Annotated in this window: 51 protein-coding genes and 4 pseudogenes (1 of these 55 cut by a window edge); 15 read left to right on the top strand and 40 right to left on the bottom strand. The window is 72.3% G+C overall.

All coding sequences use genetic code 11. The annotated features are described in order from the left end of the window. From ACTWLT_RS24130 to ACTWLT_RS24120, 3 genes and pseudogenes are all read right to left on the bottom strand, one after another. A pseudogene (locus tag ACTWLT_RS24130) lies at positions 1 to 514 on the bottom strand (hypothetical protein); the annotation flags it as partial. Beyond that, entirely contained in the window at positions 511 to 2046 is a 1536-nt protein-coding gene (locus ACTWLT_RS24125) for a replication-associated recombination protein A (protein ID WP_445320335.1), read from the bottom strand. The pseudogene ACTWLT_RS24130 and the gene ACTWLT_RS24125, both read right to left, overlap by 4 nt. Positions 2047 to 2121: 75 nt before the next feature. Continuing rightward, the gene (locus ACTWLT_RS24120; RefSeq protein ID WP_252419165.1) at positions 2122 to 2343 is read right to left on the bottom strand and encodes a hypothetical protein; all 222 of its coding nucleotides are present in this window, start codon (positions 2341 to 2343) and stop codon (positions 2122 to 2124) included. A 140-nt stretch (positions 2344 to 2483) separates the two neighbouring features. On the opposite strand from ACTWLT_RS24120, the gene ACTWLT_RS24115 reads away from it, so the two are divergent. Next, entirely contained in the window at positions 2484 to 3224 is a 741-nt protein-coding gene (locus ACTWLT_RS24115) for a GNAT family N-acetyltransferase (protein WP_445320334.1), read from the top strand. 20 nt (positions 3225 to 3244) lie between these two features. On the opposite strand, the gene ACTWLT_RS24110 is transcribed toward ACTWLT_RS24115, so the two are convergent. The 4 genes from ACTWLT_RS24110 to aspS all read right to left on the bottom strand — a co-directional run bounded on the left by ACTWLT_RS24110 (position 3245) and on the right by aspS (position 7942). Then, positions 3245 to 4537, bottom strand: a complete 1293-nt coding sequence (locus tag ACTWLT_RS24110) for an MFS transporter (RefSeq protein WP_445320333.1) — start codon at positions 4535 to 4537, stop codon at positions 3245 to 3247. Further along, positions 4534 to 5142, bottom strand: a complete 609-nt coding sequence (locus tag ACTWLT_RS24105) for an ArsR/SmtB family transcription factor (protein WP_445320332.1) — start codon at positions 5140 to 5142, stop codon at positions 4534 to 4536. Before ACTWLT_RS24105 ends, ACTWLT_RS24110 begins: the two co-directional genes overlap by 4 nt. Positions 5143 to 5209: 67 nt before the next feature. Beyond that, on the bottom strand, positions 5210 to 6022 hold the full coding sequence (locus ACTWLT_RS24100) for an SDR family oxidoreductase (protein WP_445320331.1): 813 nt from the start codon (positions 6020 to 6022) through the stop codon (positions 5210 to 5212). 114 nt (positions 6023 to 6136) lie between these two features. Beyond that, the gene (gene aspS / locus ACTWLT_RS24095; protein WP_445320330.1) at positions 6137 to 7942 is read right to left on the bottom strand and encodes an aspartate--tRNA ligase; all 1806 of its coding nucleotides are present in this window, start codon (positions 7940 to 7942) and stop codon (positions 6137 to 6139) included. Between the two features lie 153 nt (positions 7943 to 8095). Here aspS and ACTWLT_RS24090 point away from each other — a divergent pair, with 153 nt between their 5' ends. Next, entirely contained in the window at positions 8096 to 8830 is a 735-nt protein-coding gene (locus ACTWLT_RS24090; protein WP_445320329.1) for a DUF998 domain-containing protein, read from the top strand. On the opposite strand, the gene ACTWLT_RS24085 is transcribed toward ACTWLT_RS24090, so the two are convergent. The 4 genes and pseudogenes from ACTWLT_RS24085 to ACTWLT_RS24070 all read right to left on the bottom strand — a co-directional run bounded on the left by ACTWLT_RS24085 (position 8736) and on the right by ACTWLT_RS24070 (position 11046). Beyond that, positions 8736 to 8993: an MFS transporter gene (locus ACTWLT_RS24085; RefSeq protein WP_445320328.1), complete on the bottom strand. Its 258-nt coding sequence runs from the start codon at positions 8991 to 8993 to the stop codon at positions 8736 to 8738. The two genes, ACTWLT_RS24090 and ACTWLT_RS24085, sit on opposite strands and share 95 nt — an antisense overlap. 45 nt (positions 8994 to 9038) lie before the next feature. After that, a pseudogene (locus tag ACTWLT_RS24080) lies at positions 9039 to 9106 on the bottom strand (hypothetical protein); the annotation flags it as partial. Between the two features lie 141 nt (positions 9107 to 9247). Then, positions 9248 to 10294, bottom strand: coding sequence for a S1 family peptidase (locus tag ACTWLT_RS24075; RefSeq protein WP_445320327.1), 1047 nt, complete (start codon positions 10292 to 10294; stop codon positions 9248 to 9250). 275 nt (positions 10295 to 10569) lie between these two features. Continuing rightward, a complete protein-coding gene (locus tag ACTWLT_RS24070) occupies positions 10570 to 11046 on the bottom strand; it encodes a winged helix-turn-helix transcriptional regulator (RefSeq protein WP_445320326.1) in 477 nt (158 codons plus the stop codon). A gap of 55 nt (positions 11047 to 11101) precedes the next feature. Here ACTWLT_RS24070 and ACTWLT_RS24065 point away from each other — a divergent pair, with 55 nt between their 5' ends. Then, positions 11102 to 11611, top strand: coding sequence for a PaaI family thioesterase (locus ACTWLT_RS24065; RefSeq protein ID WP_445320325.1), 510 nt, complete (start codon positions 11102 to 11104; stop codon positions 11609 to 11611). Positions 11612 to 11743: 132 nt separating this feature from the next. Here ACTWLT_RS24065 and ACTWLT_RS24060 read toward each other — a convergent pair whose 3' ends face one another. From ACTWLT_RS24060 to ACTWLT_RS24050, 3 genes are all read right to left on the bottom strand, one after another. Continuing rightward, positions 11744 to 12685, bottom strand: coding sequence for an acyl-ACP desaturase (locus ACTWLT_RS24060; RefSeq protein ID WP_252419155.1), 942 nt, complete (start codon positions 12683 to 12685; stop codon positions 11744 to 11746). A 70-nt stretch (positions 12686 to 12755) separates the two neighbouring features. Beyond that, a complete protein-coding gene (gene hisS, locus ACTWLT_RS24055; protein WP_445320324.1) occupies positions 12756 to 14084 on the bottom strand; it encodes a histidine--tRNA ligase in 1329 nt (442 codons plus the stop codon). Positions 14085 to 14156: 72 nt separating this feature from the next. Then, entirely contained in the window at positions 14157 to 14867 is a 711-nt protein-coding gene (locus ACTWLT_RS24050; protein ID WP_252419153.1) for an MBL fold metallo-hydrolase, read from the bottom strand. A 265-nt stretch (positions 14868 to 15132) separates the two neighbouring features. Here ACTWLT_RS24050 and ACTWLT_RS24045 point away from each other — a divergent pair, with 265 nt between their 5' ends. Both ACTWLT_RS24045 and ACTWLT_RS24040 read left to right on the top strand, forming a co-directional pair. Then, entirely contained in the window at positions 15133 to 16017 is an 885-nt protein-coding gene (locus tag ACTWLT_RS24045) for a peptidylprolyl isomerase (RefSeq protein WP_445320323.1), read from the top strand. A 58-nt stretch (positions 16018 to 16075) separates the two neighbouring features. Further along, positions 16076 to 16915, top strand: coding sequence for a peptidylprolyl isomerase (locus ACTWLT_RS24040; protein WP_252419151.1), 840 nt, complete (start codon positions 16076 to 16078; stop codon positions 16913 to 16915). 61 nt (positions 16916 to 16976) lie between these two features. On the opposite strand, the gene ACTWLT_RS24035 is transcribed toward ACTWLT_RS24040, so the two are convergent. The 8 genes from ACTWLT_RS24035 to ruvC form a co-directional block, all read right to left on the bottom strand. Further along, the gene (locus ACTWLT_RS24035; RefSeq protein WP_445320322.1) at positions 16977 to 19490 is read right to left on the bottom strand and encodes a RelA/SpoT family protein; all 2514 of its coding nucleotides are present in this window, start codon (positions 19488 to 19490) and stop codon (positions 16977 to 16979) included. 170 nt (positions 19491 to 19660) lie between these two features. Continuing rightward, positions 19661 to 20227: an adenine phosphoribosyltransferase gene (locus ACTWLT_RS24030; RefSeq protein ID WP_252419150.1), complete on the bottom strand. Its 567-nt coding sequence runs from the start codon at positions 20225 to 20227 to the stop codon at positions 19661 to 19663. A gap of 107 nt (positions 20228 to 20334) precedes the next feature. Then, entirely contained in the window at positions 20335 to 21528 is a 1194-nt protein-coding gene (gene secF, locus ACTWLT_RS24025; RefSeq protein ID WP_252419149.1) for a protein translocase subunit SecF, read from the bottom strand. Between the two features lies 1 nt (position 21529). Further along, entirely contained in the window at positions 21530 to 23440 is a 1911-nt protein-coding gene (gene secD / locus ACTWLT_RS24020) for a protein translocase subunit SecD (RefSeq protein ID WP_252419148.1), read from the bottom strand. A gap of 281 nt (positions 23441 to 23721) precedes the next feature. Next, a complete protein-coding gene (yajC, locus tag ACTWLT_RS24015) occupies positions 23722 to 24078 on the bottom strand; it encodes a preprotein translocase subunit YajC (RefSeq protein WP_252419147.1) in 357 nt (118 codons plus the stop codon). A gap of 122 nt (positions 24079 to 24200) precedes the next feature. After that, positions 24201 to 25268 (bottom strand): Holliday junction branch migration DNA helicase RuvB, encoded by a 1068-nt coding sequence (ruvB, locus tag ACTWLT_RS24010; RefSeq protein ID WP_445320321.1) that lies wholly within the window; start codon positions 25266 to 25268, stop codon positions 24201 to 24203. Continuing rightward, complete coding sequence (gene ruvA / locus ACTWLT_RS24005) at positions 25265 to 25867, bottom strand: Holliday junction branch migration protein RuvA (protein ID WP_445320320.1); 603 nt, start codon at positions 25865 to 25867, stop codon at positions 25265 to 25267. The genes ruvB and ruvA overlap by 4 nt, the downstream gene beginning before the upstream one ends. Continuing rightward, the gene (ruvC, locus tag ACTWLT_RS24000; protein WP_445320319.1) at positions 25864 to 26391 is read right to left on the bottom strand and encodes a crossover junction endodeoxyribonuclease RuvC; all 528 of its coding nucleotides are present in this window, start codon (positions 26389 to 26391) and stop codon (positions 25864 to 25866) included. Before ruvC ends, ruvA begins: the two co-directional genes overlap by 4 nt. A gap of 214 nt (positions 26392 to 26605) precedes the next feature. Here ruvC and ACTWLT_RS23995 point away from each other — a divergent pair, with 214 nt between their 5' ends. Further along, positions 26606 to 27388 (top strand): 3-hydroxybutyrate dehydrogenase, encoded by a 783-nt coding sequence (locus tag ACTWLT_RS23995; RefSeq protein WP_445320318.1) that lies wholly within the window; start codon positions 26606 to 26608, stop codon positions 27386 to 27388. After that, positions 27388 to 29322, top strand: coding sequence for a helix-turn-helix domain-containing protein (locus ACTWLT_RS23990; RefSeq protein WP_252419142.1), 1935 nt, complete (start codon positions 27388 to 27390; stop codon positions 29320 to 29322). The genes ACTWLT_RS23995 and ACTWLT_RS23990 overlap by 1 nt, the downstream gene beginning before the upstream one ends. A 60-nt stretch (positions 29323 to 29382) precedes the next feature. Here the strand turns inward: ACTWLT_RS23990 and ACTWLT_RS23985 are convergent, their stop codons facing one another. The 13 genes and pseudogenes from ACTWLT_RS23985 to ACTWLT_RS23925 all read right to left on the bottom strand — a co-directional run bounded on the left by ACTWLT_RS23985 (position 29383) and on the right by ACTWLT_RS23925 (position 41374). After that, the gene (locus tag ACTWLT_RS23985; protein WP_445320317.1) at positions 29383 to 29991 is read right to left on the bottom strand and encodes a TetR/AcrR family transcriptional regulator; all 609 of its coding nucleotides are present in this window, start codon (positions 29989 to 29991) and stop codon (positions 29383 to 29385) included. A gap of 11 nt (positions 29992 to 30002) precedes the next feature. Beyond that, positions 30003 to 31571 carry an MFS transporter gene (locus ACTWLT_RS23980; protein WP_445320316.1) on the bottom strand — a complete coding sequence of 523 codons (1569 nt, stop codon included), beginning with the start codon at positions 31569 to 31571 and terminating at the stop codon, positions 30003 to 30005. A 329-nt stretch (positions 31572 to 31900) separates the two neighbouring features. After that, positions 31901 to 32116 (bottom strand): hypothetical protein, encoded by a 216-nt coding sequence (locus tag ACTWLT_RS23975; RefSeq protein ID WP_445320315.1) that lies wholly within the window; start codon positions 32114 to 32116, stop codon positions 31901 to 31903. Between the two features lie 192 nt (positions 32117 to 32308). Then, positions 32309 to 33322, bottom strand: a complete 1014-nt coding sequence (locus tag ACTWLT_RS23970) for a branched-chain amino acid ABC transporter permease (protein WP_445320314.1) — start codon at positions 33320 to 33322, stop codon at positions 32309 to 32311. Beyond that, a complete protein-coding gene (locus ACTWLT_RS23965) occupies positions 33319 to 34200 on the bottom strand; it encodes a branched-chain amino acid ABC transporter permease (RefSeq protein WP_252419137.1) in 882 nt (293 codons plus the stop codon). The genes ACTWLT_RS23970 and ACTWLT_RS23965 overlap by 4 nt, the downstream gene beginning before the upstream one ends. Before the next feature lie 12 nt (positions 34201 to 34212). Next, positions 34213 to 35463 (bottom strand): ABC transporter substrate-binding protein, encoded by a 1251-nt coding sequence (locus ACTWLT_RS23960; protein ID WP_445320313.1) that lies wholly within the window; start codon positions 35461 to 35463, stop codon positions 34213 to 34215. Positions 35464 to 35514: 51 nt separating this feature from the next. After that, positions 35515 to 36207 carry an ABC transporter ATP-binding protein gene (locus ACTWLT_RS23955; protein WP_252419135.1) on the bottom strand — a complete coding sequence of 231 codons (693 nt, stop codon included), beginning with the start codon at positions 36205 to 36207 and terminating at the stop codon, positions 35515 to 35517. Then, the gene (locus tag ACTWLT_RS23950) at positions 36194 to 36955 is read right to left on the bottom strand and encodes an ABC transporter ATP-binding protein (RefSeq protein ID WP_445320312.1); all 762 of its coding nucleotides are present in this window, start codon (positions 36953 to 36955) and stop codon (positions 36194 to 36196) included. Before ACTWLT_RS23950 ends, ACTWLT_RS23955 begins: the two co-directional genes overlap by 14 nt. Positions 36956 to 37247: 292 nt before the next feature. Beyond that, positions 37248 to 37799, bottom strand: a complete 552-nt coding sequence (locus ACTWLT_RS23945; protein ID WP_445320311.1) for a LysR substrate-binding domain-containing protein — start codon at positions 37797 to 37799, stop codon at positions 37248 to 37250. A 106-nt stretch (positions 37800 to 37905) separates the two neighbouring features. Beyond that, positions 37906 to 38043: pseudogene (locus ACTWLT_RS23940) on the bottom strand (helix-turn-helix domain-containing protein); the annotation flags it as partial. 21 nt (positions 38044 to 38064) lie between these two features. Then, positions 38065 to 39207 (bottom strand): alcohol dehydrogenase catalytic domain-containing protein, encoded by a 1143-nt coding sequence (locus tag ACTWLT_RS23935; protein WP_445320310.1) that lies wholly within the window; start codon positions 39205 to 39207, stop codon positions 38065 to 38067. Next, positions 39204 to 40661 carry an aldehyde dehydrogenase family protein gene (locus tag ACTWLT_RS23930; RefSeq protein ID WP_445320309.1) on the bottom strand — a complete coding sequence of 486 codons (1458 nt, stop codon included), beginning with the start codon at positions 40659 to 40661 and terminating at the stop codon, positions 39204 to 39206. The genes ACTWLT_RS23935 and ACTWLT_RS23930 overlap by 4 nt, the downstream gene beginning before the upstream one ends. A gap of 56 nt (positions 40662 to 40717) precedes the next feature. Then, entirely contained in the window at positions 40718 to 41374 is a 657-nt protein-coding gene (locus tag ACTWLT_RS23925) for a TetR/AcrR family transcriptional regulator C-terminal domain-containing protein (protein ID WP_252419129.1), read from the bottom strand. A 97-nt stretch (positions 41375 to 41471) separates the two neighbouring features. On the opposite strand from ACTWLT_RS23925, the gene ACTWLT_RS23920 reads away from it, so the two are divergent. Continuing rightward, on the top strand, positions 41472 to 42644 hold the full coding sequence (locus ACTWLT_RS23920; protein ID WP_252419128.1) for an acyl-CoA dehydrogenase family protein: 1173 nt from the start codon (positions 41472 to 41474) through the stop codon (positions 42642 to 42644). Between the two features lie 21 nt (positions 42645 to 42665). Here ACTWLT_RS23920 and ACTWLT_RS23915 read toward each other — a convergent pair whose 3' ends face one another. Together ACTWLT_RS23915 and ACTWLT_RS23910 are read right to left on the bottom strand one after the other, a co-directional pair. Further along, positions 42666 to 43703 (bottom strand): aminotransferase class V-fold PLP-dependent enzyme, encoded by a 1038-nt coding sequence (locus tag ACTWLT_RS23915; RefSeq protein WP_445320308.1) that lies wholly within the window; start codon positions 43701 to 43703, stop codon positions 42666 to 42668. A gap of 187 nt (positions 43704 to 43890) precedes the next feature. Then, a complete protein-coding gene (locus tag ACTWLT_RS23910; protein ID WP_445320307.1) occupies positions 43891 to 46080 on the bottom strand; it encodes an FUSC family protein in 2190 nt (729 codons plus the stop codon). 166 nt (positions 46081 to 46246) lie between these two features. On the opposite strand from ACTWLT_RS23910, the gene ACTWLT_RS23905 reads away from it, so the two are divergent. The 3 genes and pseudogenes from ACTWLT_RS23905 (at position 46247) to ACTWLT_RS23895 (ending at position 48288) form a co-directional block, all read left to right on the top strand. Further along, the gene (locus tag ACTWLT_RS23905; protein ID WP_445320306.1) at positions 46247 to 47413 is read left to right on the top strand and encodes a hypothetical protein; all 1167 of its coding nucleotides are present in this window, start codon (positions 46247 to 46249) and stop codon (positions 47411 to 47413) included. Between the two features lie 255 nt (positions 47414 to 47668). After that, positions 47669 to 47812 (top strand): annotated as a pseudogene (locus ACTWLT_RS23900) (GntR family transcriptional regulator); the annotation flags it as partial. 143 nt (positions 47813 to 47955) lie between these two features. Then, positions 47956 to 48288, top strand: coding sequence for a pentapeptide repeat-containing protein (locus ACTWLT_RS23895; protein ID WP_445320305.1), 333 nt, complete (start codon positions 47956 to 47958; stop codon positions 48286 to 48288). Between the two features lie 42 nt (positions 48289 to 48330). Here ACTWLT_RS23895 and ACTWLT_RS23890 read toward each other — a convergent pair whose 3' ends face one another. Then, positions 48331 to 48864 carry a GNAT family N-acetyltransferase gene (locus tag ACTWLT_RS23890; protein WP_445320304.1) on the bottom strand — a complete coding sequence of 178 codons (534 nt, stop codon included), beginning with the start codon at positions 48862 to 48864 and terminating at the stop codon, positions 48331 to 48333. Between the two features lie 77 nt (positions 48865 to 48941). On the opposite strand from ACTWLT_RS23890, the gene ACTWLT_RS23885 reads away from it, so the two are divergent. Then, positions 48942 to 49526, top strand: coding sequence for a TetR/AcrR family transcriptional regulator (locus ACTWLT_RS23885; RefSeq protein WP_445320303.1), 585 nt, complete (start codon positions 48942 to 48944; stop codon positions 49524 to 49526). A gap of 125 nt (positions 49527 to 49651) precedes the next feature. On the opposite strand, the gene ACTWLT_RS23880 is transcribed toward ACTWLT_RS23885, so the two are convergent. Together ACTWLT_RS23880 and ACTWLT_RS23875 are read right to left on the bottom strand one after the other, a co-directional pair. Then, on the bottom strand, positions 49652 to 49942 hold the full coding sequence (locus tag ACTWLT_RS23880) for a hypothetical protein (protein ID WP_445320302.1): 291 nt from the start codon (positions 49940 to 49942) through the stop codon (positions 49652 to 49654). Between the two features lie 227 nt (positions 49943 to 50169). Beyond that, positions 50170 to 51549: a cation:dicarboxylate symporter family transporter gene (locus ACTWLT_RS23875; protein ID WP_445320301.1), complete on the bottom strand. Its 1380-nt coding sequence runs from the start codon at positions 51547 to 51549 to the stop codon at positions 50170 to 50172. A gap of 114 nt (positions 51550 to 51663) precedes the next feature. Here ACTWLT_RS23875 and ACTWLT_RS23870 point away from each other — a divergent pair, with 114 nt between their 5' ends. From ACTWLT_RS23870 to abc-f, 3 genes are all read left to right on the top strand, one after another. Beyond that, complete coding sequence (locus tag ACTWLT_RS23870) at positions 51664 to 53250, top strand: ATP-binding protein (protein WP_445320300.1); 1587 nt, start codon at positions 51664 to 51666, stop codon at positions 53248 to 53250. Then, positions 53247 to 53942 carry a response regulator transcription factor gene (locus ACTWLT_RS23865; protein WP_445320299.1) on the top strand — a complete coding sequence of 232 codons (696 nt, stop codon included), beginning with the start codon at positions 53247 to 53249 and terminating at the stop codon, positions 53940 to 53942. Before ACTWLT_RS23870 ends, ACTWLT_RS23865 begins: the two co-directional genes overlap by 4 nt. Before the next feature lie 365 nt (positions 53943 to 54307). Next, positions 54308 to 54954, top strand: partial view of a ribosomal protection-like ABC-F family protein gene (gene abc-f / locus ACTWLT_RS23860; protein ID WP_445320298.1) — the start only. It continues 991 nt past the right edge of the window; only the first 647 of its 1638 coding nucleotides appear in the window; the start codon lies at positions 54308 to 54310; its stop codon lies off the right edge, out of view.

Raw genomic sequence — 54954 nt, 5'->3', positions numbered from 1 at the left:
CCACCGGCTCACCACCGGCCGGGCGGGCGGCGGTAGGGGCGGGCGGCGGCACGGCGGCACGCGGGCCGCCGGGTGCCGGCGGTGCCCCGCGGCGAGCCGGCTGGCCCGGGGTGGAAACTCCCGGGCCTGCGGCCCGGGGTCGGTCGGCGGGCGGCCGTTCGTCAGGGCGGCGGCCGGGCTGCGGCGGTGCCTCACCGGGCCAGGGGCCGTCGACGGGTCGGCGCGCGGCGGGGCCGTCCGGGTCACCACGGCGAGCGGCGGGTGGCACCGGGGCGTCCGGCGGCACCGGGGCACCCCCGCGCCCGGCCGGCTCTGCCGGCGACCCGTCGGGGCCCAGCTCGGAGCGTTGCTGCTTGGCCGACCGCAGGTCGTCGATCCAGCCGAACTCCTCGCCGGCCACCGGCTCCTCCGGCTCGGCCTCGGCCCGGCCTCGACCCCAGCGGCGGCCCTTGGCGCGAGGATCGCGCCGCTCGTCCGGGCTCTCGTCCGGGCGGTCCGCACCACGCGACTTCACTGTTGACCCTCTCCTGCGGCGTTCGTGCCGCTGTCCTGCATCGTGCCGGGACCGCCCGTGCCCGTCGTCGGGAGACCGTCCCCGTCGGCTAGCGCCGGCCCGGTCTGCGCCGTTACGGACTGCCCCGCCGGGGCGTCCGGGCGGGCGGGCGGGGCCGGCAGCCCGCGCACGATCCGGCGCAGCAGCGGCAGCCGGGTGGCCACCGACCGCTCCGCCCCGTGCGGGCTGGGCCGGTAGTAGTCGGTACCCACCAGGTCGTCCGGGACGTACTGCTGGGTGACCACGCCGCGCTGGTCGTCGTGCGGGTAGCGGTAGCCCGTGCCGTGACCCAGCCCTCGGGCGCCGGCGTAGTGCGCGTCGCGCAGGCCCCGGGGCACCGGGCCGCCCCGGCCGGCGCGCACGTCGGCGATCGCCGCGCCGATGGCGGTGGTGGCCGAGTTCGACTTGGGTGCGGTGGCCAGGTGGATCACCGCCTGGGCCAGGTTGAGCTGCGCCTCCGGCAGCCCGACGTACTCGACCGCGTGCGCGGCGGCGGTGGCCACGCTCAACGCGCCGGGGTCGGCCATGCCCACGTCCTCGCTGGCGAAGATGACCAGCCGGCGGGCGATGAACCGGGCGTCCTCCCCGGCGACCAGCATCCGGGCCAGCCAGTGCACCGCGGCGTCCACGTCCGAGCCGCGCATGCTCTTGATGAACGCGCTGACCACGTCGTAGTGGGCGTCGCCGTCGCGGTCGTAGCGCACCGCGGCCACGTCGACCGCCTGCTCGGCGGTGGCGAGGTCGATCCGGTCCGCGCCGAGCGCCGTGGCCGAGGCCGCCGCCGCCTCCAGCGCGGTCAGCGCCTTACGGACGTCGCCGGACGCGAGCCGGACCAGGTGGTCCTCGGCCTCGGCGGCCAGGGTGAGCGCGCCGCCCAGGCCACGCTCGTCGGCGACCGCACGGCGTAGCAGCCCCCGCACCGCCTCGTCGTCCAGCGGTTGCAGGGTGAGCAGCACGCATCGGGACAGCAGGGGAGAGATGACCGAGAAGTACGGATTCTCCGTGGTCGCGGCCAGGAGCGTGACCGTACGGTCCTCGACGGCGGCGAGCAGCGAATCCTGCTGGGTCTTGCTGAACCGGTGCACCTCGTCGATGAAGAGCACGGTCTGCGGGCCGCCCGAGCGGCGCTGTCGGCGGGCCGCCTCGATCACCGCCCGGACGTCCTTGACCCCGGCGGAGAGCGCCGACATGGCGACGAACCGGCGGTCGGTGGCCGCCGCCACCAGGTGCGCGATGGTGGTCTTGCCGCTGCCCGGTGGTCCCCAGAGGATGACCGACATCGGGGCGCCGCCGGAGACCAGCTGGCGCAGCGGCGCGCCGGGGGCGAGCAGGTGCTCCTGCCCGACCAGCTCGTCGAGGGTCGCCGGGCGCATCCGGACGGGCAGGGGCGAATCGTCCGCTACCGGAGTGAAGCCGTCGGCACCGGCGAGACCATCGGGCGCGCTGCGCGTCCCGGCGGGTGCACCGAGGGAGAAGAGGGCGTCGGACTCCATCACGAAGACAGTACCGGGCCGGACCCGCGACGCCGGAATCGCGCCGCGGGCCGGGCCACTGATGATCGGTTCCGGTCAGCCACGGCCGGGGCGCCGGCCCCGGTACCAGCGACCGCCGCCACCGCCGCCACCGGCGCGCGGGCCGCTGCCCACGCCACCCAGGTAGAGCGAGAGCAGGAACAACCCGAGAAGCACGAGCGTGTTCCAGTTGAACAGGTCCGGTGCGCCGAAGTTCGTGTCGAGCAGATCGATCAGCAGGGCAAAGCCAAAGACGATGGCGGCCAGAATGGCGAGCATGTCGGTCCTCCGGTGGGGGTTCCCAGTAGGTCGGCCCCGGATGTACCCAATCGGTCGACTCGCCAATCTCCACGGTGGATTCAGCCGCACCGGGGCGGTCCGCCGCAGCCACCGACCCGCCGGCTCCTAGGCTGGTTCGCATGATCACGTACGACCAGGAGTTGCAGGACCGCGCCGCCATCCTGGCCGCCGCCGGCAACCACCCCTACGCCCGGCACGCGCTCTGGCGCGGCGTGCCGGCACGCGGCTACCGGCGTGACGGCGCCGTGTTGTGGTTGCTGCCGCCCGGGCAGGGACCGGCCGGCGGCGCGATCGGGACGGCCGGGCCGGCGATCGACGTGTGCGTCGCGCTGGTCGCCGACGGGGTGCTGCGACCGGAGCAGTGGCTGCATCTCCCCCGGCACGATCCGGCCCAGGTGGCGGGCCGGCTCGCGGTGTCGCGGCACGACGACTGGGACTTCCACTGGACGAGCACGCCGCCGCCGGCCCAGCCGGGCGAGCAGCGGGTGGTACGACTGACCGCCGCCGACCACCCGGCGCTGGAGGCGCTGATCGACGAGGCGTTCCCGAGCACCACCTCCCGCCCCGGCGACCCCCGGGTGGTGGACTGGTACGGCATCCGGGCCGGCGGCCGGTTGGTGGCCTGCGGCGCGGACCGCAGCCGGGGCGACATCGGCTTCCTCGCCGGCCTGACCGTCGCCCCCGACCAGCGGGGTCGGGGGCTGGGTGCGGCGCTGACCGCCGGGATGACCCGGGCGCTGCTGGCGCGCCACGACACCGTCGGTCTGGGCGTCTATCCGGACAACGTCGGGGCGGTGCGGCTGTACCGGCGGCTCGGCTTCACCGCCACCCTCCCCCTCAGCTCGCTACGGCTGGCCTGAGGGGGAGGAGGGGACCCGTCCTACCGTCCGGCCGCCTGGGGTTCGGCGGGTTCGGCAACGGCGGCGGGATCCGCTGCGCGCTGGCGTCCGGCCCGCCAGGCGGGCAGGTAGAGCGGGGCGGCGACGGCCAGCACGACGGCGCCGACCACCATGGCGGTGCCGACGCTGGTGGCGGCGGCGAGCGCGGTCAGTGCCACCCCGCCGAGCGCGCCGGCCGGCTGCGCCATCATCGAGTTCAGTGAGAGCACGCTGGTCCGGTAGGGGCCGTCGACCTGTCGGTGCAGCAGCCCGCTGTGCAGTGGGTTGGACGCGCCGTGCACGGTGTAGCAGGCCAGGTACGCCACGAGCACCCCGACCGGCCCGGCGAAGAGTCCCATCCCGACCACCGTGACGCCCTGCAGGATGCGCAGCAGGGCCGCCCCGGGCGCGGCGCCGGGCCAGCGCAGCAGCAGCGGGGTCAGCGCCGCCCCGGCCGCCGAGGCGAGCCACGCGGCCGAGTTGGCCGGCCCGAGCAGCGCGGCGGCGCGTTCCGGGTCACCGACCACCTCGGCGAGCCGCACCGGCAGCAGCGACTCGAAGGTGACCATGCCGAAGCCCCAGAACAGTTCCACCGCCACCAGGGCCAGCAGCACCCGGGATCGGCGCAGCAGCCCGACCGCCTCGCCGATCATCCGGGGCGCCTGGACCACCGAGGCCCGCAGTCCCGCCGCCCCGGTGGCCGGCCTCTCCTCGACCAGCAGGGCGAGCAGCGCGACCAGTGCCGCGGCCTGGGCGAGGATGGCGAACAGCACGGGCACCGTGAGCGCGCTGACCGGCCCGATCGGGCCGAGGAGGACCAGGGCGCCGCTGAGCAGCGCGCCGGCGCCGATGGCCGCTCCGACGACGGTGCCGGCGTAACCGAGGCCCCGCTCGTACTCGGCTTTCGGGTCGGCGGCGAGGGTGGCGTCGACGTACCAGGACTCCAGTGGGCCGCTGTCGAGCGCACGGTAGATCCCCTGCAACGCCCAGACCAGGAAGAACAGCAGGAACGAGTCGGCCACCGCGAACAGTGACAGGGAGACGAGGTTGAGTGCTCCGGCGGCGAGCAGCACCGGTCGGCGGCCGAGGGCGTCGGCGAGCCCGCCGGTGGGCAGCTCCAGGGCCAGCACCAGCAGACCCTGCGCGGTGCTGACCAGCCCGATCTGCGGCAGTGACAGGCCGCGCTCCTGCATCAGCAGGATCATCACCGGGATCATCAGGCCGGTGGGCAGCCAGCGCAGGCCGTAGAGCGTGAGGTAGCGACGCCGGACCTGGCGTACGGACAGGGCGCTCACCGGTACTCCTCCTTCAACGGGTAGGCGGCCAGGAAGACCTGCACCGGGCGGGCCTGCGGGTCGGAGGAGTCGACGGGGTCGGCCTCGCGGTGGTACCGCTCCAGCACCTGCCACACCTCGGCCTTGAGCTCCTCCAGCCGAGCCGGCGGGATGGTCATGAAGATGTCGCTCATGCCGAAGGCGTCCCGCCATGCGGGGGACCACTCGTGCTGGGTGGCGAACCAGCGTTCGGCGTGCTCGACGAGGTGCCGCACCTGGTCGCCCTGGATCCACTCGATCGCGGCCCGGGCGTCGGGGTCGTCGTCGAAGTCGGTCGGTTCCCAGTTGGTGACGTCGTGCGCGGCCTGCCACCAGCGCTGCCGTCCGCTGCCCCGGTCGGGATCCTCGACGACCAGGCCGACCTCGGCGAGTTGGCGCAGGTGGTAGCTGGTCGCGCCGGTGTTGGTGCCGAGCAGCTCGGCCAGTGTGGTGGCGGTGGCCGGGCCCTTCACGCGCAGTGCCCCGACCAGCCGCATCCGCAGCGGGTGGGCGAGCACCCGGACCTGCCGCTTGTCGATCCGCACCTCACGCGGCGCCGGCCGCGGGGTCTCTTCGTCGTTCGCCATGCATGCACACTATCTCTGCACACTTCCTGTGCACAAGAGTTATGCACAGGAAGTGTGCAACGGCGGGTCAGTGCCCCAGGAGTTCGCGCGCCCCGCGCAGCCGGGTCCGCAGCAGGCCGGCGGCACGGCTGGAGTCCAGGCGTACGTCGCCGGGGCCGGGCACCCCGGCGGCGGTGCTGGTGGTGGTCTTCAGGCCCGCCGCGTCGAGCCCGAACCGCTCGGCGACCAGCAGGCCCAGCTCGGCGCGGCTGACCGCGTCCGCGCCGGCCACGTTGAGCGGGCCGGCGTACGCGCTGTCGACCAGCTCGAGCACGGCGTCGGCCAGGTCGGTGACGTCGACCGGGCAGCGGATCATGTCGGTGAACAGGGTGGCCCGCCCGGCGAGCGCCTCCCGGGACAGCTCGATCTGCTTGCTGCCCTCTCCGAGGATCAGCGAGGTACGCACCAGCGCCGCCCCGGGGTCGACCGCCCGCACGGCGGTCTCGGCCGCGGCCTTCGCGGCGCCGTACGCGTTCACCGGCGTCGGCGGCTCGTCGTCGGAGTAGGGCGAGGGGCGGCCGGCGTGCAGCGCGTCGCTGGAGATGTGCACCAGCCGGGCGCACATCTCAGCGGCGGCGACCGCCACGTGCGCGGCCCCGTCGGCGGTGACCGACCAGTCGCCGTACCGGTAGGGGGTGCTGACCACGGCATCCGGGCGCACCTCGGCGACCAGCGCGCGCACGGCGGCCCGATCGGTCACGTCCAACCGCCGCACCGCAACCCCCGGCACGGTGATGTCGCCGGAGTGGCACGTCCCCACCACCGACCACCCGGTGCCCGAAGCCCGCCGGCACACCTCACCCCCGAGAAACCCACTGGCCCCCACCACGAGCACCCGCATGCCACCACTCCCCCGTGAACGATCAAGAGGTTTGCGTCACCCCGACGGGCGATGATGACGCAAACCTCTTGATCAACCAAGCAGGGGGCGGGGGCGGGGTGGGGGCGGGGTGGGTTAGACCGGGTCGGCTACCGGGGCGGAGGGGCCGGCGGTGCCGGTGTGGGCCGTGGCTGGGGGCTTCGGCTTGGCGTCGATGCCGGCCTCGGTGCGCTGCTGGCCGGTGATCGGCGTCGGCGCGCCGGTCAGCGGGTCGAAGCCGCCACGGGTCTTCGGGAAGGCGATCACCTCGCGGATGGAGTCCGCGCCGGCGAGCAGCATGCAGACCCGGTCCCAGCCGAAGGCGATACCGCCGTGCGGCGGGGCGCCGTACTTGAACGCCTCCAGCAGGAAGCCGAACTTGTCCTGCGCCTCCTCGGGGGTGATGCCGAGCAGGTCGAAGACCCGCTTCTGCACGTCGCCCCGGTGGATACGGATCGAACCGCCGCCGATCTCGTTGCCGTTGCAGACGATGTCGTACGCGTAGGCCAGGGCGCGGTCCGGCGCCTCCTCGAACCGGTCCACCCACTCCGAGTTGGGCGAGGTGAACGGGTGGTGCACGGCCGTCCAGCCGCCCTCGTCCGTCTTCTCGAACATCGGCGCGTCGACCACCCAGCAGAACGCCCAGGCACTCTCGTCGATCAGCCCGGCCCGCTTGGCGATCTCGACGCGGGCAGCGCCCAGCAGCTCCTGCGCCTCACGGGTGGTGGCGCTGGCGGCGAAGAACACCGCGTCGCCCGGCTTGGCGCCGACCGCGTCGGCGAGCCCGCCCAGGTGCTCGGCGGAGAGGTTCTTCGCCACCGGGCCGCGCGCCTCGCCGGTCTCGGCGTCCAGCACCACGTACGCCAGGCCGCGCGCGCCGCGCGCCTTGGCCCAGTCCTGCCAGCCGTCCAGCTCCTTGCGGCTCTGCGCCGCGCCGCCGGGCATGACGACCGCGCCGACGTAGCCGCCCGCGTCGATCGCCCCGGCGAAGACCCGGAACTCGGTGCCGCGCAGGTAGTCGGTCAGCTCGGTCAGCTCCACGCCGTAGCGCAGGTCCGGCTTGTCCGAGCCGTAGCGGGCCATCGCGTCGTGCCAGGTGATCCGCGGGATGGGCCGGCTGATCTCGTGCCCGGCCAGGTCCTTCCACAGCGCCGAGACGATCGCCTCGCCGAGGTCGATCACGTCGTCCTCGGTGACGAAGGACATCTCGATGTCGAGCTGGGTGAACTCCGGCTGCCGGTCGGCGCGGAAGTCCTCGTCGCGGTAGCAGCGGGCGATCTGGTAGTACCGCTCCATGCCGCCGACCATCAGCAGCTGCTTGAACAGCTGCGGCGACTGCGGCAGCGCGTACCAGCTGCCCGGCTGGAGGCGGACCGGCACCAGGAAGTCGCGGGCGCCCTCCGGCGTCGACCGGGTCAGCGTCGGGGTCTCGATCTCCAGGAAGTCCCGCTCGTGCAGCACGCCCCGGGCGAGCTGGCTGGCGCGCGAGCGCAGCCGCAGCGCGTTCGCCGGGCCGCTGCGGCGCAGGTCCAGGTAGCGGTACTTGAGCCGGATGTCGTCACCGGCCTCCACCTGGTCGTCCACCGGCAGCGGCAGCGGAGCCGCCTCGGAGAGCACCTCCAGCTCGACGGCGGTCACCTCGACCTCGCCGGTGGGCAGCTCCGGGTTCTCGTTGCCGGCCGGCCGGCGGGTCACCTCGCCGGTGACCTTCACGCAGAACTCGTTGCGCAGCGCGTGCGCGTCCTCCTCGCGGAACACCACCTGGACCACGCCGGAGCCGTCGCGCAGGTCGACGAAGATGACCCCGCCGTGGTCGCGCCGGCGGGCCACCCACCCGGCGAGCGTCACCGACGTGCCGGCGTCCGTCGCGCGCAGGCTTCCGGCATTGTGGGTACGGATCACGGCTGGCAACTCCTCATCGTGGAACAGTCCTCATGGGCATTCTGTCAGGGGCGGCCGGCCTTCCTCGGGGGCACCCAGCAGGCCGGGTCATTCTCCGGTGGACGGCCGGGCGAACCAGGCTCGGCGGGTCGGTGTGTTGGTTAACGTGGCGAAATGCGCGCCGTACCGAACTGGGCCGTCGCCACGGCGGCGGCTGCGCCCCTGCTGCTGGTGGCCGGCTGGACGGTCGCCGAAGCCCGGCAGCCCGCCGGCTACGACCCGGTGCGGGACACCATCAGCGAGCTGGCCGGGCACGACGCCACCGACGCCTGGATCATGATCAGCACGCTGGTGCTGCTCGGCTGCTGCTATCTCGCGACCGCGGCCGTGCTGCACGCGGCCGGGTTACCCAGTCGCTTCCTGCTGGCCGTCGGCGGCGTGGCCACCATCGCGCTGGTCGCGTTTCCCCGGCCGACCGTGGGTGGGTCGCTGAGCCACGGCATCGTGGCGACCGTGGCCGTTCTCGCCCTGGCTCTCTGGCCGGCCGGCTCGGCACTGAAGCTGCCGCGTGGCCGGGACGTCGCACATCCGGCCGCGCCGGAGCCGCCGTGGGCGTTCCGCCGGGCGGTGGGGTTGAGTGCCGCGGTCGTGCTGCTGGCCCTCTTCGGCTGGTTCGCGTTCGAGGTGACCAGCGGCTCCCGGACCGGCCTGGCCGAACGGGTGACGGCGGTGGCCGTCTCGCTCTGGCCGCTGCTGGCGCTGCTCTCCGCCCGCCGGGCTCACCTGATGTGGTCCGCCGCCGGCGGCGCGACGCTCAGTCCGGGTCTGCCGGCAGCAGGTGCCGTACGACGGGAACACCCTCGACCAACTCGCGGGCCCGCTCCCCGACGGCCTGGTCGGCTCCCGTGAGCCGGCCCCCGTGCTGGCGCAGGTGCTCCTCCCAGGACGGCACCTGGTAGACCTCGACGTAGCCGTCCTCCCGCTCCCCCGCGCGGAACAGCCCCCAGCGCATCGCCCCGGTACGCCGCCGCGACCGGCCCACCGCCCGCATCGCCGCCACGAACCCAGCCACTGCGCGCCGACCGTCTGCATCCAGGTGCCGATGTTGCTGGCCAACACCGCCAGCCAGAGGCTGCGGAACGCGGCGAGCCGCAGCGGGGCCCAGGCGGAGGCCGAGGCGGGCATGTCGGCGCTGGCGATGACGGGGGCGCTCACCGGCCGGAACGTACCTCGTTGGCACCCGCTCAGTCCGGCCATCGCCGGCATTGCCCGTACGCGCGGCACGGGCCGCCGGAGTTCTCCGGCGGCCCGTGCGCGGTGGATCGATCAGAAGACGCTGACGCCGTAGCGGCTGAGCGCCTCGGTGACCGGCTGGAAGTAGGTGGTGCCGCCGGTGCGGCAGTTGCCGCTACCACCGGAGGTCAGGCCGAGGGCGGTGCCACCGGCGAAGAGCGAGCCGCCGCTGTCGCCCGGCTCGGCGCAGACGTTGGTGCGGATCAGACCGGAGACCGAGCCCTCGGCGTAGTTCACCGTGGCGTTGGTCGCGGTCACCGAGCCCGAGCGCAGGCCGGTGGTGCTGCCGGAGCGCTGCACCGCCTGGCCGACGGAGGCGTTGCCGGCGCCGGTGATGTCACGGAAGCTGCCGTTGTAGAGGGAGACGTTGCCGGCGGCGTTGGCCGAGTTGCTGTGCCGCACGATGCCGTAGTCGTTGCCCGGGAAGCTGGTGCCGGTGCGGGTGCCGATCAGCGCCGTCTGGGCGGAGTTCGAGTACCAGCTCGCCGAGATGTTGGTGCAGTGCCCGGCGGTCAGGAAGTAGTAGGTGCTGCCGCTGCGCACGTTGAAGCCGAGCGAGCAGCGTCCGCCACCGCCGGCGTAGATGGCCTGACCACCGGAGATCCGGGTGCTCAGCACGCCGGCCTCGGCCTCGACCCGGACCGCGCCGTTGGCCCGCGCGGCGGCGGCCTTGACCCGCTCCAGCTTGGCCCCGGTGACGGTGCTGTCCACGGAGACGACGACCTGGTTCGTGACCGGGTCACTCCACCACGCGGTGCCAGGGATCTTGGCGGAGCGCTCCAGGTCCGCCGTGGCCCGGTTGAGCTCGGCGGCACCGCGGGTGACGTACCGGACGGAGGCGCCGGCGTTGCTCGCCTTGCGGGCGGCGGCCGCGTCGGTGACGGTGACGACGGACCTGCCGCTGGCGTCGATGTACGAGCCGGCGGAGCTGTCACCGAGCTGCGCGGAGATGGCGGCGGCGGCGTCCGGCGAGGCGGCGGGGGCAGCCTGGGCGGGCGCGCCGACGAGTGAGCCGACGACCAGGGTTCCGGCCACGGCGACGGTGGCCGCGACGCGGAGTGAGGACCTCGTGGGTCGCATGTAACAAACCTCCTGGGCGGGGGAACGGGTCTCGCCGGGGACGGCGATCCCGAGGGGGACACCCTGCCGATCTGGGAAAACCGGCCGAGTGAACTGAAGTATTCACATACATAAGATCGTTGGCAAGACTTGGTTTCGCCCGGATTTGTCGATCTTCATCGGCCACATCGCCGCAACACCTCTGACACGCTCGCGAACGCCCACCGTCACACCGAATCACCGCCGGACAGCACCTGCCGTCCGGCGGTGGCGCCCGGCGGTCCCGGCGGTCGGCGTCAGGAGGTACGGCGGCGGGCGCCGGGACCCGGGCGGGGCACCACGTCGCGGTGCCGGGTCACCTCGTGCCCGTCCGCGCAACGCAGCGTGACGCGTACCTCCGCGCCGCAGTCGCGGTGACCCACGCTCAGCGGCGAGCCCTCCGGGTCGGCGAGGTGCCGGTCGCCCCATCCGAGCACGGCGACCAACACCGGCCAGAGGTCCATGCCCTTCTCGGTCAGCCGGTACTCGTGGCGCAGCCGGCTGCCCGGCTCCCGGTACGGCTCGCGGCGCAGCACACCCTGCTCGACGAGGGTGGTCAGCCGGTTGGTCAGCACCTGGCGGGGAATCCCGGTGCGCACCCGCATGTCGTCGAAGCGGCGTACGCCGTTGAACACCTCGCGGAGCACGACCAGGGTCCACCGCTCGCCGAGGACCTCCATCGCTCGGGCGATGGTGCAGTTGTCCACCGACCAGTCCAGTGCCGCGGGTCTCATCCGCCCAGGCTAGGTCTCATTGACAGACTCAGCAACGTGCTGCGAGGCTGCGTCCATGACACAGACGCAGGAGCCGACGCGCACCCGCACCTTCACCTGGTCGGATCCGGCGACCAACGCCGCGCAGCTCGGTCGGCGCGGTGGCCTCGACATGATCCGGGCGATGATCGCCGGCGAGTTGGCGGCGCCTCCGGTCATGCACCTGATCGACATGGCCCGGATGGAGGCGGACGAGGGACGGGTCGCCGTCGAGCTGGTCCCGCAGGAGTTCCACTACAACCCCCTCGGCACCGTCCACGGTGGTGTCATCTCCACCCTGCTGGACACCGCCGCCGGCTGCGCCGTGCACACCACGCTGCCCGTGGGGGTCGGCTACACCTCGCTGGACCTGAACGTGAAGTTCCTCCGCCCGGTCACCGTCGACAGCGGCATCCTGCGCTGCGAGGGCACCGTGCTCCAGCGCGGCCGCCGCACCGCCCTGGCCGAGGCCCGCCTCACCGACGCCAGCTCCCGCCTCGTCGCGCACGCCACGAGCAGCTGCCTGATCTTCCCCCTGAACCCCTGACCCTGACCCCAACCCCCGACCCCGTTCGCGTCGATCATGAGGTTGACGGGCGATCGGAAGATCGAACAACCCGCCAACCTCATGATCACCGAGGCGGGACAGGAGGCAGAGCCGGAGGCCCGGAGCCTGGGGTCAGCGCTGGGCCAGGCGGGCGGCTCGGGCGTCGCGCTTCTCCTCGAAGCGGGACGCGGCCTGCTCCAGGGTGTCGAGTTGGGCGGCCAACTGCTCGCGGGCGGCCTCGCCGTCGGCGTTCAGGCCGGTCACGTTGAACACGTCCCACTGGCGCAGCACCGGCATCAGCACCTCGTCGCGGTGCTGGCGCAGGTCGTAGATGCCGGCGAGGGCGATCGCCACCGACTTGCGGGCGAAGCCGTCGATGCCGTTGCCCGGCATCTGGAAGTTTGCCACCACGTCGGCGACGGCCCGCATCGCCTGGCTCGGGGCCAGCTCGAACGCGCCGGCGAGCAGGTTGCGGTAGAAGACCATGTGCAGGTTCTCGTCGGCCGCCACCCGCGCCAGCAGCGCCTCGCAGACCGGGTCGCCGGTGGCCTTGCCGGTGTTGCGGTGCGAGATCCGGGTGGCCAGCTCCTGGAACGAGACGTACGCGAGCGAGTGCAGGACCTCGTCGTCGTGCACGTTGACGTAGCCGGCGGACATGTGCGTCATCCGGGCACGCTCCAGCGCCACCGGGTCGACCGCCCGGCTGACCGTCAGGTAGTCGCGGATCGCCGTGCCGTGCCGGCCCTCCTCCGCGGTCCACCGGTGCACCCAGGTGCCCCACGCGCCGTCCCGGCCGAACAGGGTGGCGATCTCGTGGTGGTACGAGGGCAGGTTGTCCTCGGTCAGCAGGTTGACGATCAGCGCGGTACGCGCCACGTCCGGGATGGTGGAGTCGGTCGGAGACCACGCCTCGCCGCCGAGCGGCCCGTCGAAGGTACGCCCGTCGCTCCACGGCACGTACTCGTGCGGGAACCACTCCTTGGCCAGCGAGAGGTGGCGGTCCAGATTGCGCGCGACCACCGGCTCCAGCTCGACGAGCAGTGCGGTCTGACTCACTGTGGTGCTCACGGTCACGAGAAACTCCCTACGGTGGCGTAACTTACGCTACCGTAGGTCCCCGCGGCCGTACGCGCCAGTCGGACTCTCAGCCGACCACCGGTTTGAGGTCCGCCCGAGACGGCATCCACTCCCCCGCGGCCGCCGTGACCTGCTCGCCGGAACGGATGTCCTTCACCTCGTCCGGGCCGCCGTCGGCACCCGGGAACCAGACGTACGGAATGCCGCGCCGCTCGGCGTAGCGGATCTGCTTGCCGAACTTCGCCGCGCTCGGCGACACCTCGGTCGGCACGCCACGCCGCCGCAACGCCTCGGCCACCCGGTTGCTGGCCGCCCGCCGCTCCTCACTGGTCACCGCCACCAGCACGGCGGTCGGCACCTCGCGGGAGACCGACAACTCACCCGCGCCGAAGAGCAGGCCGAGCAGCCGGGTCACCCCGATCGAGATGCCCACCCCGGGGTACGAGGTGGTGCCGGCGCTGGCCAGGTTGTCGTACCGACCGCCGGAGCAGATCGAGCCGAACCGCTCGTAGCCGCGCAGCTGGGTCTCGTAGACGGTGCCCGTGTAGTAGTCCAGGCCGCGGGCGATGCGCAGGTCCGCCACGCACAGGCCGGGCGAGTGCTCGGCGGCGGTCTCGACCACCCGGACCAACTCCTCGATGCCCTCGGTCAGCAGCGGGTCGTCGACGCCGAGCGCGCGTACCGCGTCGGCGAAGGACGCGTCCGGCGCGGAGATCTCGGCCAGCGCCAGGCACGCCTTGGCCTGCGCCTCGCTCGCGCCGGCGGTCTGGGCCAGCAGGTCGGCCACCTTCGCCGGGCCGATCTTGTCGAGCTTGTCGACCGCGCGCAGGGCCGCCTCCGGGTCGGTCAGTCCAATGCCCCGGTAGAAGCCCTCACAGATCTTGCGGTTGTTGACCTGGATCGTCACCGGCGGGATCGGCAGCGCCCGCAGCGCGTCCCCGATCACCAGCGGCATCTCCGCCTCGTGGTGCGGGGCCAGGGTGTCCCGGTCGACGATGTCGATGTCGGCCTGGACGAACTCCCGGTAGCGACCCTCCTGCGGCCGCTCGCCCCGCCACACCTTCTGGATCTGGTAGCGGCGGAACGGGAAGGCCAGCTTGCCGGCGTTCTCCAGCACGTACCGGGCGAACGGCACGGTCAGGTCGAAGTGCAGGCCGAGCTGGTCGTCGCCACCGGCACCCTCGGCGTCGGCGTGCAGCCGCCGGATCACGTAGACCTCCTTGGAGGTCTCGCCCTTGCGCAGCAACTGGTCCAGCGGCTCCACCGCACGGGTCTCCAGTGGGGCGAAGCCGTACAGCTCGAAGGTGGCCCGGATCCGGTCGAGCACGAACTGCTCGATCATCCGCTGGCCGGGGGTCCACTCCGGGAAGCCGGAGATGGGCGTGGGCTTGCTCATCGCGTACTCCTTGCGGTTCCGCGCCCGCGGCGCGGTGGTGTCGTCGGGTCCGCGCGCGGCGCGGACAAAGATCTAGAGGCCCCGGGTGGGAGCGGCCGGCGACGTGCCAGCCACCTCGATGAGGTACGGGTTGCTGGCGCGCTCGCGGCCGATGGTGGTGCTGGGGCCGTGGCCGGGCAGCACGACCGTGTCGTCGGCCAGCGGAAGGATCTTGTCGCGCAGGCTGGTGAGCATCGCCGGCATGCTGCCGCCGGGCAGGTCGGTGCGGCCGATCGACCCGGCGAAGAGCACGTCGCCGGAGAGACACAGCTCGTCGGCCTCCCAGCCGGAGCCGGCGCCGGGCAGCCGGAACAGCACCGACCCGCCGGTATGGCCCGGGGCGTGGTCGACGGCGATCTCCAGACCGGCCAGCGTGAGGGTGGCGCCGTCGGTCAGCTCGGCCACGTCCTCCGGCTCGGTGTAGCTCAACCGGCCACCGAAGAGCGAGGTCAGGTCGCTCGAGAGGCCCTTGGCCGGGTCGGCCAGCATCTCCCGGTCACCGGGGTGGACGTACGCGGTGATGCCGCGGGCACCGCAGACCGGCGCCACCGAGAAGGTGTGGTCGAGGTGGCCGTGGGTGAGCAGCACGGCGGCCGGGTGCAGGCGGTGCTCGGCGAGCAGCGCGTCGAGCTGGTCGAGCACCCCGATGCCGGGGTCGACCACCACGCACTGCTCCCCCGGCGCGGTGGCCACCACATAGCAGTTGGTGCCGAAGGCGTCCGCGGGGAAGCCGGCCACGAGCACGGGCGCTGTCCTTTCCGTCGAGCTGTCGTCCTGCCCAGCAGCCTAACCGGCGGGGCGAGCCGGTTTGCCGCGTCCGTCCCTCCCGCCCCGCCGGGCACAGTGACATCGCCCGATAAGGGCTGCTGACGGCGGGGTGGACCTCGTACACCACATTCCCAGTCGCTAGCCGTACACTCTGGCGGGCGTGTGGCGCGGCACACGTGACGCCTGACGGGCCGGGACGCCCGGCCGCCGGCGACAACCAGGTAGAGGAAGGGGAGCACGGGTGGCTTCCAGCAGGGACCGGCAGCGCAAACTGGCGCGGGCCAAGCTCGACCGGCAGTTGGCCCGCCGGGCCGCCGCCACGCGGCGCCGTCGGCAGATCCAGGCCGGTGTCGGCGCCGCCCTGGTCCTCGTGCTGATCGTGGCCGGCTCGGCCTGGGCACTCGGAGCGTTCGACTCCGACCCGAAGCAGAACACGGCCGCCGAGGACGTCTGTCTCTGGACGCCGCAGGACGCGACGGCCAACACCAACCTCAAGGACGTCGGCACCCCGGAGACCAAGGGTCTGCCCACCGACGGCACCCGGGCGATGACCGTGACGACCAACCAGGGCGCGCCGATCACCGCCGAGCTGAGCCTCACCAACTCCCCGTGTGCCGCGGCGAGCATCGCCCACCTGGCGAGCCGGTCGTTCTACGACAACACCAAGTGCCACGAGATCACCGCCGACGGCGCTCTGCGCTGCGGTGACCCCAGCGGCACCGGCCTCGGCGGCCCGACGTACTCGTTCTACGACGAGGACGTGCCGACCGTGCCGTCGGCGTCGCCGTCGGCCACCCCGGCGCCCGGCCAGCCGCCCACGTACCCGAAGGGGACCGTGGCCATGATCTCCAACCCGCCGGGCAGCAACGGCAGCCAGTTCCTGATCTTCTTCAAGGACTTCACCACCACCGACCCGAAGTTCCCGGTCATCGGCCGGGTGACCGGCGGCCTCGACGTGGTGGAGAAGATCGGTGCCCTGCCGACCGTGGACAATGGGACGGGGGCCAAGGTCAAGCCCAAGACCGACGTGGTGATCCAGAGCCTCACCGTTGGTGAGCCGGTCACCGCCGCGGCACCGTCGCCGTCGGCCTCCGGCGCCCCGGCCAGCAGCCCCAGCGCCGGCTGACCGGTCACCCCACCCACCCGAGCGGCACCCAGCAGCAGACAGCCAGGAGGATCCAGGCGTGACGTCCACCAGAGAGCGGCAGCGCGCGGCGGCACGCGCCCGGCTCGAGAAGGAGATGGCCGAGCGCGCGGCCAAGGCCCGCAAGCGCCGCCAGACGCAGGCGATCATCGGCGCGGGCGCCGCGCTGGTGCTCGTGGTCGCCGGCACCGTGTGGCTGGCCATGAGCCTCGGCGGCGACGACGACAAGACCGACACCGCCGCCCAGGCGCCCGGCGCGTCCGAGTGCGTGTTCAACCAGCTTCCCGCGGACCAGCGGAGCCCGCAGATCAAGGACGTGGGGCTCCCGAGCAACCAGCAGTCCGGCACCGGGGTGCAGACCATGACGATCGACACCAACCTCGGCCCGATCACGGCCAAGGTCGACCGGTCGCTGGTGCCGTGCACGGCGGGCAGCTTCACCTACCTCGCGGAGAAGAACTTCTTCGACAACACCAAGTGCCACCGCCTGGTGACCGAGGGCATCAAGGTGCTGCAGTGCGGCGACCCGAGCGCCACCGGCAACGGCTGGCGGCAGACCGACGGCATGGGCGGCCCGAGCTACAAGCTGCCCGAGGAGAACCTGCCCACCGAGAAGCGCCCGCCGTACCCGGAGGGCGTCATCGCGATGGCCAACTCCGGCCAGCCGGGCAGCACCGGCAGCCAGTTCTTCATCGTCTACGGCGACTCGCCGCTGGACCCCGCGTACACCGTGCTGGGCACCGTCACCGGTGGCCTGGACATCGTCAAGGACGTGGCCAAGGCCGGCGACGACGGGGCGTTCGCCCAGCAGGCCGGCGGTGGCCACCCGAAGAAGGAGGTCATCATCAAGGACCTCGCGATGAGCCCGCCGCAGGGCTGACACCCGCAGCGAACGACGAAGCGCCCGCCGGCTGAGCCGGCGGGCGCTTTCGTGTCGGGGGTCAGGCCCCGGAGGTGACCCGGTACGCGTCGAAGACACCGTCGACCTTGCGAACCGTGGCCAGCAGGTGGCCCAGGTGCTTCGGGTCGGCCATCTCGAAGCTGAACCGGCTCACCGCCACCCGGTCGCGGGTGGTGGTGACGGTGGCGGAGAGGATGTTGACCCGCTCGTCGGAGAGCACCCGGGTGACGTCGGCCAGCAGCTTGTGCCGGTCGAGTGCCTCCACCTGGATGGCGACCAGGAACGTCGAGGCGGAGGTGAGCTTCCAGCTGACCTCGACGACCCGCTCGCTCTGCGCCCGCAGGTCCTCGGCGTTGGCGCAGTCGTCGCGGTGCACGCTCACCCCGCCGGAGCGGGTGACGAACCCGAAGACCGAGTCCGGCGGAACCGGGGTGCAGCAGCGGGCCAGCTTGATCCAGACGTCGCTGACGCCGCGGACCACCACGCCCGGGTCGCTGCTGCTCTGCCGGCTGCGCGGCGGCCGGGTGGCGACGGCGGTCTCGGCGATGTCCTCCGCCGCGCCCTCCTCGCCGCCGTACGCGGCCATCAGCTTCTGCACCACCGACTGCGCGGAGACCTGGCTGTCGCCGACCGCCGCGTAGAGCGAGGCCACGTCGGCCAGGTGCAGGTCCCGGGCGATCGACATCAACGCGTCGGAGGTGAGCATCCGCTGCAACGGCATGCCCTGCTTGCGCATCGCCTTGACGATCGCGTCCTTGCCGGCCTCGATCGCCTCCTCGCGCCGTTCCTTGTTGAAGTACTGGCGGATCTTCGTACGCGCCCGGGGGCTCTTGACGAAGCCCAGCCAGTCCTGCGTCGGGCCGGCCGTCTCGGACTTCGACGTGAAGATCTCGATCACGTCGCCGTTGGAGAGCGTGGATTCCAGCGGCACCAGCTTGCCGTTGACCCGCGCGCCGATGCACTTGTGCCCGACCTCGGTGTGCACCGCGTACGCGAAGTCCACCGGCGTGGACCCGGTGGGCAGGGGGATGACGTCACCCTTCGGGGTGAAGACGTACACCTCCTGGCTGGACAGGTCGAAGCGCAGCGCGTCGAGGAACTCGCTCGGGTCGGCCGCCTCCCGCTGCCAGTCCAGCAACTGCCGCAGCCAGGTCATCTCGTCGATGTGCGCCGGCGGGCCGACGATCTGGGTGCCCTTGTGCTCCTTGTACTTCCAGTGCGCGGCGATGCCGAACTCCGCGGTGCGGTGCATCGCGTAGGTGCGGATCTGCATCTCCACCGGCTTGCCGGTGGGCCCGATGACCGTCGTGTGCAACGACTGGTACATGTTGAACTTGGGCATGGCGATGTAGTCCTTGAACCGGCCCGGCACCGGCTGCCAGTTGGCGTGGATCACGCCCAGCGCCGCGTAGCAGTCCCGCACCGTGTCGACCAGGATCCGCACACCGACCAGGTCGTAGATGTCGTTGAAGTCGCGACCCCGCACGATCATCTTCTGGTAGATCGAGTAGAGGTGCTTCGGCCGACCGGTCGTCTCCGCCTTGATCTTGGCGGCCTTGAGGTCGGTCTGCACCTTCTGGGTCACCTGCCGCAGCAGCGCCTCACGCTGCGGCTGGTGCTCCCCGATCAGCCGGTTGATCTCCTCGTACCGCTTCGGGAACAGCGTGCCGAAGGACAGATCCTCCAGCTCCCACTTGATCGTGTTCATACCCAGCCGGTGCGCCAGCGGGGCCAGGATCTCCAGCGTCTCCTTGGCCTTCTGCTCCTGCTTGGGCCGGGGCAGGAAGGTCAGGGTGCGCATGTTGTGCAGCCGGTCGGCCAGCTTGATCACCAGCACCCGCGGGTCCTTGGCCATGGCCACGACCATCTTGCGGATCGTCTCGGCCTTGGCCGCGTCGCCCAGCTTGACCTTGTCGAGCTTGGTGACGCCGTCGACCAGCAGGGCGACCTCGCCGCCGAAGTCCGCGCGCATCTGGTCGAGCGTGTACTCGGTGTCCTCGATGGTGTCGTGCAGCAGCGCGGCGACCAGCGTGGTGGTGTCCATCCCCAGGTTGCCCAGGATGGTGGCCACGGCGAGCGGGTGCGTGATGTACGGGTCGCCGGACTTGCGGTACTGCCCGGAGTGCCACCGCGCGGCCGTGTCGAAGGCACGCTGGAGCAGCCGGACGTCGGCCTTCGGGTGGTTGTCCCGGTGGCTCGCGATGAGCGGCTCCAGCACCTCACTGACCTGCGAGGTCTGCCAGGGCGCGTTGAAGCGGGCCAGCCGTGCCCGGACCCGCCGGCCGGTGGGCGCGTTGGACAGCCCGAAACCACCGCTCGGTGACGGGTCGAGGCCGGCGTCGGTCGGGAACGGGACCACGACACCGTCGGCACCGGGCGACGCCTCGGCGGCACCCGGCACGGCAGCGGTCGGAAGCACCGCGCCCTCTGCCGGAGCCCTGCCCGAGCCCGTCACCCGGGCCGGCGCGTCACCGTTCCGGTCGGTCACCGAGCCGTCAGCGTCGCCTGTCGGGTGCACCGTGCCCTCCACCGGAGGGACGACATCGTGGGACACCGGCCTCCTCACCGCTCGCCGGAAACACACCGGCCGTACGTCGGCCGGCCTGGTCTCGCGCCGCCGGACGGCGTACCGCCGGCGTCAGCAAAGGGCAATGCTACCCGCACGGACGGTCCCCTGCCGCTCCGCCGGACGGTCCGCGCCCGCTCCGCCCGACGGGTCGGGCCTCAAACGGTCAGCAGGGCATGCACCGGACGCGGGGCCAGCCGTTCGCGGGCGCCCAGGAAGGCCAGCTCCAGCAGCACGGTGAACCCGGTGACGGTGCCGCCGGCCCGCTCGACCAGCTCCAGCGTCGCCTCGGCGGTGCCGCCGGTGGCCAGCACGTCGTCGACCACGAGCACCCGGTGCCCGGCCGTGAAGGCGTCCTCGTGCACCTCGAGGGTGGCCTCCCCGTACTCCAGGGCGTAGGAGACCGAGTGCGCCGGGCGGGGCAGCTTGCCGGCCTTGCGCACCGGCACCACACCCACCCCGGTCGCGTACGCGATGGCCGCCGCGACGACGAACCCGCGCGCCTCGATGCCGACCACGACGTCGAAGCTGTCCCGCCCGTGGTGGTCGATGATCCCGTCGATCACCTCGCGGAAGACCTTGCCGTCGGCGAACAACGGCATCAGGTCCTTGAACAGGACACCGGGCTTGGGAAAGTCGGGCACGTCCAGCACCCGGCTGGCCACCAGTCGGGCGGCCTCCGGGCCGCTGTCCCCGCGCGGCGCGGTGCTGTGGGTCTCCGTCACGGCTGTTCCGCTTCCCTTCCGACGACGACGGCGTCCGGCGATGCTGCTCGCACAGCATGCCGGACGCCGTTCGGGCGTTTCCTCCCGGGTCTGACCCCGGGTGCCGGTCAGCGCCGCTTGGCGCCGCCCGGCCGGTTGCCGCCGCCACCCGGGCGACCGCCCCGGGCACCGGTCGGCCGCTTGCCCGCCGGACGGGCGCCCACCTTGGGGGCGGCACCGGCCAGCGCGGCGGCGTCCTGGTCGATCGGGGCGTCGGCCCCGTCGGCCTGCGCCGGGCTCGGGGCGCCCTTCGGCGTCACCTCGCCACGGGCCAGCGAGCCCCGGCGGGCCAGCACCCGCTTGTTGTGCGCCTGGATCCGCGGGTCGTAGTTCTTCAGCAGCGCCAGCAGGGGCGTGGCCACCAGGATGGAGGTCAGGAACGCCACCGCCATACCGACGAACAGCACCAGGCCGAGGTCCTTCAGCGTGCCGGCGCCGAGCAGGCCGGCGCCGATGAAGAGCAGACCACCGACGGGCAGCAGGGCGACCACCGAGGTGTTCAGCGACCGCATCAGGCTCTGGTTGACGGCCAGGTTGGCCGCCTCGCCGTACGTCTGGTTGTTGTTGGCCGTGATGCCCCGCGTGTTCTCCTGCACCTTGTCGAAGACCACCACCACGTCGTAGAGCGCGAAGCCCAGGATCGTGAGGAAGCCGATGATCGTCGACGGGGTCACCTCGAAGCCGACCAGCGAGTAGATGCCGGCGGTGAGGATCAGGTTCATGAACAGCGAGGAGACGGCGGCGACCGCCATCCGCCACTCGAAGCGCAGGATCAGGTAGACCATCACCAGCGCGATGAAGATGACCAGACCGAGCACGGCCCGCTCGGTGACCTGGCTGCCCCACGCCTCGCTGACCTGGTTGCTACTGATCTGGTTCGCGTCGATGCCGAGGTCCTCGGCAATCTGGGCCTTGACCGCGTTGGACTGCTCGACGCTGAGCTGCGCCGTACGCAGCTCGTAGGAATCCCCACCGGGGCCGCCGACCTTCTGCGCGGTGGCCACCTCGACGCCGGTGTTCTCGGCGGCGAGGGCCGAGTTGACCTCCCGCTCGGCGTCGTCCAGGGTGCCGACGCTGGCCGGCACCTGGAACGAGTTGCCGCCGGCGAACTCGATGCCAAGGCTGAAGCCGCGTAGCCCGAAGCTGAGGATCGCGATCAGGATCAGGACCCCGGCGACGCCGAACCAGAGCTTGCGCCGACCGACGACGTTGAGACCGGCCTCGCCGTTGTAGAGGCGGCTCGCCAGACCGTTTTCAGCCATCTCAGGCCTCCTTGGCGCGCGGGTTGCGGGGCTGAGTCTGCTGGGTGCGGGCCGGGAGTGCCCGGCCCAGACCGCTGACCCGCGGGGACAGGAACGCCCGGGTCCGGGCGAACATCGTCATGATCGGGTGCCGGAAGAGGAAGACCACGACCAGGTCCAGGACGGTGGCCAGGCCGAGCGCGAACGCGAAGCCCTTGACCGTGCCGACCGAGACCACGTAGAGCACCACCGCGGAGAGCAGGGTGATCGCGTTGGCCGAGATGATCGTCCGGCGGGCCCGGATCCAGGCTCGGGGCACCGCGCTGCGCGGGCTGCGCCCCTCCCGGATCTCGTCCTTCAACCGTTCGAAGTAGATGACGAACGAGTCCGCCGCCACACCGAGCGAGACGATCATGCCGGCGATGCCGGCGAGGGTGAGCGTGAAGCCGATCTGCCGGCCGAGCACCACCAGCGCGCCGAAGACCAGCAGCGCGGAGAGGATCAGGCTCAGGAAGATCACCGAGCCGAGCAGCCGGTAGTAGAAGAACGCGTAGATGATGACCAGCAGCATGCCGATGCCGGCCGCGAGCAGACCGGCGCGCAGGTGGCTGGCACCCAGGGTTGCGGTGACGTTCTGCGACTCCTGCGGCTCGAAGGTCACCGGCAGCGCGCCGTAGCGGAGCTGGCCGGCGAGCGCGCTGGCGTCCTTCTGGGTGAAGTTACCGGTGATCTGGGAATTGCCGGTCAGCACGCCCTGGATCTCCGGGGAGGAGACGATCTCGTTGTCCAGCACGACGGCCACCCGGCACTTGCCGTCCTGACCCAGCGCGGTCGCGTCGCAGGCCTGGCCCTCGTTGTTGAACGCCTCACGGGTCAGCGCCGTCCACTTGCCCTGGCCATCGCCGGTGAAGTCCAGACTGACCACCCAGGCGTTGGTCTGGTCGAGCACCGCGTCGGCGTCGCTGACGTCGGTGCCCTCGACCTTGGCCTGGTCGAGCAGGTACTTGGAGGCGCCGTCCTCGCAGGAGACCACCTGCTGCTTCGGGTCGGAGATCGACGCCGGCGGGCGCTTGTCGAGCTGCGCGCAGCCGATCGTCGGCACGTTGAACTGCATCTGCGCCGGCAGCACCGCCACCTCCTGCGGCGACAGCGTGCCGAACGGCTTGAGCTTGTCGGCCAGCGACGGGTCGGCGGTCAGGTCGGCCGGGGCCTGCAACCCGCTGGCGGCCTGCCAGGCGGGGGCGCCGACCTTCTGCTCGACGGCCTTGCGCTGCTCCTCGATGCTGGCCGGCACCGGCTCCTCGCTGGCGCTCGGCGACGGCGCGGCGGCACTCGCCGAGGCCGACGGGGTCGGCGTGGCGCTGGCGCTGGGCGCCGGGGCCATCCCGCCCTGCCCGCCGCTGGGCGACGTGGTCACCTTCGGAGCGGCGCTGCCCGACGGGCTCGGCGACACGCTGCCGGACGGGGCCGGGGACGCGCTGCCCGAGGGGGCCGGTGTGGCGGCCGGCGGCGGCGCGGCGGCCACGCCGCTGCCGTCGGCGGCCTTGAGCACCTTGCGGAAGCGCAGCTCGGCGGCGTCGCCCACCTCAGTGAGGTCCCGGTTCTCACCGGGCAGGGAGATGACGATGTTCCGGTTGCCCTCGGTGACCACCTCGGCCTCGGCCACGCCGAACGCGTTGACCCGGCTCTCGATGATCTGGCGGGCCTCCTCGAGGTTCTCGGCCGTCGGGGGCCTGCCGTCGACGCTGTTGGTCGCCTCCAGTGTCATTCGCGTCCCGCCGATGAGGTCCAGGCCGAGCTTAGGCTCGAGCCGGTCCTTCAAGCTGCCGCTGGCGCCGCCCGCGAAGAACACCAAAAGGTAGAGGACGACGAAGATGAACCCGAGCACGGCGAGCTGCCGGCCGGGCCGCATCTGTCCCTGAGGTGGTGCCACGGTTGTCCTGTCTCCCTGTACGGTCGCGCCGCTGCGCGCGGCGGCGGCGGGTGTCGGGCCGGGGGTCCCGGCCGACGGGTCTGACCTGGGCCGGCGGGGGTGCCGACACGGTGGCCGGACGCGCCGGCGTGGGACGCCGACGGTCACGGGAACGTGCCGACGTCCGGCGTCGACCCAACTATCCAGTTTTCACGTCGCGTCCGCTGCCCCGTCGGGCGCGGTGCCCCCGGCGGCCGACGTGACCGGCCGTACGCCGGACCCGCCACCGCCGGGAGAGGGCGTCACTCCTTGACGGTGTCCGCGTCCTCGGTGGCCGGCTCGCTCGGCAGCTCCGCGCGGGTGACCACCCGGGCGATGGCCGGCCGGGCGTAGCGGGTCTGCACGCCCGGAGCGACCTCGAGCAGGACGGTGTCGTCCTCGATGCCGGTGACCGTGCCGTAGAGCCCGCCGATGGTCACGACCTCGTCGCCAGGGCCGAGGTTGGACTGCATCGACTCCGCCTCGCGGCGGCGCTTCTGCTGGGGGCGGATCATCATGAAGTACATGACCCCGAAGAGCAGGGCGATCATCAGGATCGGCGTGAAGCTGCCGGCCCCGCCACCCGCTGCTGCGTAATGCACGGTTACTGACCTTCCCATTGGCCACCTGCCCGGCACGGGGGGTGCCGGAGCGGAGGCGGATTCTCACGTCCTGTACAGACCGCGGCGAAGTCTAATCCCTGCACCTGAGAACACCGAATGCGGTGCAGATCACGTTCACATCACGGCTGATCGGCATCCAACGAGAACAGATCGGGTGCCGGTGGGACATCCACCCCAAATGTACCATTCGGCGGATTACGTCCGAGATGCCGCCAGGCGGCCTCGGTGGCCACCCGACCGCGTGGGGTACGGGCCAGCAGGCCCGCGCGGACCAGGAAGGGCTCACAGACCTCCTCGACCGTGTCCGGCTGCTCCCCCACCGCCACGGCGAGGGTGGACAGCCCCACCGGGCCACCGCGGAACGAGTCGACCAGCGCGGTCAGCACCGCCCGGTCGAGCCGGTCCAGGCCCAGGGCGTCCACGTCGTACACGGTCAGAGCCTTGCGGGCGGTGCCCAGGGTGACCACCCCGTCGGCCCGCACCTCCGCGTAGTCGCGGACCCGGCGCAGCAGCCGGTTGGCGATCCGCGGGGTCCCCCGGGACCGGCCGGCGATCTCGGCCGCGCCGTCGGCGGTGATGGGCACGCCGAGAATCCGCGCCGAGCGGTGCAGCAGCGTCTCCAGGTCGGCCGGGGCGTAGAAGTCCAGGTGCGCCACGAAGCCGAAGCGGTCGCGCATCGGGCCGGTCAACAGGCCCGACCGGGTGGTCGCGCCGACCAGGGTGAACGGCTCGACGTCGAGCGGGATGGCGGTCGCGCCCGGGCCCTTGCCGACCACCACGTCGACCCGGAAGTCCTCCATCGCGCTGTAGAGCAGCTCCTCGGCCGGTCGGGCGATCCGGTGGATCTCGTCGATGAACAGCACGTCGCCCTCGCCGAGGCTGGTCAGGATGGCCGCCAGGTCACCGGAGCGCTCGATCGCCGGGCCGCTGGTCACCCGGATGCCCGCACCCAGCTCGGCGGCGACGATGTTGGCCAGGCTGGTCTTACCCAGGCCGGGTGGACCGGAGAGCAGGATGTGGTCCGGCGGGGAGCCCCGCCGCATGGCGCCCTGCAGCAACAGGTCGAGCTGGTCACGGACCCGGTCCTGGGCGATGAACTCGGCCAGCCGGCGAGGCCGGACGGTGGCCTCGACGTCCCGATCCGCGTCGCTCACGTACGCCGAGACGAGCCCTTCGGTCTCGCTCACCGGGTGCGACCCAGCAGGCGGATGGCCTGCCTGAGCAGGACCGGCACGGGCGGGGTCTCACCGTCGACGGCCTCCGCCACCGCGGCCACCGCCTGGTCGGCCTGCCCGGCCGTCCAGCCCAGCCCGACCAGCGCCTGGCGGACCTGCTCGGGCCAGCTGCCGCCGGTCACGCCACCCACGCCGTCGGCGCCGATGGCCACCGGGCCGATCCGGTCGCGCAGCTCCAGCACCAGGCGCTCGGCGCCCTTCTTGCCGATGCCGGGCACCCGGGTCAGCGCGGCGACGTCGGCGTTGGCGATCGCCTTGCGGACCGCGTCGGGGGTGTGCACGGCCAGCACCGCCTGGGCCAGCCGCGGGCCGACCCCGCTGGCGGTCTGGAGCAGCTCGAACAGCGCCTTGGCGTCGTCGTCGGCGAAGCCGTAGAGGGTCAGCGAATCCTCCCGGACCACCAGACTGGTGGCCAGCCGGGCGGTCTGACCGACCCGCAGGTCGGCCAGCGTCCCCGGGGCGCAGTGCACGGCCAGGCCGACACCGCCGACCTCGATCACGGCCTGGTCCGGACCCGTCGCGGTCACCGTGCCGCGCACGCTGGCGATCATCGTGCTCCTCCTCGTCGTACCCGGTCGGCCGCCGCGGCCAGCTTGGAGCGGGTCCCGCCGCGCCACACGTGACAGATGGCCAGGGCGAGCGCGTCGGCGGCGTCGGCCGGCTTGGGCGGCTCGTCCAGCCGCAGCAGCCGGGTCACCATCGCGGTGATCTGCGCCTTGTCGGCCTGACCGGACCCGGTCACCGCCGCCTTCACCTCGCTCGGCGTGTACGTCTGCACCGGCAACCCGGCGCGCGCCCCGGCCAGCACGGCGATGCCGCTGGCCTGCGCGGTGCCCATCACGGTGCGCACGTTGTGCTGGCTGAACACCCGCTCGACGGCGACGCTCTCCGGCTGGTGCTCGGCGACCAGCTTGGTCAGCGACCGGTCCAGGTGTAGCAACCGCAGCGGCAGCTCGTCGGCAGGGTCGGTGTAGACCACGTAGTAGGCGATCAGGGTGCAGGGCCGGCCGGGCACACCCTCGACGACGCCCACGCCGCACCGGGTCAGCCCGGGGTCGACACCAAGAACCCGCACGCCACCCCTCCCCAACCATCACCAGTACGTGTGTTCGACACCCTACTGCCCGCCCTCCCACCCGCCTCAACAGACACGCCAGCCCCTGTCGATCAAGGAGGTGTGGTGGGCGACAGGCGAGGGCCCGTCGCGGGAGGGGCCACACAGCTTTGGTGTGGAGTATGTGTTGCCGGCCCATGTGCCCGGGGCCACACAGCTCGTAACTTCTTGCGCCATGACGGCAGAACCCGTGGCGGTCCCCCACGTCGTACAGGTCGACCTCGCCGGTCGTACCGCCCTGGTCACCGGGGGCGGCAGCGGCATCGGGCGAGCGTGCGCGCTGCGACTGGGCGCGGCCGGCGCCAAGGTGCTCGTGGTGGACCGCAACCTGGAGGCGGCCAAGACGGTGGCCGCCGAGGCCGGCGGCCGGGCCGAGGGGGTCGACCTGGCCGACGCCGGTGCCGTGGACCGGCTCGACGTCGACGTGGACATCGTGGTCAACAATGCCGGGCTCCAGCACGTGGCGCCGTTGCAGGACTTCCCCGTCGAGCGCTTCGAGTACATCCAGCGGGTGATGGTGGAGGCGCCGTTCCTGCTGATCCGCCGCGCGCTGCCGCACATGTACGCCCGGGGCTGGGGCCGGATCATCAACATCTCGTCGGTGCACGGGCTGCGCGCCTCGCCGTACAAGGCGGCCTACGTCTCGGCCAAGCACGCCCTGGAAGGGCTGTCGAAGGTGGTGGCGCTGGAGGGCGCCGCGCACGGGGTGACCGCCAACTGCATCAACCCGGCGTACGTGCGGACCGCACTGGTGGAGAGCCAGATCGCCGACCAGGCGGCCAGCCACGGCCTGCCGGAGGCCGAGGTGATCGAGAAGATAATGCTGGCCCGGGCCGCGATCAAGCGACTGATCGAGCCGGAGGAGGTGGCCGAGCTGATGGCGTACCTCTGCTCGTCGCCGGCGGCGTTCATCACCGGCGCGTCGATCGCGCTCGACGGGGGCTGGACGGCGAACTAGTGGGCCCGAGCACAATGTCGACCATGTCGTCGCCGGTGGAGTTCCTGGAGCTGCTCGCCCGCGAGGCCGCGGCGGTCGAGTTCGAAGGGCCGCTGGTGGCCGCGCGGGCCGCCGGGCTGCCGGCCGACCGGCTGGCCGAGCTGGAGCAGGCCAAGACGGTGGCGCTGCGGGTACGCGCGCTGCTGGAGCGCCGGCGCCGCCGGGAGACCGAGCTGTCCGGCCTGTACGACACGGTCAGCGACCTCGCCGGGCTGCGCGACCTGGACGACGTGCTGCGGGCGATCGTGCACCGCGCCCGCAACCTGCTCGGCGCCGACGTCGCCTACATGACGCTCAACGACGACGAGCGCGGCGACACCTACATGCGGGTCACCGACGGGTCGGTCTCGGCCCGTTTCCAGCGGCTGCGGCTGCCGATGGGCGCCGGCCTCGGCGGCCTGGTGGCCCAGTCGGGCGCCCCCTACGTGACGGCGAACTATCCGGAGGACGAGCGCTTCCACCACACCGGGGAGATCGACGCCGGAGTCGGTGAGGAGGGCCTGGTGGCGATCCTCGGGGTGCCGCTGCGGCTCGGATCCACCTCGATCGGGGTGCTCTACTCGGCCAACCGCTCGGCCCGGCCGTTCGCCCGGGAGGAGGTGGCGCTGCTGGTCTCCCTGGCCGCGCACGCCGCGGTGGCGATCGACACCGCGCGGTTGCTGGCCGAGACCCGCTCGGCGCTGGCCGAGCTGTCGGCGGCGAACACCACCATCCGCGCGCACAGCAGCTCGGTGGAGCGGGCCGCGGCGGCACACGACCGGATGACCGGGCTGGTGCTGCGCGGCGGCGGGGTGGAGGACGTGGCGGCCGCGGTGACCGAGGTGCTGGACGGGGCGCTGCTGGCGTTGGACGCCGAGGGCCGACTGCTGGCCCGGGTCGGCGAGATCGACGAGCCGGACCGGGCGGACATCGTCGAGGCGGTGGCCGCGTCCCGGACCGAGGGACGCAGCGTGCGCCGGGGTCCGCTCTGGTACGCGGCCGTGGTGGCGGGCACGGAGAACCTGGGCGCCCTGGTGCTGCGCCCGGACGACGAGCTGGTCGACGCCGACCAGCGGATCCTGGAGCGGGCGGCACTGGTGACCGCTCTGCTGCTGCTGTTCCGCCGCACGGTGGCCGAGGCGGAGGGGCGGGTACGTGGGGAGCTGCTGGACGACCTGATCGCCCGGCCGCTGCGCGACACCGACGCCCTGCGCAGCCGCGCCCGCCGGCTGGGGGTGGACCTGGACGCGCCGCACGTGCTGGTGGCGGTGGGCGACGACGCGATCGCCGCCACCGGCTCGGCCCGGCAGCGGGTGTTCTCCTGGGCCACCACGTACGCCTCGGCGCGGGGTGGACTGGCCGCGGCGCGCGACGGCCGGGTGGTGCTGATGCTGCCCGGGCGGGACGCCGGTGGCAGCGCCCGTGCGGTGGCCCGGGACCTGTCGCGGGTGACGGGCCGGCCGGTGACGGCGGGGGCGAGTGGCCCGTCGACCGGGCCGGCGTCGCTGGCCGGCACGTTCCAGGAGGCGGACCGCTGCCTCACGGCGCTCGGCGCGCTGGGCCGCTCCGGCCAGGGGGCGAGCACCGCGGAGCTGGGCTTCGTGGGGCTGCTGTTGGGCACGGTGGGTGACCGGGGCGAGAAGGACGTCGCCCAGTTCCTCACCGCCACGGTCGGGCCGGTGGTCGACTACGACGCCCGGCGGGGCACGGCGCTGGTGAAGACGCTGGAGGCGTACTTCGGGGTGGGCGGCAGCCTGGCCAGGGCCGCCGAGCAGCTGCACGTGCACGTCAACACGGTGACCCAGCGGTTGGAGCGGGTGGGGCAGCTGCTCGGCGCCGACTGGCAGCGGCCCGAGCGGGCGCTGGAGGTGCAGTTGGCGCTGCGCCTGCACCGGCTGCGCGCCCCGATCAGCTGACCCGGCCCGCCAGCCCCGGGTCCACCGGGCCGGACCAGCGGCCCGCGCCCGGTGGTCGGGTCAGCGGGCCTGGATGCCCGCCAGCACGGTGTCGACGACCTGCTGCGGCAGTGTCTGCTCGTCCAGCTCCGGGTTCCACTGCAGCACCCGCTGGATCAGCATCGGGCCGGTGAGCAGCGCCATGGTGACCTCCAGGTCGACGTCGGGCCGGAGGATTCCCTCGCTGATGCCCCGCTGGAGCACCTCGCGCATGAGCTGCCGGCGCGGGGCGATGATGTTCTGGTAGAGCCGGAAGTGGTCCGGGCTGCGGTTCACCTCCGGCACCAGGCAGGGCATGATCTTCGACGCGCGCGGGTCGACGTTCTTGCCGATCGCGCCGACCAGCAGGATCAGATCGTCCCGGACGGAGTGCCCCTCGGGCTGCGGCAGGATGCCCTTGAGCCGGCGCAGCGCGTCCAGCAGCAGGGTGTCCTTGCCGGCCCAGCGGCGGTAGATGGTGGCCTTGCCGACGCCGGCGCGGGCGGCGATCGCCTCGATCGAGAGCGCCTCGATGGTGCTGCCCTCGGCCAGCAGGTCGAGGGTGGCCTCGATGATCGCCTCGTCGGCGCGGAGGCTCCGCGGTCGCCCGGGCGACCGCGGAGCATCGGCGGTGGAGGTCATGTCGGACATTGTCTCCGAACCTAGGCCGTCCCGGCCAACTCGGGCTCGGCGGCCGGCGCCGCCGGTACGGCGGTCGCGACCTCCCGGCCCGGCATCCAGCGCAGCACCACCAGGATCCCGAGCGCGGCGACGACCGCGGAGAGCGCCGCCGCCCAGTGCATGGCGGTGACGAAGGCGTCGTTGGCGGCCGAGATCAACGCCGGGGCAGCCGGGCCGAGCTGCCCGGCCGCCGCGTACGCCCCGGAGATCGACTCGTTGGCGGCGTCGCGGGCCTGCGCGGGCAGGCCGGTCAGCGCGCCCTCCACGTCGGCCCGGTAGACCGCGGAGAGCACCGAGCCGAGGACCGCCACGCCGAGCGCGCCGGCCACCTGGCGGACGGTGTTGCTCACCGCGGAGCCGACGCCGGCCTTCTCCCGGGGCAGCGCCGACATGATCGACTCGGTGGCCGGCGGCATGATGTTGGCCATCCCGACGCCCTGGAAGAAGAAGACGACCAGCACGACCCAGATCGGGGTGGACGCGCCGATGAAGGCGAACGCGGCCAGTGCCGCCGCGGTCAGTGCCAGCCCGACGGTGGCGACCGCCCGGCCGCCGTAGCGGCGGACCATGGCGGCGCTGCGCGGCGCGAAGATCAGTTGTGCGCCGGCGAAGGGCAGGAAGAGCAGACCGGTCTGCAGCGGGCTGTAGTCACGGACCAGTTGCAGGTAGAACGAGCTGAAGAACATCACGCCCATCGCGGCGAAGAACACCAGGCCGACGATGGCCACCGGAGCGGCGAAGCGGGGCAGCTTGAACAGGCGAACGTCCAGCGACGGGTGGTCGCTGCGCCGCTCGTGCTGCACGAACCAGCCCAGCACCGCCAGGCCGGCCACGATCGAGCCCCAGGCGACCGGCCGGCCGAAGCCGTGCTCGCCACCGTCGATGATGCCGTAGGAGAGGGCGACCAGGCCGACCACGGAGAGCAGGACGCCGAGCACGTCGACCCGGCCCGGGCGCGGGTCACGTGACTCGGGCACCAGCAGCGCGACGAGGACCACGCCGGCGATGACCACCGGCACGTTGATCAGGAAGACCGAGCCCCACCAGAAGTGCTCCAGCAGCGCGCCGCCGAGGATCGGGCCGATCGCCACGGCCAGCCCGACCGCGCCGGCCCAGACGCCGATCGCGCGACCGCGCTCCCGCGGGTCGAAGACGTTGGAGATGATCGAGAGCGTCACCGGCATGATGGCCGCGCCTCCGACCCCCATCAGGGCGCGGGCCGCGATCAGCTGGGCCGGGTCCTGCGCGTACGCCGAGAGCAGCGACGCCAGCCCGAACAGCGCCAGGCCGATCATCAGGAAGCGCTTGCGGCCGGCGCGGTCGCCGAGCACCCCGAAGGTGAACAGCAGCCCGGCGAAGACCAGCGTGTAGGAGTTGATGGACCACTCCAGCTCGCCCTGGCTGGCGCCGAGGCCGTGCACCGGGTCGGCCAGGGTGCGCAGGGCGACGTTGAGGATCGTGTTGTCGAGGACGACCACGAGGAGGCTGATGACCAGCACCCCCAGGATCGGCCACCTCCTCGGGTGGCCCGTGTTGTCGTGCAGCTCCATGCCCGGTTCTCCCCCCGGTTCACCCGCGACCGCAATACGATACGGGTCAGACTCGTAACTGGGACAGCCTACGGGCGGCATTAACGATACGGAACCGATCCGTATCGTATGTGGTGGGCGTCACGCCAATTCGGCCACCCACTCCCCCGATCCCGGTCGGCATCCGAACCGTCGGGGGCATCCTCTGCCGCCTTTGCTCTGCTTCAACCGACGCAACACAAACGGCCCGCAACCGTTGCGCGGGTTGAAGCAGAGCAAAGGGCGGGGGTGACCATCGGCTCCCTCGCTGGCCAGCGTGACGTCTCCGTGCCCCCGGCGAGCCGCCGACGTCAGCCTTGTCGCGGGGCGGCCAGGCAGGCGGCCACGGCGGCCGGCAGCGTCCGCAGGTGGGTCGCCGGCACGGTGAGCGGCTCGATCCAGCCGGGCCCGGCGCCGTACACCCGCAGCAGCGGGAAGCCCCGGGCGAAGCGCACCAGGCGGTACGTGCGGCCGGTGACCGGCGTCTGCGACCACAGCACGACGGTGTGCGGGCGTGCCCGGTACACCGCGCTGTTCAGCGCGGACCAGGGCAGCGCGGGGCCGAGACGCAGGCAGCCACGACCCTGCTCGCGCAGCGCGGCGGCGAGGGCGTGCAGACCGAGGCAGTGCGCCTCCTGCTCGGCCCCGTACCCCCGGGTAGACGTTTCCTACCCGGGGGTTCGCTGCGACGGCGCGCGGTGGATGCGCCGTCGCGGGATTTACCGGCGGCGTGCCGCCAGCCGGCGGGCCAGCGCGGCGGCGCTGCCCCAGATGCCGCGCCGGAACAACACCACCACCAGGACGAAGATGCCGCCGGTGACCAGCCCGATCGCCTCGAACCCGGAGAACGACAGCCAGTCCTCCAGCCGGACCACGATCCCGGCGCCGAGCACGCCGCCCCAGAGGGTGCCGATCCCGCCGAGCACCACCACGATGACGGCCTTGCCGGAGGTGGTCCAGTGCAGCACGTCCAGCGAGACGAACCGGTGGCCGACCGCGAACAGCCCGCCGCCGAGGCCCGCGATGAACCCGGAGAGCACGAACGCGGTGAGCTTGTAGCGGTGCACCGGGTAACCCAGCGCCCGGGCCCGGGCCGGGTTGTCCCGGATGCCGACCAGCACCCGGCCGAACGGCGAGTGCACGATCCGCCAGGCGCCGGCCAGGCCGAGCAGCACGATCGGCAGGATCGCGTAGTAGAAGTAGTAGTCGTCGGTGAGGTCCCAGCCGAACAGGTCCCGGGGCACTCCCTGGAGGCCGTTCTCACCCTGGGTCACCGAGCGCCACTCGTTGGCCACGTAGTAGACCATCTGCGCGAAGGCCAGGGTGACCATGGCGAAGTAGATGCCGGTCCGCTTCACCGCCAGGTAGCCGATCGGCACCGCCAGCACGGCCGCGGCCAGCGCCCCGGCCAGCACCGCGAGGGGGAACGGCAGTCCGGCGTGGATGGCCACCAACCCGGTGACGTACGCCGAGGTGCCCCAGAACGCGGCGTGCCCGAAGGACATCAGCCCCGTGAAGCCGAGCAGCAGGTCCACCGCGACGGCGAAGAGCGCCCAGCAGAGGATGTCCACCGCCACCGCCGGGTAGAGGCCGTTGGGCAGCCAGACCGCCACCAGCAACCCGACGGCGAGCAGCGCGTACCGGACCCAGCGCGGGGCACGGACCACGGCGACCAGCCCGGAGGGCGGGGCCGGACGCGCCGCCTCGGCCGTGGTGTCCACAGTGCTCGTCATGCCGGTGCCTCCTCACGGCCGAACAGACCCGCCGGCCGCCACAGCAGCACGACGGCCATCACGACGAAGACGATGGTCTGCGACACGATCGGGAAGTTGGACAGGTACGCCTCGCCCCACGCCTGGACCAGGCCGATGCCGAAGCCGGCGGCGACCGAGCCGAAGATCGAGCCCAGCCCACCGATCACCACCACCGCGAAGACCACGATGATCAGGTCGGCGCCCATCAGCGGGTTGACCGCGCGCATCGGCGCGGCCAGCACACCGGCGAGCCCGGCCAGGCCGATGCCGAAGCCGAAGACCGGCGTCACCCAGCGCCCGACGTCGATGCCGAACGCCCGGGTCAGGTCCGGCCGCTCGGTAGCCGCCCGGACCACCATGCCGATCCGGGTACGGGTGAGCACCCACCACACCGCCACGCAGAGCAGCACGGCGAAGCCGAGGATGAACACCCGGTACGTCGGGAAGTCGAAGAGCCCGAAGTTCACCGTCCCGCTCAACAGCGACGGGGTGGCGTACGGGCTGGACTGCACGCCGTACCGCAGCTTCACCAGGTCCTGCAGGATCAGCGTCAGGCCGAAGGTGAGCAGGAAGTTGTAGAGCGGGTCGAGTCTGGTCAACCGGTGGATGACCGCCCGCTCCAGCGCCATGCCGAGCAGGCCCAGCCCCACCGGCATGATCACCAGGGCCGCCCAGAACGGCACACCCGCCTCGGTGAGCAGCACGTACGCGCCGAACGCGCCGAGCATGTAGAACGCACCGTGGGCGAAGTTGACCACCCGCAGCATGCCGAAGATGACCGCGAGCCCGAGGGCGAGCAGGGCGTAGAACGCCCCGCTCACCAACCCGTTGAACGTGTTCTGCGCGAATCCGCTCACAGCGTCACACACTCACAGCTTGCAGTCCGCCGACGGCGCGCGGAACGCCTCCGCGGCGGGGATCGTCTTGAGCACCTTGACGTAGTCCCACGGCTCGGCCACCTCGGACTGCGGCTTCACCTGCGCGAGGTACGCGTCGTGCACCACCCGGTGGTCCTCGGCACGGATCTTGCCGTTGCGCAGGAAGACGTCCTCGACCGTCTTGCCCTCCAGGCCCTTGACCACGGCGTCCGCGTCGTCGGTGCCGGCGGCCTGCACCGCCTCCAGGTACTGGAGGGCGGCGGAGTAGTTGGCCGCGTGCGCGAACGTCGGCCGGGTGCCGGCCTTCTGCTGGAACCGGTCGGCGAACTCCCGGTTCTTCGCGTCGAAGTTCCAGTACCAGGCGTCGGTGTAGGTGGTGCCGGTCAGCGCGGCCGGGGTGAGCGAGTGGATGTCGGTGAGGAACATCAGACCCACCGCGAGGCCCACGCCCTTGTCCCGCAGCTTGAACTCGTTGTACTGCTTCACCACGTTGACCAGCTCGGCGCCGGCCTGCATGGTGCCCAGCACGTCCGGCTTCGGGTTCAGCGTCGGCGCCTTGAGCAGGAACGTCGAGAAGTCACCGCTGGTGTTCGGGAACGGCGCGCCGTCCTTGCCGACGACCTTGCCGCCGGCCGCCGTGATGGCGGTGGAGAAGCTCTTCTCCATGTCCTGGCCGAAGGCGTAGTTCGGGTACAGGATGTACCAGTTCTTGCCGATCTGCTCGGTCGTGGTCTTGCCCGTGCCGTTGGCCAGCATGTACGTGTCGTAGGCGTAGTGGAACGTGTACTTGTTGCAGCTCTTGCCGGTCAGGTCGGTGGTCGCCGCCCCGATGTTGAAGTAGAGCTTCTTCTTCTCCTTCGCCACGTCGGCGACCTTCAGCGCCGCCGACGAGGTCGGCACGTCCAGGATCAGGTCGACGCCCTTGCGGTCGTACATCTCCTGCGCCTTGGAGTTGGCCACGTCCGGCTTGTTCTGGTGGTCGGCGGTCTCCACGGTGATGTCCTTGGTCACCGCCTTGTCGCCGTACTTGGCCGTGAAGTCGGCGATCGCCATCTCCACCGCCGTCACCGAGTTCTTCCCGGACAGCTCCGAGTACGCCCCGGACTGGTCGTTGAGCACGCCCAGCACGATCTTGTCGCCGGTCAGCTTCTGGTCGCCGCCCGACTGGGGTCCACCGCCGCCGCAACCGGCGACCAGCACCACCGCGGCCGACACCGCGGCCACACCCACCGTCCTGCGCATGCTCACTCCATCCATTCCGCGCGTCGTCGCGCGGGTCGTCGTTGAGACAATTCAGATCCCGAGGTACGCCAGCAGCTCGCGTTCCCGCGAGCGCACCTCGGAGTTGTCCATCGCCTCCGCGACACGTCCCTCGGCCAGCAGGTAGTGCCGGTCGGCGACGCCGGTGGCGAAGTGCAGGTTCTGTTCGACCAGCAGCACGGTCACCCCGTGCCGCTTGGCCTCCCGCAGCAGGTCACCGACCTGCTGCACGAGCAGTGGGGAGAGCCCTTCGGTGGGCTCGTCGCAGAGCAGCAGCCGGGCGCCCATCCGCAGCACCCGGGCCAGCGCGAGCATCTGCTGCTCGCCGCCGGAGAGCATCGTCGCCGCCGAGTCGCGGCGGGTGTAGAGGGCGGGGAACGCCTCGTACACCCGCTCCAGCGACCACGGGTCGGGGCCGACCGTGGGAGGCAGGGTGAGGTTCTCGGTGACGGTGAGGGTGGCGTAGCTGCCCCGGTCGTCGGGCACCCAGCCCAGCCCCAGCCGGGCCCGCTTGTGCGCCGGCAGCTTGCCGACGTCACGCCCGTCCAGCTCCACCGTGCCGCGCTGACCGGGGTGCAACCCCATCACGCAGCGCAGCAGCGTCGACTTGCCGGCGCCGTTGCGCCCGACCAGGGTGACCACCTCGCCGGCGGCGACCTCCAGGCTGACGTCGCGCAGCACCTGCGCCTCGCCGTACCAGGCGGAGAGGTTCTCAATGCGCAGCATCAGCGGCTCCCAGGTAGGCGGTGATCACGCGCTCGTCCGCGCGGACCTGCTCGTACGGGCCCTCGACGAGGACCTTGCCGGCCTGCAGCACGGTGACGGTGTCGGCGAGTCGGCCGACCACACTCATGTTGTGCTCGACCATCACCACGGTCCGGCCCTCGCGCACCCGGCCGATCAGCTCCACGGTGCGGTCGACGTCCTCGAGGCCCATCCCGGCGGTCGGCTCGTCGAGCAGGAGCACCTTCGGGTCCAGCGCAAGGGCGATGGCGAGCTCCAGGGCCCGCTTGCGGCCGTACGCCAGCGACTCCGACGGGGCGTCGGCCAGGTCGGCCAGCCCCACCATGGCCAGCAGTTCGTCGGCACGCTCGGTGTAGCGGCCCATCAGCTTCGCCGAGCGCCAGAACCGCCAGCCCAGCCCACTGGACGACTGCAGGGCCAGGGCGACGTGCTCCCGGGCGGACAGCTGCGGAAAGAGGCTGGTGATCTGGAACGAGCGCGCCACGCCGAGTCGGGCTACCTGCTCGGGAGGCAGGCCCGTGACGTCCCGCCCGTCCAGCTCGATCCGCCCGCCGCTGGGCCGCAGAAAGCCGGTGAGCAGGTTGAACAGGGTGGTCTTGCCGGCGCCGTTGGGGCCGACCAGCGCGTGCACGCTCTCCGGCGCGACGTCGAGGTCGACGTCGTCAACGGCCCGGAAGCCCCGGAAGTCGCGGGTCAGCCCACGGGCCGACAGGAGCGCTTGCCCGGCCATCGCCTCATCCTCCGCAGGGTCACGGCGACGGCCGGTTCGGTGACCGTGGTCACAGGGCCGTCGCGTGGACGAAACCTACGGCGGGCCGCGGGAGTCGAGCCATGTCGGTCGGCTCCATATTCGACCCGCAGGTGACGTGTGCGGGAGCTACTTGCTCGTGCCGCCGGCTCGACCAGGCCCCCAGTTTGATGATCCACAAGGCCCAGCGGAAGGCCCCAACCCCATGCCCATCGGCTTCACCATGGCGATCGTGGTCGCCGTCGCACCGGCTCTCGTCGCACCCGCGCGAGGCTCAGACCATCCGACGCAGCGCGGTCTCCACGGCATCGATCAGCGGGTCACCCTCCGTCCGTGGGTGCCGTGCGAGACCGAGCTCGACGTCCGGCAGCACAGGCAGGGCGTCCGCGTCGTGGCAGGCCATGACCGGTTCGAGGTTCGCGGGCATGACCGCGGCGACGCCGAGCCCGGCCCGTACCGCGGCGAGCACCCCGACCAGGCTGTTGCTCTCGAAGGCCACCCGCCAACGCCGACCGGCACCTTCCAGCGATTCCAGCACGGACGTACGCCAGAAGCACGGGTTCGAGAACAGCACCACCGGCAGCGGATCGACGGTCACGTCCACACCGTGGCCGACCGCCCAGACGAGCGGGCGGCGCACCGTCCAGCGCGGCGGCGCGGGGATGTCCGGCACCGCGTCGAGCACGAGTTGGACGCGGCCCGCGTCGTAGGCCTCCCGCATGGCGGCGTTGGAAACGCTGAGCACCTCCAGCGTCGCGCCGGGGTGCAGCCGGGCGAGGTCGGCGAGGGCCTGCGGCAGCTGGGCCGCGGCGAGGTCCTCGAGCAACCGGGACGCCGCAGTGGCCGGTCAGCGCGCGTCCGGTTTCGGTGAGTGCCTGTGCGCAGAGCGAGAGGATGCGTTCGGCGTACGGCAGGAGTTCCTCACCCGCCCGGGTCGGCGAGACGCCCGACGGCGACCGGTGCAGCAGCGGACGGCCGACGGCGCTTTCGAGCCTGCGCAACTGCTGGCTGAGAGCGGGCTGGGTATGCCCGAGCGCGGTCGCGGCGCGGCTGATGCTGCCCGACCGTACGGCGGTGACGAACCGTTCGGCTCAGTCCAGGGTGACCACCCAGCGGGCGCCCTCGCCCCGCGCAAGGCGGTCGAACGCCGTGGGCGCTTCGTCCAGCGTGATCGTGCCGCTGACCAGCACGCCCAGATCCAGCGCACCGTCGGCCAGTTCGGCGGCCAGCACGGGCACCTCCCGGTCGGGGTCGGACGAGCCGTACACCGAGGAGCGCAGCGTGCGGGCGGAGTGGAAGATGTCGAGGGCGCCGAGGCTGACCATGTCGTCCTTCGCGCCCATGCCGACCACGGTCACCGTTCCTCCGCGCCGGGTGAGCCGCCAGGCCGCCCGGATGGTGGCGGCCCGGCCGACGCACTCGAAGGCGTGGTCGACGCCCCGACCCTCGGTGCGCGCGCGTACCTCCTTGGAGAGCCGGTCGTCGGAGAGCAGGAAGTCGGTCGCCCCGGCGGCGAGCGCCAGGTCCCGCTTCGCCTCGGCGACGTCGACGGCGAGGATCGTCGTGGCGCCAGCCCGGCGGGCCGCGCTGAGCACGGCGAGCCCGACACCGCCGAGCCCGATGACCGCCACCGACTCGCCGGGAGCCACCCCGGCGGTGTTGCGGACCGCGCCCGCGCCGGTGAGCACCGCGCAGCCGAGCAGCGCGGCCTGCTCGGGCGGCAGCCCGGCGGGGATCGGGATGACGGCGCGCTCGGGCACCACCACCGCCTCGGCGAGCGCGCCGAGGCCGAGGGTCAGGTGCAACGGGGTGCCGTCGTCGGTTTCGCCACGCGGCACGGTCGGTGCGGTGGTGGCGGCGCAGAGCCACGGCTCGCCGTGCCGGCACCACCAGCAGTCCCGGCAGGCCGGTGCCCAGTTGAGCACCACCGGGGTGCCGATCGCCAGCCGGCTGCCCGGCCCGGTCTCGGCCACCACCCCGGTCGCCTCGTGCCCGAGCACCAGCGGGAACCTCGCGGCGAGGGTGCCGTTCACCATGGACAGGTCGGAGTGGCAGACACCGGCGGCGCGGATGTCCACCCGCACCTCGCCGGGGCCCGGCGCGGGCAGACGTACCTGCTCGACCCGCAACTCGGCACCGGGCCCGCGCGCGACGAGCGCGCGGACGGTGACCGGCGCGGGCGCCGGCTCGGCGCCACCCGCCGACACGGTCGGGGACAGCTCGGGGCCGGTCATCGCTGGATCGCCTTCAGCTCGCAGAACTCGGCAAGGCCGTGCACTCCCAGCTCGCGGCCCAGGCCGGACTGCTTGTAGCCGCCGAACGGGGCGAGCGGGTTGAACGGTGCTCCGTTGATGTCGACGGCGCCGGTGCGCAGCCGCCGGGCCACCGCGAGCGCGGCGTCGGTGTCGGCGGACCACACGGCGCCGGCAAGCCCGTACTTGGAGTTGTTGGCGATGGCCACCGCCTCGTCGGTGTCGTCGAACGGGATGACGGCGAGAACCGGGCCGAACACCTCCTCCTGGGCGAGCGCGCTGTCCGGGTGCACGTCGGCGAAGACGGTCGGTGCGACGAAGTGCCCCCGGGCCGGCACGGGTGCGTCCGGGCCTCCGGCGACCAGCCGGGCGCCGTCGGCGAGGGCACGGTCGACGTGGCCGCGGACCCGCTCGGCCTGGGCGGCGGAGACCAGCGGACCGAGCCGGGTGGCCGGGTCGAACGGGTCGCCGAGGCGGTAGCCGGCCACCGCGGCGGCGATCAGGTCGAGCGCCTCGGCGTACCGGTCGCGGTGCACCAGCATCCGCGTCCACGCGGTGCAGGTCTGGCCGGAGTTGAGCAGGGCGTTGCCGACGCCCACCTTGACCGCGGTGGCCAGGTCGGCGTCGGGGAGGATCACGTTGGCCGACTTGCCGCCCAGCTCCAGTGCGACCCGGGCGATCCGGTCGGCGGCGAGCCGCATGATCCGCGCGCCGGTGGCGGTGGAGCCGGTGAACGAGACCAGGTCGACGTCGGGGTGCCCGGCGAGCGCCTCGCCGACCACCGGGCCGGTGCCCGGGACCAGGTTGAGCACGCCGGGCGGCAGCCCGGCCTCGGTGACCGCGTCGAAGAGCAGGTACGCCGTCAGCGGCGTCAGCTCGCTGGGCTTGAGCACCACCGTGCAGCCGGCGGCGAGCGCGGGCGCCAGCTTCGCCATGACCTGGTGCAGCGGGTAGTTCCACGGGGTGATCGCGCCGACCACGCCGATCGGCTCGCGGACGACGAGCGAGTTGCCGATGCTCTCCTCGACCGGTGGGCGGGCGGCGAGCGCGACGTGGTCGCGCAGCACGGTCAGCGGCAGCCCGACCTGCACCCGGGTGGCGAGCTTGAGCGGCGCGCCCAGCTCCACGGCGACGGTGCGGGCCAGGTCGTCGGCGCGCGCGGCGAGCGCGATGTGCAGCCGGTCGAGGCACGCGGAGCGCTCGGCGGGGGCGGCGGCCGCCCAGCCGGGAAAGGCGGCGCGGGCCGCGGCGACGGCCCGGTCCACGTCCGTCGGTGTGCCGGCGGGCACCTGCCCGATCAGCTCACCGGTGGCCGGGTTCTCCACCTCGATCACGTCGCCGCCGGTGGACTGGGTCCACTCGCCGGCGATGTGCAGGTGGCGCCGCAGGCGCAGGGCGTCGGGCAGCAGTTGCGACGGCGGGGCGGCGAGGTCCATGTCGTCCCTTCGGGGGTGGGCGATGGGCGATGAAACTAGCGCTGGGAGTTTGGACGCTACCCGCTGGGACGGGCGGACTCCACCGGGTCGACGGTGCGGGCGTACTCGGCGACCAGGCCGTGCAGCAGGGCGTCCAGGCCGAGGGCGAAGGCTCCCTCGTCCACGCTCTGCTGGTGCTCGGCGAGCCGGTGCGCCTGGCGCAGGTGCGGGTAGTGCGCGGCGTACAGCTCGGGGTCCTCGACGAAGCCGCGGGCGAACGAGCCGAGCGCCGACCCGGCCACGAAGTACCGCAGCGCCGCGCCGATGTGGGTGGCCCGGGCCGGCGGCCAGCCGGCGCGTACCAGGCCGCCGTAGACCGCGTCGGCCATGGCCAGCGCGGCCGGCCGACGGCCCGGTCCCTGGGCCAGGTACGGCACGATGTTCGGGTGGGCGGTGAGCGCCCGCCGGTACGACCACGCCCAGTCGCGCAGCGCCGCGGCCCAGTCCCGGCTGGCGAAGCCGCTGGTGTCGACGGCGCCGGTGACGGTGTCGGCGACGGCGTCCAGGATCTCGTCCTTGGTGGCGAAGTGGTTGTAGAGCGACGGCCCGCGCACGCCCAGCTCGGCGGCGAGCCGGCGGGTGGACAGCGCCGGCAGGCCCTCGGCGTCGATCACCGCCGTGGCGGTCTCGACGATGAGCTGCCGGGTGAGCCGGGGCTGACGTGGTCGGGGCACTGCGCTCCTCGCGGGTTCGGCCACGGGGTCTGGACGCGGCAAAACTTACACCGCTAGTTTAAGGGTGACCGGCAGCACCGACGCCAGGAGGACCACCGTGGACTTTTCGCTGACCGACGAGGAGCGGGCGGTACGGGACACCGTCCGGTCGTTCATCCGCCGCGAGGTGATGCCGCTGGAGGCGGAGGTGCTCCGCCGGGAACGGGCGCACCAGCCCGGCCTGGACCACTCCGAGGTCCGCGAGCTGCAACTCAAGGCGCGCAAGTTCGGCTTCTGGGGCCTGGCCACCCCCGAGGAGTACGGCGGCATGAACCTGCCGGCCGTCCTTCAGTCGCTGATCTGGACGGAGCTGGGCCACACGTTCGTGCCGTTCCGCTTCGGTGGCGAGGCCGACAACATCCTGTTCCACGCCACCGAGGAGCAGAAGCGCGAGTTCCTCATCCCGACCATCGAGGGCGAGCGGCGTTCCTGCTTCGCGATCACCGAGCCGGGCGCCGGCTCGGACGCGGCGAACATCCGGCTGTCCGCCCGCCGGGACGGCGACGACTGGATCCTCGACGGCGAGAAGACCTTCATCACCGGCGGCAACGAGGCGGACTTCGCCATCGTGGTCGCGGTGACCGACCGGGAGAAGGGCGCCCGCAACGGCGGCGCCACCGCGTTCCTGGTGGACCGGGCGATGGGCTGGCGGTCGGAGTTCATCCAGACCATGGGCGAGGGCGGCCCCGCGTCCCTGATCTTCGACGGCGTACGCGTGCCGCACCGCAACATCCTCGGCGAGATCGGGCAGGGCTTCACGCTCGGCATGGAGTGGATCGGCAAGGGCCGCTACACCATCCCGTCGCACGCCATCGGCATCGCCGAGCGGGTCCTTCAGATGGCGATCGACCACGCCAACACCCGGGAGACCTTCGGCGCGAAGATCGGCACCAACCAGGCCATCCAGTGGATGATCGCCGACTCGGAAACCGAGCTGGAGGCCGCCCGCTGGCTGGTGCTGAAGTCGGCGTGGACGGTCGACCAGGGCATGGATCCCCGGCACGCCTCGTCGATGGGCAAGCTCTACGGCGCCGGCATGGTCAACCGGGTGGTCGACCGGGTGCTCCAGATCCACGGCGGGATGGGCTACACCCGGGAGCTGCCCATCGAGCGCTGGTACCGGCAGGTCCGCCTCTACCGGATCTTCGAGGGCACCGACGAGATGCAGCGACTGATCATCTCGCGGGACCTGCTGCGCGGCTACACGAAGATCGGTGGCCACCTGGCCTGAGCGGATGGGGCGCTGACCGGCTCAGCCGGTCAGCGCCGTCAGGGCGGCGTCCACATCGGCCTCCGTGGAGTAGACGTGGAACGAGGCCCGGACCCGCCCGGCGCGTACCGCCGCCCGGATGCCGGCCGCCGCCAGGCGCCGCTCCGCGTCGGGCACGTCGACGATGACGATGGCGCTCTCCCCCGGCGGTCGGCCCAGCCCGGTCAGGAACCGGTTGGCCAGCGCCACGTCGTGCGCCCGGATCGCCGGCACGCCGATCTCGGCGACCAACTCCAGGGCGGGCGCCGCGCCCACCCAGCTGAACCACGCCGGTGAGATGTCGAACCGGCGGGCGTCGTCGGCCAGCCGCAGCGGCGGGCCGTAGTAGGAGGCGTACGGGTCGCGGCCCGCGTACCAGCCTGCGGCGTCGGGGCGCAGCCGGTCACGCAACGCCGGGGCCAGATAGGCGTACGCGCAGCCCCGCGGGCCCATCACCCACTTGTAGCCGCTCACCACGACCACGTCGGCCAGGCTCCCGTCGAACGGCAGCCAGCCGCACGCCTGGCTCGCGTCCACCACGACCAGCGCACCGTGCGCGCGGGCCGCGGCCACGATCTCGTCGTACGCCGCGACGGAGCCGTCGGCCGACTGCACCAGGCTGAACGCGACCAGATCGGTGTCGGCGTCGATCGCGTCGGCCAGCCCGTCCGCCGGTACGGTGCGGACCGTGACGCCCCGCTCCTCCTGGGCCAGCCAGGGAAAGAGGTTGGAGGTGAACTCGATTTCGGGGACGAGCACCGTCGTCCCGGCCGGAAGCGCCGCCGCGACCGGTGCCAGCATCTGCGAGGCGGTCGCCCCGACCGCCACGTCCTCGCTCGGCACGCCGATCAGGCCGGCGAACGCAGTACGCGCCCGGTTCACGGAGTCGCCCCAGCCCTCCCAGGACGTACTGCCGACCCGCCAGCCGGCGAGGGCCTCCTGCATCGCCGTCCAGGCCGGCTCGGGCGGTAGCCCGTAGGAGGCGGTGTTCAACCAGCCGGGCTCCGGCTGCCAGAGCTTCTGCGCCTGCTCAATCTCCATGGCTCGACGCTAGGCGAGCCCGGCTCGGAGAGGCACGGCCAATCAGCGATCGGCGGCCTGCCGCGCGCCTGCGGCGGTGCCCGGGGGCGGGCAGTTCCTGAAGAGCGGGATGACTCTCAGGTATAGATATGACTCTGAGGTATCACGCTCGTCGGCATCCTCCCGGCCCAGCGGCACCCGCTCCGGCTCACGGCTTCCCGCCCCGATCGGCGGATGAGCCGTCGGCGGGCGGGTGGATCCGGGCGAGGCTGTCGGCGAGGGCGGCGAGCCACTGGTCGACCTCCACGAGATGGCGGACCGAGGGCCGGGAGTCGACATCGCCGAGCAGCGGGCGGATCCGGTCGAGTTCGTCGACGCAGCCGGGCGGGGTGGGCACCGGCCCTGAGGGCAGACCGTGGGCGATCTGGTCGGCGAGGTCGTCGTACGCCGAGTGCAGCTCGCGGGCCGACTCCCGCAGCAAGCCCGCGGCCGGCGCCCAGCCGGCGAGGCAGCCGGGTGGGTTGCGGCGCAGCAGGGACTCGGCACCGGCCATCACGTGGTGCCCGGCGCCCAGGACCCCGTCCCAGTCCACCCGCCGGCTCGGCTGGTCGTGCCGCTCGGAGTGGTACTGGCTGTGCGACGAGTCGACCAGGATCATCCGCTGCCGCACGCGGTGGAGGGCTCGGTCGGGCGGTGGACCGCCGAGCACCGCCTGCACGGTCTGCTCGACCGCGTCCCCGCTGGCCACCAGATAGCGGGCGGCGTTGTGCCGGAGGTCGCGGCTCGCGCCGCGCGGCCACATGGCCACGCCGGCGAGCACGCCGATCACCGCGCCGAGCAGGACGTCGACCAGGCGGGCCTCGGCGAGCCGCCACCCTTCGGGGGCGAGCTGGGCGAAGACGAACGTCAGCAGGACGGTGAACAGCGCCTGTTGCCAGACCGGGCCGAGCAGGCGGCCGACGCCGAAGGCCAGCATCAGGGTGACCGGCAACGCGACGGCGTACACGATCGGCTCGTCGATGACGAGCATCAACCCACCGCTGACGACGGCGCCGACGGTTGTGCCCACCACGGCGGGCCGCAACGCGGTGCGGGTGTCCGCGGCCGAGGTGCGCAGAACGGTGAGGGTGGCCAGGAGCACCCAGAAGCCGTGGGTGAGTTGCAGCGTCCCGGCGGCCACCCGGGCGATGGCCAGCGCCACCGCCAGTCGCAGCGAGCTGTGCAGGTGGGCCGAGCTGGGTGCGAGGTGGGCGCGGAACTGCCGCCAGTACAGCGACCACGGGCCGTGCCGCGCGAACTCGAACAGCCCCGAGTAGTCATCCCCGTCGTCGAGCCGCGACCCGGCGGCCACCCGGGCGCCGACGGCGAGGACCCGCACCTGACCGGCGAGGGCCAGCGCGGTCGCGTCCCGGCACAACCGGGGTACGTCCGGCGCGTCGCCGCGGCCATCCCGCCCGCCGGGGTACGCCATCTCAGCTTGCAGGACCGCAGCGTCCAGGCCGCCGAGGTCAATCGGCGGCGCACCCGGCGACAGGCTCCGGCCGGCGGCACGGGTCGTGTCGGCGCACGACCGCAGCAGCCGCGCCGCCGCCAGGTCCGGGATCGGCTCCGGTGGAGCCTCCGCCGCCAACCGGTCCGCCTCGGCGAGCACCTCCCGCAACGCCGCCGAGCAGACCCGCAGTGCGCGGTCACGCGCGTCGGCCGCGGTCGGTGCCCACGCCGCGGGGGTACGGATCAACGCGAGCTCCGCCACCGCAGCGGACGCCCGCTCGCGCCGCGCCGCCCGACCACCGTCACCGCCGTGCGGGTCGGTCAGCACGTCCGCCGCGGCATCCAGAAACGCCGCCACACCGTCCGCCGCCTCGGCCAGCCGTTGCCGGTAGGACAGCGGCACCGGATCGGGCCAGAGGAACACCTCGGCCACGGCGAGCACCACGATGGCGAGCGTGACCCCGGCCAACCGCTCCGGCAGGGTGCCCGGATCGTACGGCGGGAAGGACGCCAGGATGTAGAAGAGCTGGAACGCGCTGCCCAACCCGAGCAGGCGCGGATTGCCGACCCCGGCGAACGCCACGACGAACCCGATGACCAGCATCCCGACGGACGCCATCCAGGTGCTGCCCGCCAACACCGTGCCCGCGCTGATCAGCGCCCAGACCACCGGCAGTGTGCTGACCAGGATCCGCGCCCGCTGGGGCGCCGGCCCGGGCAGCTGCGCGAACGCCCCGGAGGCGACCACGCCGAACAGGCCGTACGTGGCGAGCATCGGGCTGCCGACGCCGTAGCGGCAGGCATAGAAGACGACGGACGCGACGAGGGTCAGCCGTGCGGCGCGCCGCAGGACGGCATCCCCCGGGTCACGACTGCGAAGCCGGCCCAGGAGGCTGGTTCCGACCACGCCTGGTCCCCCGGGTTCGTCGCGACACCCTCCCCGGCCCACCATTTTCCACGGAGCCTCGCGGCAGCGGCGGGTTTCGCGGCGATTCAGAGGACACCCGGGTCAAGGGAGAACGAGGCGGAATTCTCGGAGCCGTGGTAGGGGCGAGTCCTGGCAGGATGTCTCGGTGCGCTTCACCCCTCGCCTCGTGACGTCCTTCCAGATTCCGTCGAACTCGCCTCGCGTACCCGGTATCGCCAGCACTGCTGACACTCCCGCCGTCCAGCGGTGGCCGCATCGCCGGCTCGTCGTGATCCGCCGGGACGACGAACTGTCGGCCTACGACCTCGACCGGCTCCTCGGCGGTGACGTCACTCCCGCCGCGCGGTTCCCAGCGCCATGGCCGCGTGGGGCGGGTGGCGTCGATACGGTGAGCCCCACCCTCGACCTGGCGGTCTTCAGCGGTCAGCACGCGCTGCACGCGGTCGACGAGACTGGCGCGCTGCGGTGGAGGGTGCGGCACGCCTGCTGGGGCTCGCCCTGCTCGTCCCACCACGAGTCCTACGAGGAGTACGCGGGCACCGGCGAGCACCGCTATCCCGATCAGGGCTCCTGCTGGATCAGCGCGGACGGCTCGACGGTGTGGGCGCACGTACGCACCCCACTGCCGGACGACGCCGAGCCGGAGCACGACGAGGCGTGGCTCGTGATCGACGCCGCCGACGGCCGCATCCTGGGACGGGCCTCGACCGGCACCGCAGCCGCCGGGTCCCACCACGTTCCCCACCCGGACCTCGGCCAGATGGGCCTCAGCATCGGCGAGGGCCAGGACGGTGTCCCGCTGCGGTGGGGTCGGTGGGACGGCGCCCGACTCACCGTCACCTCCATCGGGGATGACGACCGCTCCCTCATCGATGTCAGCCCGTCCGGAACGCTGTTCCTCACGGTCGCTCACGACCAGGGAGACCTGGCCGTCCATCGGCTTCCCGACGGAGCGGTCCTGCACGAGGTTTCCGCCGACCAACTTCAGTCGGACCCGCAGCCACGGTCGGAGACGGCGGAGGAGCCCTACTGGGACTACCGGTGCGGCTTCGTCGACGAGCGCACGGTGATCGCAAGCGCCGAGGAGAACGACGAGGAGTACGGTCGCCCGCAGCATTGGCTCGTCGACGCGGCGCAGGGTGACGTGCTCGGTCAGGTCGAGTACCCACTGCCCGTTTCGGAGAGTCCGATGGCGCTTGGGGACGGCACCTGGCTCACCTGCGGCGACGACCCGTTCCAGCTCCTGCTGTGGAGCCTCCCGGTGGAGCACCAGGTTCCGTCTACCTCGACCGGTCACTCAGCCGTGGAGTGACCGCTTCGAATTGAACTCTCGGCGAGACGGCCGTCTTCTCGGCTCGGCTGAGTTGGCACGGCTGCTGCACTCCGCTGCTGTGCTGCCGGCGTCAGACGAGGCGCTGGATTCGGACCTTGGCTCGCTCGTTTCTCAGGTGGCCGTGCTTGTGTTGGCGGACCTGCTCGTCCCAGACCTCCTGGTCGTAATCCGGGTCGGGTGGGATCCACTTGTGGGAGCCGTCGCTGTAGTGGAACTTCTCGTCACCCGGCCGCGCCGGGCTCCAAGCTGCCCAGCCGACGAGAGCTGATCGAGCACTATGGCGTTACAGAGCCGGTCATCGACCGTGCCATGCACGTGCTACGGATCAAGGGCATGACTGAGACGTTGCCAGGCGTGGGCGTCTTCGTCGCGGAGTAGTTACACAGCGCCTGGTCCATAGACGTATCGGGAGTCCTCCCACACAGGCGGCGGTCGGCTGCCCTGCGCCGGCTGATGCGTCTCACGTAGAGCGCGCGAAAAGCCGGTGGTTCGGCAAGGAACGATCCGGCTACGGTTCGCGGATGAGCATCCTGCCCGGCGCGACTAGACAGTCGTTCGTGGGTCGCGATCTTCGGCATCGCACCCTTGATGGGCAATCTTTCAAGCTGTGTGATTTCCGCGGCGCCGACCTTCGGGGTGCCTCCATCCGAGGCACTCGCTTCTCTGGCTGCGATCTGCGGGATGCCGATCTGCGTGACACCGATCTGTCCTACGCGCAGTTCGGCTACGTCTCGACGCACAATCCGGAGTACGGGCTCACGGACGTTACCGGGGTCCGGTGGGACGGGTCCAACGTCCGAGGTGTCACCGCCGACCGTGTCATTGGATGGCCGCACGGCACCCCTGGCCGCTGACCCCGGCGCTGCTAGTACGGCAGCCGCCGTTTGGGATCTACGTCAGCGCCGGTGGATGTAGGGGCGGCCACCGCGTGATCGGAGCCGCGCTGTGGGCTGCGGCCGGGGTGCTCCGTCAGGGAGGACGCGTTCGTAGCAGACCGAGTTGTCGGAGCCCACATACGCGCCGAATAGCGGGATCTCGCGGTAGCCCTCGCGCTCATAGAAGCGCATCGCGTCCGGCTGGGCCGGGCCGGTCTCCAGCCGGATGGTCGTCCAACCGCGCTCCTGTGCGGCCTCCTCCAGCCCTCGGAGCAAGTCGGTCGCCACCCCCGAGCCGCGGCTCTTCGGTACCACGTACATCCGCTTCACCTCGACGGTGACCGGGTCGAGGCGGCGCAGCGCGGCGCAGCCGAGCGGTTGGCCGGTGGCTTCCTCGACCGCGACCAGGAACAGGTCGATGTTCTCGGCCGTCGGCGGCGTGCCGGGCTCATGGTCGTCGGTACCGTAGCGGAGGTCGAGTTCGGCTTTCTGCGCCACACGTAACGCCTCGCCCACCGGGTCGGTCCACGGCCGCTGCGTGATGATCCAGGTCATGCCGCTCCTCACCAATACTCCGTAACAAGCGTTACGGTAACATTCGTTACGACCATGAAGAGGTGAGAGTCGTGACAATGCCTGCAGACCGAACGGCTCAGGGCGAGGCGCTGTCGCGCGCGGTCTGGGACGTGCTCGCGCAGCAGGGCCTGGAAAAGCTGACAGTGCGTGCGGTCGCCGCGGCGGCCGGCTGCACGACGGGCCTGGTCATGCACCGCTTCCCGAACCGTCGAGCGCTGCTGCTGCACGCCCGACAACTGCTGCACGACACCACCCGGCAGCGGGTTGAGGCACTCGAGGCCGCGGCCACCTCGCCGCGGGCAGCGCTGCACGCGGTCCTCCGCCAGGGCATGGCGACCGATCCGGAGACGACCAACTGGAGCATCGTCTGGGTGGGCTTCCTGGCTGCGGCGGTGGCGGACGCCGAACTAATCGGCATGCACCGCCGCAACAACCGAGCCTGGCGGCAACGGGCCGAGCGGCTGGTCGCCGCGGCCGCCCCGGACTGGCCGGTCGACCAGGTCGCCGCGGTCGCCCTGGGGCTGATCGCAATGACCGAGGGGGTCGCGGCTCTCGCCGCCGCGGATCCCGCTGCCTACCCGGCGGATCAGCAGGAACGCATGCTCGACGCCGCCCTGGTGGCCTACGGCCTCGGCCGCTGAAGTAGCCGCCCTTCGTGACCGGATCGTCTTGAGCGGCGTCAGCGGCGCGGACGACCAAGACGGCGAGGGCGGCCAGGGCCAGGGTGGTACTAGCTCGCAGAGGGCATCATTCACAGCGGCTGGCCTCAGCTCTCGCCGGCTCCCGTAGCTGGTAGGTCGAGATAGGCCAGTAGCCGCAGGGCTCCGGCAAGGTGTTGCAGGTCGTGCCAGAGCACCGGCACGTCGTCCGTCGGACGGCGCAGCAGCGCGGTCAACTCCGCGATGTCGTCGCTGCTCTGCCCGACATCGATCCCCGGTGCCGGGTCCTCCCGCAGCTCGAACGCGGTCCGCAGGTCGACGTCCCAGTAGGCGTCGACACCGACGCCCGACAGCTCGATGTCCGACCCGAACCGCTGTTCCACTGCGTCCAGCAGCATTGCGCACATTTGGCGAAGGTCCTGAACCCTCAGCATGTTCGTCACGGTCACCACCCTCGCGGTGGCGCCCGCACACAACAACCGCGATTGCTGCACAACACTGCCGTACACCAGCAGAGAGGCCACCTCCCGTTTCCGGGAGGTGGCCTCGCACCTGCCTGAGCGATAACCCAGGGGTCGCGCCTGCGCTCGGCCAAGGCGACCCTGGGAGGTCCTTGATCGCGAGATCAGGCCGGTACGGCGGCCCGCTCGTCGTCGGACCGCCGCGGATCGGACTCGTCCTCGTCGTGCTCGTCGAGCATCGTCGCCTCGTCGAACGGGTCGTCGCCGCGCAGCACACCGACCGCCCGGTCCCGATCGAACTCCCCGGTCCAGGTCCCCACCACCACGGTCGCCACCGCGTTGCCGGCGAAGTTGGTCAGCGCCCGAGCCTCCGACATGAACCGGTCGATGCCCACGATCAGACCGACACCGTCCACGAGGTCCGGCCGGTGCGACTGAAGCCCACCAGCCAGCGTCGCCAGCCCAGCACCGGTCACGCCAGCAGCACCCTTGGAAGCGATGATCATGAACAGCAGCAGTGACACCTGCTCGCCGATCGACAGCGGCTTGCCCAGCGCGTCGGCGATGAACAGCGACGCCATCGTCAGGTAGATCGCCGTCCCGTCGAGGTTGAACGAGTACCCGGTCGGCACCGTGATGCCGACGACCGGCTTGCTCACGCCGAAGTGCTCCATCTTCGCGATCAGCCGCGGCAGCGCCGACTCCGACGACGAGGTCGACAGGATCAGCAGGAACTCCCGGCCCAGGTAGCGCAGCAGCGAGAAGATCGAGATCCGGGCGATGAACCAGAGCAGCGCGCCGAGGATCACCACCACGAAGATCAGGCAGGTGGCGTAGAAGCCGACCATGATCTGCGCGAGGCTCTTGAGCGCGTCCACGCCGGTCGCGCCGACGACGGCCGCCATGGCGCCGAACGCGCCGATCGGCGCCAGCCACATGATCATGGCGAGCACCTTGAACACCACCCGCTGGATGACCCCGATGGCACTCAGCACGGGCTCACCGCGCCGGCCCATGGCCTGGACGGCGAAGCCGACCAGCAGCGCCACCAGCAGCGTCTGGAGCACCTCGCCCTCGGTGAGCGCGGAGAGCAGCGTGGTCGGGATGATCCCGAGGAGGAACTCCGTCGTACCGCCGGCCTCGTCACCGGCGGCGGCCTTGCCCGCACCGGCGAGGTCCTGGCCCAGGTCCAGGCCCGAACCCGGGTGGATGAGGTTGCCGACCACCAGGCCGATCGCGAGCGCGACCGTCGACATGGTGAGGAAGTAGCCCAGGGCGAGGCCACCGACCTTGCCGACCTTCGCCGCCTGCCGCACGGAGCCGACGCCCAGCACGATGGTGCAGAAGATGACCGGGCTGATCATCATCTTGATCAGGTTGACGAAGCCGGTGCCGATCGGCTTGAGCTCCTTGCCGAAGTCGGGGGCGACGAGGCCGACCACGATGCCGGCCAGCACGGCCACGATGACGGCCAGGTAGAGATAACGGGTACGGTCCCGTCGGACCGACGGTGTCGGTGTGGTGGTGGATGCGGTGGAGTCCATGCCGACAATGTGAAGCGCGTCTCAGGTGTTGACAGCCTTGCGGTCATTCTGTTCACCGCGAAATTCGCAAACGAAACCGGCCGGCGACACCGGCGCAACGAGGAGGTGGTGGAGGTGGCCCGACGCCAGTGGAGCATCGCGGGGCAACTGTTCGCCCTCCAGGCGGTGGTGGTGACGCTGCTCGTGCTGGCCGGCGCGGCGGGGGCCGTGTGGCTGGCCCGCAGCGACTCCCGCCAGGCCGCGCAGGAGGAGGTGCTTGCGGTGGCGCAGACCGTGGCCCGCTCCCCCGACGTCCGCGCGGCCCTCACGACCGCCGACCCGGCCGGCACCCTCCAGCCGTACGCCGAGTCGACCCGGCTGGCCACGGGCACCGACTTCGTGGTGGTGATGGCCCCCGACCGGACCCGCTACTCGCACCCGACCCGGGAGCTGATCGGCCGCCCGTTCGTCGGGGAGATCGAGCCCGCCCTGGCCGGCCACCCGTTCACGATCACCAACGTCGGCACGCTCGGCGAGTCGGTGCGCGCGGTCGTTCCGGTGTACGACGATCAGCGGCGCATCGTCGGCCTGGTGTCGGTGGGCATCACCACCCGGGCGATCGACCGCAAACTCCTCGGCCAACTACCGGTGCTCCTGGGCGTCGTCGCACCGGCGCTCGCCCTCGCCGCGACCGGCTCCTGGCTGCTCAGCCGCCGGCTCCGCCGGCAGACGCACGGCCTCGGGCCGGCCCAGATGACCCGGATGTACGAGTACTACGACGCGGTCCTGCACTCCGTGCGCGAGGGTCTGGTCGTCCTGACCCGCGACCGGCGGGTGGCGCTCGTCAACGACGAGGGACGCCGGCTGCTGGGCCTCGACACGGACGCGCAGGTGATCGACCAACCGGTGGCCGGGATCGACCTGCCGCCCGCGGTGGCCGAGCTGCTCGGCTCCGGGCGGGACGCCCGCGACGAGCCCATCCTCGCCGGTGACCGGGTGCTGGTCGCCAACCAGCGGACCACCCGCTTCGAGGGCGCGGTGCTCGGCACCGTGCTCACCCTGCGCGACCAGACCGAGCTGCGCACCCTGGCCAGCGAGTTGGACTCGGTGCGCGCCCTGACCGAGGCGTTGCAGGCGCAGACCCACGAGTCGGCCAACCGGCTGCACACCGTGCTGACCCTGGTCGAGCTGGGCCGCGCCGACGAGGCCGTCCGGCTCGGCACCCGCGACCTGGCCCTCGCCCAGCAGTTGACCGACCGGGTGGTCGGCGCGGTGACCGAGCCGGCGTTGGCCGCGCTGCTGCTCGGCAAGTCGGCGCAGGCCAGCGAACGGGGGGTGGACCTGGTGATCGAGCCGGACTGCCGCCTCGACGACAGTCCTCTGCCCACCGGCGACCTGCTCACGGTGGTCGGCAACCTGGTCGACAACGCCCTCGAAGCGGTGGCCGGTACGCCGGCTCCCCGCCGGGTGCGGGTCTTCATCGGGGTCGTCGACGACGAGCTGACGGTGCGGGTCGCCGACAGCGGCCCGGGGCTGGCACCGGACCGGGTGGCGGACGCGTTCCGGCGCGGCTGGTCCACGAAGAGCACCGGCCGGGGCCTCGGCCTGGCACTGGTCGGGCAGGTGGTCCACCGGCACGGCGGCCGCTCCGAGGTGGGCCGCTCGGACGACGGCGGCAGCCTGTTCACCGTGCGCCTGCCGATCGTCGCGGCACGCCGATGACCGACATCCGGGTGCTGGTCGTCGAGGACGAGCCGCTGCTGGCCGAGGCGCACGCGGCGTACACCGAGCGGGTTCCCGGTTTCGTGGTGGTCGGGGTGGCGCACACGGCGCGGGCGGCGATGGCGGCGCTGCGCGCCAACGAAGGCGGCGACGTGGACCTCGTACTCCTCGATTTCCGGCTGCCCGACCTGCACGGCCTGGACGTCTGCCGGGCGCTGCGCGCGGCGGGCAGCAGCGTCGACGTGCTGGCGGTGACCTCCGCGCGGGACCTGGCGGTGGTCCGCACCGCGGTCTCCCTGGGGGTGACCCACTACCTGCTCAAGCCGTTCACGTTCGCCGCGTTCCGCGACAAGCTGGAGCGGTACGCCGACTACCGCGCCCAGGCGCTCGCCGACGGCGAGGTGGCCGCCCAGCACGAGGTGGACCAGATGTTCGCCACCCTGCGCGGCACGGCCGGGCACAGCCTGCCCAAGGGCCTCGACGCGCAGACCCTGAACCGGGTACGCGCCGCCCTCACCGAGGAGGCCGACGCGGAGGCGGGGCTGTCCGCGACCGAGGTGAGCACACGGACCGGCATCTCACGGGTGACCGCCCGCCGCTACCTGGAGTACCTGGTGACCATCGACCGGGCCGCCCGCCACCCCCGCTACGGCACCCCCGGCCGCCCGGAGGTCGAGTACCGCCCCCGGTGAGCGCCACCCACCCCCACCCCGGCGATCTTGCACTTTCTGTCGGGACTATTGCCGCGCTAGCGACATTTCCGCGACCGGAAGTGCAAGATCGCCGGGTGGAGGGCGCGGTAAGGGTCGGGGTGGGGAGCGCGCAGGCAATGCGGTGGCGGGGGGAAGATCCGTTGTTAGACTTTGCGGAGTTGGGTGTCAGCGGTTGACGAGGGAGACCAGACATGGCGGGTGACGACGACATCTCCGGGTGATACCGGATGTCTCAGGCCACCGTTCGGCGCGTCCGCGCAGCCGCCGTGGCCATGCCGTCGTTTCACCAGTCCGGTTTCCTCGGGCGGCTCCGGCGCGCCCACCCACCCTTTGAGGTCACTCGCATGTCTGATGCCTTCATCGTCTGCTCGAACCTGTCCTTCTCCTGGCCGGACGACACCCCGGTCTTCTCGGAGCTGTCCTTCACCGTCCCCGGCGGCCGCACCGGCCTCGTCGCGCCCAACGGCACCGGCAAGAGCACCCTGCTGCGGCTGATCGCCGGGGAGCTGCGGCCCAGCGGCGGCAGCGTCACCGTCGACGGTGTGCTCGGCTACCTCCCGCAGACCCTGCCGCTGGCCGGCGACCTGACCGTGGCCGAGGTGCTGGGCGTCGCCGAGCGGATCGCTGCGCTGCACGCCATCGAGGCCGGCGACGCCGGCGAGGAGCACTTCGCCACGATCGGCGACGACTGGGACATCGAGGAGCGCACCCGCGCCGAGCTGGAGCGCCTCGGCCTGGGCGAGCTGTCACTCGACCGGAGGCTGCGCACCCTCTCCGGCGGCCAGGTGGTCTCCCTCGGACTGGCGGCGCAGCTGCTCCGGCGCCCGGACGTGCTGCTGCTCGACGAGCCCACCAACAACCTGGATCTGGAGGCGCGGCACAAGCTCTACGACGTGCTGACGGAGTGGACCGGCTGCCTGCTGCTGGTCAGCCACGACCGGGAGCTGCTGGACCGGATGGACCGCATCGCCGAGTTGGACCGTGGCGAGAT

Source organism: Micromonospora yongxingensis (genome assembly GCF_052601155.1).
Note: the sequence above shows the minus strand (reverse complement) of the source record. Positions and strands in the feature narration are given on the sequence as shown.

Excerpts from the sequence above, each read along its gene's own strand:
- ACTWLT_RS23880 (WP_445320302.1), bottom strand. The coding sequence starts at position 49,942 with ATGCTGCTGGACGCAGTGGAACAGCGGTTCGGGTCGGACATCGAGCTG.
- ACTWLT_RS23930 (WP_445320309.1), bottom strand. The coding sequence starts at position 40,661 with ATGGACCTCGCCGCCCCGCCGTCGCAACTGCTGCCCGACGCCCTGCGC.
- ACTWLT_RS23890 (WP_445320304.1), bottom strand. The coding sequence starts at position 48,864 with ATGACCTGGATCATCACGCAGCGGCCGTGGACCGACCCGGTGGGCGAG.
- ACTWLT_RS23955 (WP_252419135.1), bottom strand. The coding sequence starts at position 36,207 with ATGCTGCGCATTGAGAACCTCTCCGCCTGGTACGGCGAGGCGCAGGTG.
- hisS (WP_445320324.1), bottom strand. The coding sequence starts at position 14,084 with ATGAGCAAGCCCACGCCCATCTCCGGCTTCCCGGAGTGGACCCCCGGC.
- ACTWLT_RS24100 (WP_445320331.1), bottom strand. The coding sequence starts at position 6,022 with ATGCGGGTGCTCGTGGTGGGGGCCAGTGGGTTTCTCGGGGGTGAGGTG.
- ACTWLT_RS23885 (WP_445320303.1), top strand. The coding sequence starts at position 48,942 with ATGCCTGCAGACCGAACGGCTCAGGGCGAGGCGCTGTCGCGCGCGGTC.
- ACTWLT_RS24125 (WP_445320335.1), bottom strand. The coding sequence starts at position 2,046 with ATGGAGTCCGACGCCCTCTTCTCCCTCGGTGCACCCGCCGGGACGCGC.
- ACTWLT_RS23960 (WP_445320313.1), bottom strand. The coding sequence starts at position 35,463 with ATGCGCAGGACGGTGGGTGTGGCCGCGGTGTCGGCCGCGGTGGTGCTG.
- yajC (WP_252419147.1), bottom strand. The coding sequence starts at position 24,078 with ATGGGAAGGTCAGTAACCGTGCATTACGCAGCAGCGGGTGGCGGGGCC.
- ACTWLT_RS24065 (WP_445320325.1), top strand. The coding sequence starts at position 11,102 with ATGACACAGACGCAGGAGCCGACGCGCACCCGCACCTTCACCTGGTCG.
- ACTWLT_RS23980 (WP_445320316.1), bottom strand. The coding sequence starts at position 31,571 with ATGGAGCTGCACGACAACACGGGCCACCCGAGGAGGTGGCCGATCCTG.
- ACTWLT_RS23875 (WP_445320301.1), bottom strand. The coding sequence starts at position 51,549 with ATGGACTCCACCGCATCCACCACCACACCGACACCGTCGGTCCGACGG.
- ACTWLT_RS24105 (WP_445320332.1), bottom strand. The coding sequence starts at position 5,142 with ATGGCGAACGACGAAGAGACCCCGCGGCCGGCGCCGCGTGAGGTGCGG.
- ACTWLT_RS23950 (WP_445320312.1), bottom strand. The coding sequence starts at position 36,955 with ATGGCCGGGCAAGCGCTCCTGTCGGCCCGTGGGCTGACCCGCGACTTC.
- ACTWLT_RS24120 (WP_252419165.1), bottom strand. The coding sequence starts at position 2,343 with ATGCTCGCCATTCTGGCCGCCATCGTCTTTGGCTTTGCCCTGCTGATC.
- ACTWLT_RS23985 (WP_445320317.1), bottom strand. The coding sequence starts at position 29,991 with ATGTCCGACATGACCTCCACCGCCGATGCTCCGCGGTCGCCCGGGCGA.
- ACTWLT_RS23895 (WP_445320305.1), top strand. The coding sequence starts at position 47,956 with ATGAGCATCCTGCCCGGCGCGACTAGACAGTCGTTCGTGGGTCGCGAT.
- ACTWLT_RS23865 (WP_445320299.1), top strand. The coding sequence starts at position 53,247 with ATGACCGACATCCGGGTGCTGGTCGTCGAGGACGAGCCGCTGCTGGCC.
- ACTWLT_RS23935 (WP_445320310.1), bottom strand. The coding sequence starts at position 39,207 with ATGACCGGCCCCGAGCTGTCCCCGACCGTGTCGGCGGGTGGCGCCGAG.
- ACTWLT_RS24070 (WP_445320326.1), bottom strand. The coding sequence starts at position 11,046 with ATGAGACCCGCGGCACTGGACTGGTCGGTGGACAACTGCACCATCGCC.
- ACTWLT_RS24075 (WP_445320327.1), bottom strand. The coding sequence starts at position 10,294 with ATGCGACCCACGAGGTCCTCACTCCGCGTCGCGGCCACCGTCGCCGTG.
- ACTWLT_RS23995 (WP_445320318.1), top strand. The coding sequence starts at position 26,606 with ATGACGGCAGAACCCGTGGCGGTCCCCCACGTCGTACAGGTCGACCTC.
- ACTWLT_RS24090 (WP_445320329.1), top strand. The coding sequence starts at position 8,096 with ATGCGCGCCGTACCGAACTGGGCCGTCGCCACGGCGGCGGCTGCGCCC.
- ACTWLT_RS24115 (WP_445320334.1), top strand. The coding sequence starts at position 2,484 with ATGATCACGTACGACCAGGAGTTGCAGGACCGCGCCGCCATCCTGGCC.
- ACTWLT_RS23915 (WP_445320308.1), bottom strand. The coding sequence starts at position 43,703 with ATGGAGATTGAGCAGGCGCAGAAGCTCTGGCAGCCGGAGCCCGGCTGG.
- secF (WP_252419149.1), bottom strand. The coding sequence starts at position 21,528 with ATGGCTGAAAACGGTCTGGCGAGCCGCCTCTACAACGGCGAGGCCGGT.
- ACTWLT_RS23970 (WP_445320314.1), bottom strand. The coding sequence starts at position 33,322 with ATGACGAGCACTGTGGACACCACGGCCGAGGCGGCGCGTCCGGCCCCG.
- ruvA (WP_445320320.1), bottom strand. The coding sequence starts at position 25,867 with ATGATCGCCAGCGTGCGCGGCACGGTGACCGCGACGGGTCCGGACCAG.